The organism is Phaeodactylibacter sp. (genome assembly GCF_040219495.1).
Classification (GTDB): Bacteria; Bacteroidota; Bacteroidia; order Chitinophagales; family Saprospiraceae; genus Phaeodactylibacter.
Genome location: NZ_JAVJSK010000090.1, coordinates 1 through 57,671, shown reverse-complemented (window position 1 = coordinate 57,671; position 57,671 = coordinate 1). Strand labels below are relative to the sequence as shown.

Genomic DNA, 57,671 nt, shown 5'->3' with positions numbered 1-57,671 from the left:
AAATAGGGTAAATACCCAACCGCTTTTCGCCGGGCGCATCATCTTCGTGCCGGGCACTTGCCTGCCAGGCAGTATGAGCGGCCTCAAGGGTCGCGTACTTCTCCAAAACCCAATCGTAGAATTGACTTTCGATGGTGCTGCGAAGTGAAGGCTGAATAGCAGAGGAGATGGTCCAGAAAAACACCCCATCTTCATTGAGCATCTGTATAAGCCCTACTGCCGGATCGTCCTTTAAAGGTATACCGGTGTAGGGGTTGGGAAGGGTATACAGGTCGGTCAGCCAGGATTTGTAAGCCTCCTGAAACCGGTCATTGAAATACAACAGCCCCCAGGGCTTGATCTTGCTGCCGGAGTAGTCCCCAAGGCCCCAGCTGGGAGGAATGGTGTCAATAAAGTAAGGCCAGAAGGGGCTGATGGTCGAATATATACCTTCCTGTTTAAAAATAGCGACCATTTTCCAGATGGCATCGAGCTCGTCTTTGTTCGTCTCGAAAATATCATCCGTGAGCGAGTGTATCTCGCCGTGAAAGCGGATCATATTGACCCCTTTTTTAGCTAGAAAGCGGGCATGGTGGGCAAGCTCCAGCGCATTCATGCGGCGGGCTTTATTGCCCCCCCCTGTGGCCCAGAAGCGAATAGGTCCTCCGCGTTCGGTGACAAAGCTTTCTCCGTCTGCTGATAATTGTACAAAACCATTTTCTCCGGCTACTTCCTCATTTAGGTACCGCAGGTCAAGCAATGCCGTAGTATCAAAAGGATCTGGTTTGATTTGGAAAGCCCAGCCTTCCTGTGGTGACTGTGCTATCAGGCTGGAACCGTAAAGCAGTGCGATGAATAGCAGTAGGGACTTCATAGGCAGTATTTTTCAAAAATTAGGCATTCCTCAAAGCAGACAGTGCGGGTAAGTGCAGGCATTTGCCTATCTTAATTTCATCAATAATAAGTAAACCAGATTTACCTTATGCACCATCTCCTGAAATACCCCTTGCTCTTCATACTACTGGCCCTGTTAGCTTGTCAGCCAGCAGATAAATCACCTAAGTCGTTTACCCTGGCAGACGTCCCTCAGCCGGCTCCCTTTGAAGCACTGGATTCCTTAGCCACTAATGACTGGTGGAACCGGCCGACAACCGATATCATCAATATGAAGGTAAACCGGGACTCAGTGATCGCCTTCGGGATTTATACGGTTTCAAACGAGACACTCAAGCTTAGTGCCCAGCTTTATCCACTGTATCCAGATGAAGACCGAAAAGTGCGGCTTGAATTGAAACGAAACGGCCAATGGGAAGAGTCTTTGGCTCAGCCCGTTAACGACCTGGGCTGGATGACCACTTTTCGGGTGGAAAACTGGGACGATGCACAGGCGGTCTCTTACCGATTGCGGCACGGTGAGAAAGCCGCGTTTGAAGGGCTTATCCGTGCCAATCCAAAAGACAAATCAGAAATTGTTCTTGCCGGGCTATCCTGCAACTCCAATAAAGACCGGGGGCTCAGAGAAAACTACGTGCGCAACATAGGCCATCAGGATCCTGATCTGCTTTTTTTCGCCGGTGACCAATCTTACGACCACCTGCAGCACACCGCAGCCTGGCTGAAGTTTGGGCTTCAGTTCAGGGAGTTGTTCCGGGACCGACCCTGTATCACCATCCCGGACGATCATGACATCGGGCAGGGTAACCTCTGGGGTGAAGAGGGTAAAAAAGCTACCGTTCGTGCCGGGCACGATGGCGGTTATTTTTACCACCCGGAGTATGTAAAGATGGTGGAACGGGCTCAGACTAGTCACCTGCCCGACCCTTACGATCCCACTCCTGTCCAACAGGGTATTGGCGTGTACTATACCCATCTAAATTGGGGTGGTGTGGATTTCGCCATTATGGAAGACCGGAAATTCAAATCCGGTCCCGATGGGAAAATTCCCCAACAGGGACCACGGCCTGATCATATCCGGAACCCTGACTACAATCCCCAAAGCGTGGATGTTGAGGGTTTAAATTTATTGGGGGAACGCCAACTGAAATTCCTTGAAGACTGGGGGCAGTCGGGCAATCCTGCCTTTCGGGCAGTGCTTTCGCAAACCGGCTTTTGCGGAGGCGCTCACCTGCACGGCAAGCAAGACAACCGCCTCCACGCCGATATGGACTCTAATGGCTGGCCACAAACCGGCAGGCGGAAAGCTCTGGAACGTATCCTGGCGGCCAACGCCCTACATATAGCTGGCGATCAACACCTGGCTACCCTTATTCAACATGGGATCGAGGAGCATGGAGATGGCCCCTGGGCATTTGTGGTACCCGCCATCGTGAATGATTACTACAGCCGTTGGTGGTGGCCGCTGGACAAGGAATTGGAACAAACGGAACCCTACCATCCCGAGCTACCGTGGACCGGAGACTTCCTGGATGGCTTCCACAATAAGATTTCAGTCCATGCCTATGCCAATCCGGATGCTGATTCAGAAGGGGCTGGGTATGGACTTATTCGCTTTGATAAAGATGAGGGTACGGTCACTTTTGAATGCTGGCCCCGCTACGCAAATGTACAAGAGGCTTCTGCCCGGCAATTTTCGGGCTGGCCCAAAACGATAACGTTAAATCCAACAAAGTAATGCTAATCAAATTTTACTGTAGCCTGCTTGGCTTATTCATAGCCCTGGGGCTTTATGCTCAGCAACCCCCCAATATCGTAGTTTTCATAGCAGATGATGCGGGCATGGAGTATGGTTGCTACGGAGATACAGCAGCGCATACCCCAAATATTGATGTACTGGCCAGCCAGGGAGTCCGGTTTACCAAGGCCTTTCTGACCTCTCCGCAGTGCAGTCCGTCCCGGACCAGTATGCTGTCCGGGCAGTTTGCCCATACCATTGGAACGGAGGACCTTCATACCGGTATTGATAGCACTACGGTTCTCGTTCCGGGTTACCTTAAGGAGGCAGATTATTACTCCGGGCTCATGCTGAAGGGGCATATCGGGAAACATGGAATGGCACAGTTCGATTGGTATGATGATGGGTTTTGGCCAGACTGGGTACGGGACAATACCTGGCATGACAAGGCGCTGGGCAACTTCAATACCTTTTTGGATCAGGCTAGCAACCGACCGTTTTTCCTTTGGGTGGGATTTGTGGATCCGCACCGGCCCTACCGTATAGAAGATCGACAGGGTGGGCGCGCACCAGCTGTGAATGAGCCTGTACAGGTTTCGGTACCTCCCTATTTGGTGGGCAGTCCAAAGACCCGGGAAGACCTCGCCGATTACTATAACGAGATTTCCCGAATGGACGGGCAAATCGGAGACATGATGAAGGCGCTGGAATCAAGGGGATTGCGCGAAAATACCATCGTCCTCTACCTCAGCGATAACGGCATGCCATTCCCCCGCGCTAAGGGGACGCTCTACGATTCAGGCTTGCAAACGCCAATGGTCTGGTCCTGGCCGGGGCACTTTCCTGAAGGGGCCACTTACGAAGGGCTTAGCAGTACCATTGACCTTGCCCCAACGCTTCTGGACTATGCCGGGTTGGAAAGGCCAGAACAAATGTACGGGCAATCGCTTCGCCCCGTATTGGAAAAGCCAAATGCCGGGGGGCGAAAGCACGTTTTCGGCGAACGCAACTGGCATGGTGCCGACGAACACATGCGGTCTATCCGGACCGATAGTTTCCTGCTGATTCTGAACAGTTATATCGCCCTGCCCCACGGTACGCCCACAGACTTATCGGCATCTCCATCCTGGTTTGCCCTGAAAGAGGCGGCACAGCTCACGCCTGCCCAGGAATGGCTTTTCAAGGCACCCCGGGTTAAAATAGAGCTTTATGATGTAATTACTGACCCTTTTCAAATCAACAATTTATCAGGACAGGAAGCCTACCTGGAACGGGCCAAAGCACTCTCCAACGAACTCGTAGAATGGATGAAGGCTACGGGTGATCATCCCCCTCACGAACGACGCCGGAATGATGTAGTGGACCGGGTGAGTGGTTTTCCTGTACAGGGGGACCGCAAGTTCTTTGAGGGCTATTGGTATGAAAAAGATTGATTCAAGGCCTTCATTGTATTCCCTGCGCCTATAAACGCCATAACCGGAATGAAAAAAATCATCTATTTGGGATTACTGCTACTTGCAGGGGCTTGTGCGCCTGAACAGCCTTCAGATCAGCCAGGAGCTACAGATAAGCCAAATATAATCATCATTCTTGCTGATGACATGGGCTATTCAGACGTTGGCTGTTTTGGTTCGGAAATCAACACCCCATACTTAGACAAGCTTGCCCGGGAAGGTTTGACGATGACTCATTTTTATAACGCAGGCCGGTGTTGCCCATCACGGGCTTCGTTGCTCTCAGGCCTGTATCCACACAAAGCTGGGATTGGTGGTATGACTGATCAGAACGTTGAACTAGCTTCCTATCAAGGGTACTTTAAAAATAGTGTAGTCACCATAGCGGATGTGCTAAAGGCCCAGGGGTGCCAAACTTATACGAGTGGGAAATGGCACGTCGGGTACCGAGAACAGCACTGGCCGCTTAACCATGGCTTTGATCATTGCTACAGTTTTATTCACGGAGCTTCCAGCTACTTTGATTTTTTGCCCTACCGGAATGCAGACTGGCCCCACAGCGACGGGAACCTGACTTGGGTAAGGGACAATCAGGAACTGGATTCACCGGACACTTTGATTTACACCACCGATTTGTATACGGATGAAGCCATCCGGCTGATCAATCGTTCCGAAAATGAGGATACTCCCTTCTTTCTATATCTTGCCTACAATGCACCGCACTGGCCGCTGCATGCCCTCCCTGAGGATATAGCTAAATACAAAGGCGTTTATGACATAGGCTATGACAGCATAAGACTAAAGAGATACCGGAAAATGGTACAGCTGGGCATCCTACCTACGGTTGACACCCTATCCAACGGATATGGTGAGACCCGATGGGACGATTTGGATGAATCAACGAAACAGGACTATGCCAGCAAAATGGAAGTTTATGCCGCAATGGTGGATAGAATGGATCAGAATATTGGGCGTCTTGTCAAAAACCTGGAACAAACCGGGAAGAAAGATAACACTTTGATCATTTTTCTATCGGACAATGGTGGAGCCAGAACAGGCAAAATCCCTTATCTCGCCGACCGGTTTTTAGATTCTGCAAAAGTAGGCACACCATCAAGTTTCGAAGGATATGGAGTGAATTGGGCTAATGTGAGCAACGTTCCTTTCCGGCGGTTCAAGGCAGAAATGTACGAGGGAGGCATAGCCACCCCATTCATTGCCTGGTACCCCGAGCTTATAAAGCGCCCGGTGATAAGCCACGAGCCTGCACACCTTGTGGATTTATTACCTACACTTTTGGAACTCGCCGGTGGCGAATATCCGGCTCAGCACAATGGAGAAGCGACTCAGGCGCTGGATGGGCAAAGCGTTCTGCCACTATTCTCCGGTCAGGAAATCGTTAGGGAAAGCCCCTTGTTTTTTGAGCACTATGGCGGAAAAGCGATAAGAAGGGGGGACTGGAAATTGGTAAAACTAAAATCTGGCGAATGGGAGCTGTTCAACATGGTGCATGACAGAAGTGAGCTTCATAACCTGGTGGATTCATTGCCTGAAATGGCAATCGATTTGAAAACCGAATATAAGGCGATTGCAGAACGAGTAGGCGCGTTCGATAGTGAGTACGTAAAATCTAAAACCATTCCCTACAAAAAGGCAGCACAGTAGAGGGTTGGTTTCTGGGTGAATTTAGCGTTCCAAAGAGGGGTAAATGTACCAGAAATGAGGGGCAATCAAAATAGCCTACTATTTTTTGAATATACTGGGCGAAGCACTTTCCGATACCCTCTATCTTTAGTACATGAAGAATGAGAAGAGGACCTATCGGAAGCTGCTTGTTTGGCAAGTATTGGAAGTTTTCTTCCTGTTCTTCCTTGTTTTCCTGGTTTACCTTTTACTTAATATCCTTCTGTAAACCCGTCTCCCCCAATAACCTTTGATCGCCCACATACGCTCAGGCAGACAAGTGCCCTTTCGCTGCATAATTTCACCGTATGCCCTTTTCCAGTTTCCTGCAAAACCAATGTGGGCCTCTGCCAATAAAAAAGCCGCCTGGTTCCCCAGACGGCTACAATTTTGACTATCTATAAAACTTAAATTTTATCGTTGCACGACGATAGACCACTCTTGTACTGCACCTCCGACTGCCTCCACATTGAACGTCTGGCTTCCGGAAGAGAAGTCAACAGGGGAGTTGTTTTGGAATACTTCTCCATTGTACCGTAGCGTAGACAATTGAGACGATAGTACGATATTGGTGGTCAGTGCTGCCAACTGACTATCTGTAGCGTCGGCTTCCGGAATATTCACGGTTACCGTATGGTCTTCCGTAGAAACAACCCCCTCGAACACTTTACCAAACAGGCCAGGTGTTTTCAAAGTGGCGCTGCTTATATTGATGTTGTTGTCAGAAATATCAATAGTGAATTCGAAGATTTGCTCTTCTGTGTCTGTCCCCCAGTTACCGTGTGAGGTGGCCACAAAAACCGCATTGACCGTACCGTTGAAATTACGGTAGATAAAGGACAAAGAAGGCTCATCAGCCAGCATATTGACCTCCCGGGTATTTGCATTAGGGTAGTCTTCAAATCTACTGCCCTCCAGACCGCTGTAAAAGACCAGGAAGTCTGCATCGCCCTGTATGTCGAATTCAATGGGTTGCCCTGCATCCACACTCGTTGCAGAAGGCGTAATGGTAAGGCCAAGTACCGGGTCTTCTTTTACGCAGCTCGACAGGATGAACCCGAAAGCGATTAAGATGAAAAAAGAATATTTCATGGTGTCAGTTTTTTTCGGTTAAAGCCATTTTGGATTCTGCTGCATCACACCGTAATGCCGGTTGATTTCGCCAAGTGGAAGTGGAAAACAGACATGCCGCGGCTGGAAGTTAGGTTTCAACTGCTGAACATCCTCCAGGGTCATCCAACCGTCCTTATACCAACGGGTAAGGTCCCAGAACCGAACATGCTCACCAGCCAGTTCAATATCCCGTTCGTGGATGATAGCTTCCCGGCTCAGTACGTTCAGGGGCTCGAGGCCGGCCCGTTCCCGGACCTGATTGAGTGCGGTTAGCGCACTGGCGTCCCCAAAGTTATTGGTCGCTCTGACCTGCGCTTCTGCGTACATCAGCAGAACATCGGCGTAACGCATCAACCGCCAGTTATTGGGATCCACAAATGGAGCATTGGGGTCGGTGAAAGTGGTATGGAAAGGGTACAAGTGCTTTCTGACCCCTTTCTGCGAACCCATAGAAGAGTTCAGGTCACCGACTTCAAATACTTCGTCGAACAGCGGATTATCCGGACGGAAATCCAGCGGATCGCCTGGTTCGATATAAAAGGCATAGTAGCGGGGGTCAAGTTCCAAACCAGCAGGGTGATTGGAAGGCTGCTCAAACTCATTGGGGAAGATCTTATCTTCTGCGGCGATATTGCCAAAGCCCCCAGTGATGGCCGAGTAGCCATGAAACCAGGTCATGTGGCTTCCGGTACTCCGGCGAAGCGGCAGGAACTCACTCGAACGCGCGCCCTCGTTATGGGCGGATGAGTAGTTGATTTCATAAATGGATTCCGAGTTGAACTCTGAAGGGTAAACCTTGCCATTGTTTGGCATGTCTATCGGGGTGAAATTAGACAGGTATGCGTAAATGTAGTCCAGGGAGTCCGTACCCTGAGGCATATTCAGACTATACACATTCAGGTCAATGACCTCCTTGAGTGCAGCCGCCGCTTCGGTAAATTGCGCCTGATACAAATAATTGCGCCCCAGGAACGAGAGTGCAGCTCCTTTGGTGGCCCTGCCTAATTCTGAACCTGCCCATACCTTAGGCAGAAGGCCTGAGGCGAGCTCGAACTCCTGACGGGCAAAGTCAAAGATTTCCTCCTGTGTCGCGTTGGGGTAGCCAACCCGGGGGTCTTCCGGTGGTTCGGTGAGCAGAGGGGGCACTTCATACCAAACAGCGAGGAAGTGGTAATACATACCTCTCAGAAAGTGCGCCTCTCCGAGCATGCTCTGTCTGCGCTCATCACTGACATCAATATCTTCCGTAAACTTCTGCAAAAACAGATTGGTACGGAATACCCCGCGCATCAGCGCAGCATAAATGTTCGAAATATCGCCATTAGTGGGGTCGTATTGCAATGCGCTAATGCCGACCTGCTCGTGCAAAACCCGGTCGTCCATAGCAAACATGAGTTTGTGCATACGGCCCGATGTTTGGGCATGCCCCATTGGCATATAACAGGTGATTAGGAGGTCTTCAAAGTCTGCTTCAGTCTGATAGAAGCTGGACTCCGAAAGGCTATTAAGGTTAGTGACCTCAAGAAAGTCCTCAGAACAGCCCAGTAAGAAAAAGGCTGTGAATAAGGTTATGATTATATTACGCATGATTGTTAGCTTTTTGGTGATTAGAAAGAGACAGATAGCCCACCCTGATAAAACCGGGGCACCGGATAAGTGCCATCGTCAATCGCACCAAATGCACTGGTGGATGAAATTTCAGGATCGTACCCGGAGTAGTCTGTAAAGGTGAGGAGGTTCTCTCCACCAATGAAAATCCGTAGCGCATTGATCCCAATTCTATCCAAAATATTACCAGGCAGACTGTAACCAATCTGCAGGTTACGGACCCGCAAAAACGAAGCGTCCTCAATCCACCAGGTGGAAATCCGGTCGTTGTCGTTGAAGTCACCAAGCCCAATCCGCGTTTGATTGGTTACCGGATTTTCCGGTGTCCAGTAGTCTTGTACTACACGCAGCTTGTTTTCATCCTTTGAGGTTTCGTTACCGCTGGCCAATCCGGCACGCGACCGGTAGCGGTTGTATATATCTATATTTTGTACGCCCTGTAGTAGCAGGTTCAGGTCAAAGCTTTTGTAACGGACATCAAAGGTGAAGCCGTAGGTGAAGTCAGGAATGACCTTGCCGATAATCGTTTGGTCGGTGGCGTTGACCTTACCGTCATTATTCAGATCCTTAAACTTGATATCTCCAGGTGACATGAAGTCTGTCTGATAGGGTACCAGTGGATTAAAGCTGCCATCTTCGTTTTGAATAGGGTTGCCGTTTCCATCGAGTTCGAAATCCGACTCTTGCAGAATGCGTTCTGCTACGTAGCCAAAGTAAGACCCAATAGAGTGCCCTTCTACAGCAAGGTTGGTGCCGTCGCTGTTAAAAATCCGGTTGGAAGGTAGAAACTCAACGGTATTTCTGACCGTAGTCAGGTTGGCAGCAACCATGAACTTCACAGGGTTCTCATAGTTTCGGTAGCTGAGGCTAAACTCGAATCCAGAGTTTTGGATGTCTCCAAGATTAACTAATGGTGGCTGTGCATCACCGGAAAGCCCGTAGACGAGCTGCAACGGCAGGTTGGTGATCAGGTCGTTTTGGTTTTTGACATAGTATTCAGCATAGAATTCCACCTTCCCATTGAAGCCGGTAAAGTCAATGCCGTAGTTAATCATCTCTGAACTTTCCCAACGTAGTTCCGGAGAGCCAAAAGTATAAAATGGCGCGGCCCCGAAGACGGCCCGGTCTGTTTGGCCGAGTGTGTAAACGTGCTCCGGATAAGTGCTAATGAAGGTCTCATAAAGGAAGTTCCGGTCGGGCTCGTTCCCGTTGAAACCATAGCCAAAGCGGAGCTTCAGCATATCCATCCAGCCATAACGTGGGCCGTTGAAAAGGTCTTCGCTAATCTTCCACCCCACCGAAAACGAAGGAAAAGTACCGTACCGGTTGTTTGGTCCAAACCGGGAAGAGCCATCACGCCGGATCGTACCGACGAAAAGGTATTTATTGGCGTACTCGTAGTTGACGCGGCCAAAGTAAGACTCGCCCGTCCGCTCTCCAATGCCCTGAGCGGAGGTAATCAGCTCCGGGTTGCCGCCACCAATGGTTTGCAGGCTTTCCCAACGAAAATCCGAAGCGGTTGCAGTTATCGAATTGCCAATGTCTTTTTCCGCAGTATGCCCCGCCATTAGCCCAAAGCTATGACTGCCAAACTCGCGGTTATAGCGAAGGATTTTATCAAACTGCCAGCGGCGGGCGTAGTTGTCAGACTCCGAGAGGGTAGCCGTTGGGTTACTGCGCTGCACCAGCTCATACCGGGGCGACCAGTTGGTTGTCCGCCGGTTGAAATAGTTTACCCCCAGTACGGTCCGGAAGGTCAACCCCGGAAGGAGGTCGATTTCTCCGTAAAGGTTACCAAAGATGTTATTTTCGTTAAAGAAGCGCTCATTTAGCTCCAGCTCTGCAACCGGATTCGTCCGGTCGTTGATGCCTGTAAATACAGGGTCCGGACCCTGGTAACCTCCTTTGGCGTCTTCATTAAATACAGGAAGAAGTGGGGAGGTAACTGCCGCAGTCAGGTATGGAGTATTGGCTTCTCTACGGCCATTTTTGACGGTGAAGGCAAGGTTTTCTCCTATCCGGATCCTTTTGCCAATCTTATGTTCACTGTTGATCCTTACGTTATACAGGTCTTGGTAGGAAGTTTTCAGGATTCCATCTTCCGTCACGTAGTTGAGCGAGATCATATAAGTAGACTTCTCATTGCCACCGTTCAGACTGAGGTAATGGTTTTGTTTGAGCGCTAAATCATTGGTGATGAGGTTTTGCCAGTCGGTATCGGTCTGCCCGTTTTCTGTCCAAACAGCATCAGTGTAGGCGGCTGGGAATACCCGCTGATCATTTGGGTAAGTCGCATTATGCTCCTCGTATACCTTTTCGTAAAAATCGCGGTATTCATCTGCATTCATAATATCCTGACGGCGGGGCAGGGTGGAAACCCCAAAAAGGTTGTTATATTGTACGCTCAGGCGCCCCTCTTCGCCCGTTTTGGTTTTGACCAGGATGACCCCGTTTGAAGAACGCGCACCGTAAATGGCGGCAGAGGCGGCATCTTTGAGGACGGAGACAGACTCTATGTCCTGAGGGTTAAGGTTGTTTAGGGCGCCAATTGAGGAAATGATCCCGTCGATTACCACAATAGGCTGGGCGCTGTTGTTGATAGAGCCTACACCACGTACCCTTATTGAAGGGCTTGAGCCCGGACTGCCGGAGGTAGAACTGATGTTTACCCCAGGGGTCCGTCCCTGCAAAGCAAGGGCAGTCGACGTGGCATTAGCTTCTTTAAGGTCTTCAGCTGAGACAAGGGAAACCGCACCAGTCACATTCTGTTTCTTCTGAGTGCCGTACCCTATAACCACCACTTCTTCAATCGTTTCTGCCTGAGTGGCTAATGTAATATCTATGGTCTTTTGGGAGCCCACAACCATTTCGGTAGGCTCGTAGCCAATGTATGTAAAAGTAAGGATGCTTTCTTTTGACGGCACATTAAGCTCGTAGACGCCATCGTAATCAGTAATGGTGCCGGTGGAAGAGCCTTTGACCAATACATTTACACCAATAAGTGGTTCGCCGGTGGTGGCATCGGTTACTTTTCCCGACACATCAATTTGAGTGTAGCCGAATAGAGGCGGGAAAAGCAGTAGTGCGACCAGCCGGATGAAAGAAGGTTTCATAGAGGCCAGGTTTTAGTTGGTGACACCTCCGGAGCATTAAGCCCTGTCATGAGCTCTTATGCACGAGGCGGAAAATAAATAGCCTGGCTCCTTGCAATTTGCCTGTTCAACAGGCAGTATTGGCAAACAGCCAGGCATTCGTTCATTACAAAACTACGGTCATTCAATAACCAAAACGAACCGTACTATTTTAGTTGATGGACTTGACAAACTTGACAAGACTGCGATTGCCTTCGTTGTCATGAATGTCAGCTACATAAAATCCAGCATTCAGAAAGGACAGGTCCATAGTGGCTTGCCCCTTGAACGTACGTACCAATACGCCATTCACATTGTAAATATCAACTGTTTGCTTACCCTCTCCGTTGACAACCGTCAGGCTGCTGCTGGAATAGAATGCTTCGAATGCATTATTCACGGCTTCATAGGTGCTGGTAGATTCCACCAACTCAGCTATGGCACCGTAGTAAGCAATAGCCCAGTAGGCATTGTTGTTATCCGTTGATCCCCAAACATCGTAACGGTGGATTACCGGATTGCCGTCAGAATCTTCAACCGTGAAATTATCGCTGTCCCAGTCATTTACTTTCGGTGCGATACTCATCTGATCCCCAATATTTTCCAGCTTAGCGCTCATAGAGCTCCATGGAATAACCACCAGGAAATAATAGCCGTCAGCTTTTGGCTCATACAGGGTCTGCAATGCGGAAGCCGTCAGACCACCGGCAACATCACCCAGGGTATCGAGGTTCGGTCCCTTCATGGTGTAAGTGGGGGCTGCAGCAAACACTTCTGCACTTGTAGTCAGAGGGATATCACACTTGTAGGCTCCGGCTTCTGTCCAAGTACCATAAAGAGACATATCGACATAAACATCACCAGGAATAACCGTACCCCATGGCTGAGGCTCACCAGCTGCACCATTCCAACCCCATACGTGGGAAGACTCTTCCGCCCACCAATGACCAGAACCGGTACGGGACATATCCGGGTGAATTTCACGGCCCGGATCGTACTGCCCGGCATAGGGAGCAAAACCCAACTCAATAAAGTCGCCGGCACCAACCATAGGAGAAACCTCGTCATCAACAACGTTGTAAAGCACATAGAGCGCCTGATCACCCGACATCAGGGTGTAGCGAGCTGTAAAATCTTCAGGAGACTGCGGGGGTACGTCCACAGTCACTTCTTCGCCAGAAGACCAGTCGTCTGCCGTTTGGTTGATCCAACCTTCCATCGGGAAAGTCAGCTCTTCCGGAACCGTATTCCAGAGGTCATCAAGTGAATTCTGACTCGTTGCAAACTCGTCTGTCACTTTCTGTACCTGAACGGTTTGGCGTGGATAGGGATTATCGGCGTAATCTAATGGCAGAAACATCCACCAGGAGTAGCCAATCTGTGCGAAGCTCATCGTGCTGATGAATATCAGCATTGCAAGCGTGTAAAGTTTTTTCATTGGATAAAAATTTGTTTTTCAAATTTGGAACATCACAAATCTATTCCCAACCCCTTGTTTTAGAGTATAGTATTTTCCAAAAGGGGTTTGCTATTTTCGCAATGCGAGAATCGTTTATTTAAAGTATTGATTATCATAACCTTGGAGTTTAAGGTGTCCTTTTATTACCCGCCGTTGTCTACACCGTGTTAAAATAGTATCCCTTGTTTTGGCTTCAAATTCCTTTACCGTCAGGGCTGCTGATTGGTAGCGCAACCTACAAAACCTCCAAAGGCAGGAAGCGTGATCCGGACAGCCCTTTGATCTATTGCTATTGTCTTTTGGGACAAGGCAGGACTGCTACCAGGCCGTTGGTCCTGAATAATCTCCAGCCGGCTGCCCGTTGGCAGCAGGGCATTCAAGTCCAGTACAACCGATTGTTGCTGAGCCTGGCCATTGATACCGCCCAAATACCAGATCTGCCCCTTGCGGCGGGCTACGATGGCGTATTGTCCGGGATAGCCTGCCAGCAACCTCGTTTCTTCCCAGGTAGCTGGTAAGTCACGTAGCCAGTTCACGGCATAGTCCGGAAGGCCAATGATTTTTTCGGGCGTATCAGTATAATGAATGATCCCAGACTCTAAAACCAGGGGCAGAGCCAGCTCAAAGCCGTAAGTGGTTTTGTGCGGGTGGGTATTATCACTAAAGCCTCCGGGCGTATAATCAGTCGGGCCCACGACGCCCCGGGTAAAAGGCAACATTGCCAGGTGGGCTGGCGCGCGTTCCGGATAGCTGGCATCAAATTTATAGCATTCACCTCCGCGCACGGCTTCCATAGTGAGCAGATTGGGGTAGGTACGGCGCCAGCCTTTTGGCAGGGTACAACCGTGGAAATTCACGATTAGCTCAAAGTCGGCTGCATCTTCCAGAATACCAATGTATTGCTTGATAAGCTCCTGTTTGTCGGATTGGAAAAAGTCGACTTTTATACCTTTGATACCGAGTTTTTGAAGCTTGGCAAACTCCGCCCGCCTGCTGTCTCTGAGATGCATGCGGTCACGGGGCGCTTCTTCCACCGAATTGTGGGGCCCACCGGAATTGTACCACACTAACAGGTCAACCCCCTTAGTTTTGGCATAATCCGCCAGTTGGGCCAGGTCGCCATTTTGCATCCGGTCCCAGTTGGCATCCACCAGGCTGTAGCGCCACCCCATTTCTGCCGCAAAATCCACATAGGGCACCAGCTGATCGTAATCCTGAGGGCTGTCGCTATACGCCCACCAGCTCCAGGTCGAACGGCCGGGCTTGATCCAGTCGGTATCCTCCAGTTTATTGGGTTCAGCCAATTCCGTGACCAGCTGTGAGGTGGATAGCCGCTCCAGAGAGGAATCAACCAGAATAAACCGCCAGGGCGTAGACCAAGGTAGGGTAGAGGATTGCTGTGCGCTGTGCAGCCCGTAGGCTTCCTCTTCTTCCGCAAATACGATCTTGTATTCTTCTTTGTCTGAAATACTGAGATGGCTGCCACCGTAAGAACCATCGAATCCAGCTTCCGAAATCAGGAGCCAGTGCCCATTCGTTTCGAATAGCATGGGAAAAGCCCATCCATTCTTATTCCAGGGGGCAGGTGTACCGGAATCCATCGGACCGGAAAAATAAGTTTCATAAGCCGGATTCCATTTAGTGATGGTATCATAAGGATGGCCCCATGCTTTACCTTCTGCCACTGCAAAAGTGGTGTGCTCTGCTGAAACGGTTCTTACCTCAGTATCCGTATCAGGAAAGACATATCGAAAGGCTACGCCCTCGTCATAGGCCCGAAAAACCAGGTTTAGGGGTTGACCGGAAGCGTTTTCCAGCTCAATGATTTGTTCCTTGTACCGGTGTTCGGGGGTCAGGTTGGGGCCTGATACCAGCGTGTAGGTAGAAGTCTTTACGCTTGATGTTTGGACGGAACGCTGTTGCAGCCCTTTCGAAAAATCACCATCATCGCGGACCAGCCCTAATGCGGAAGGCTTTAGCAGTGTACGAACCTGATCGCCACTACCGGATAATAAGGTATAGGAAAGCTGCCCGGCATCATCGAGCGCCACTTGTACCTGATAGGCTTCATTGGGAGGGTAAAGCGTCCATGGCCCGTCATTGGATTGGCATTGCCAAAGGGCGAAAGCCAGGAAAAGGGCCAGCAGGAATGGGTGTTTAAAGGTTTGCTTCATGAGTTGTTTGCGATTTACGGCGGGCCTCAAGACCCTGAGCGATTTCTTTAAGCTTCGTTTCGTTAAGGTTGTAGAAAAAGAGCAAGAGTAACCCGGCAAATGCGATCAGCGCCGGCACGACTGTCATAGTCAGCTTGATGCCTTCGAGAGATTCCGGCGTTTGCTCCACATTGGCAACATAGCCAAACTGCCCGATAATGCCAAGCATGAGGGCCGCACCGATAGCCACACCGGTTTTTTGAGCCATCGTCGCTGCAGAATAGACCAACCCGGTCGCCCTTCGCCCGTTTTTCCACTCTGAGTAATCGGCGGTGTCGGCCAGCATCGCCCACAGCAGTGGCATTGTAGGCCCTGAGGCCAGGGAAAAAACGATCTGTGTTGCAAAAATCAATACCAGGTCTTCCGGCCGGGCAAAGTAGTTGACCGTCAGGGACCCGACGATCAATGCGAGCACGATGATAAAGAGATTGCGTTTCCCTATCTTTTTGGACAGGTACTTGGTGGGCAATACGCCCAATAGCACGGCCACCGTACCTGATACCATAAAGATGCTGGCCAAGTCCTTGCGCCCCACGTAGTATTCGAAGTAATACATGACAGAGGCGCTGCGAGTACCAATATAGATCAGGAAGATTATGGAACTGGCAAAGAGGATTAGCCAGGGCCGGTTGGTAAAGATATCGTTCAGGTCTGCCTTCAGCGAGGAAGTGATGGTGGGGTCTGGTTTTATGCGCTCCCGGGTGCTGCGGAATGCAACAAACAAAGCGACTACAGATATCGCCGCCAGCCCGGTCATCGCCAGCTGATAGCCTCTGGCTTCGTTCCCTGCACCGAGCTTTTCCACTGCTGGGATGAGCAGCCCCTGTACGACAAGCCCGGCCCCGTAGGCGAATACGAACTTATAGGAGGCGATACTTGTGCGTTCTTCCGGATTTGTGCTAATGACCCCAACCAGTGCATTGAAGGGCACCATGACCAGGGTATAAAAAACCAGTAACAGGAAGTAAGTTACATAGGCGTAGGTCAGCTTTCCGGCATCGCTCATATCTGGTGTAGTGAACATAAGCACGGTGGTAATGCCCAGCGGGAATGCCCCCCATAGTAAATAAGGCCGGAACTTGCCCCAGCGCGAATGGGTACGGTCCGCGATAGCCCCAATGATGGGGTCGTTCAGGGCATCAAAAATCCGCACAACCACAAAAAGCGTTGCCGTCGCCGTGGCCGGCAACAGAAATACATCCGTATAAAAAGCGGGGAGGAAGAACATCATCGTCTGCCATAGGCTGCTACCGGCGAACTCGCCGAAACTGTAGCCTAGTTTTTCCTTTATCGATAGCTTCATGGTATTAAGTTGGTTAATCTGTCGAAAATTAGGCAGGAACGATAAGACGTGAGGGGGCTATATTCCAGAAAGAGTAAGCTATTTTCAAAAAGAGGGCTGTAAAATAATAAACCAATTTTCAAAAATACAAGACCCCCGCAGCGAGAAGGGATGCTACCTTACCGATTTGATGAAAAGGCTGAGGAAATGGAAAGAAGACAAATATGGGTCCGGGAAATCAATCAGGTGGATTGTGTTCACGTACACTGGGCACCGGGTGGTCTCCTGCCACATGAAATACTGGTCAGAAACCAGTGCTCACACATCAGTGCAGGGACGGAACTGGCCTGTATCGCCGGAGAGGAGTCTTTTTTCAGTATCCCGGATACACCGGGGTATACTTCGGTTGGTATAGTGGAAGAAATTGGTGCAGCGATAAATACTTTCCAAAAGGGCGACCGGGTTTACACCTACGGGCCACACGCCGCCTACTTCAAGATTGACACTACTGACCGGTGGCATGGGGTTTGCGTGCCCGTCCCCGAAGGTGTGACCAATGAAACGGCCGCTTTTACGCACATGGCGACCATCGCTCTTACGGCCATCCGCCAATCGAATATTGAGCTTGGTGACCGCGTTTTGGTGACGGGCCTTGGGGCTATCGGCAATCTGGCAGCGCAGTTGGCTCAGTTGCAGGGCGCGGAAGTACTTGCATTGGACCGAATCCCCAGTCGGGTAGAAGCAGCAAAGGCATCCGGAATAGCTGGCGCGGAAGTGGTCGGCCCCGGACCGGTTCCGGAAAGCCTGAGGCAAAAGCTAACAGACCAACCCCTTCAAGCCTTCATCGACGCAACCGGCGCAGCAGCGGTACTTGAAACCTATGTGCCTCTGCTTGGCCCTTCTGCACAAGTCATTGTCCTGGGCAGCCCACGCAGGCCTTATCAGGCCAACCTCACAGGTTTTCTTCAGCATTTTCATCTGCTGCCTGTGAATGCTGAACTCAGGGGCGCTTTAGAATTCATTTATCCGACGCATCCATCACCTTTTCATAAGCACTCCATTACCCGCAATGCCGAAATCATCCTCAACCTTATGCTGCAAAAACGCCTGCACACTGAACCCCTGCTGACTCAGGTGCTCAAACCGGAAAACGCAGCCGAAGGATATAAAGGGCTCCGGGAACGCCCGCAGGATTATCTGGGTGTACTTATAGACTGGACTCAAAACACAGACCAATGACAACAGAAAAACCCTTTCACATTGGTGTGATTGGTGCCGGGATGATTGCTGAAAACCATATCCAAAACCTGCAAAAGAGTAGCCGGGCAACAGTAAAGTGGATTGCTGCGACGACCAAAGAAAAAGCAGCATCAGTGGGGGGAGCTTATGATATCCCAAAACCTACTAACCGGTATCAGTATATGCTGGAAGACCCGGACCTTGATGCAGTCATCATCTGCACGCCTCCTTTCCTCCACGCTGAAATGGCAGCAGCTGCGCTCAGGGCCGGAAAGCACGTTTTGGTGGAAAAACCACTAACGCTGACCTATGAGGAAGCCACCGGTCTTTTGGAGCTCAAGCGCCAGTACCCGGACCTGATCGCCATAGACTGCTCCGCCCGTCACGCCCGACTGCACCCAAAATACCAAACCGTCAAGCGCTATATTGAGAGCGGTGCCCTGGGCGATATCTACTATGTCCATCACAATGCCGTAAGCCAGCAATCCCGCCCCGGTATCGAATACCACCCTTCCGCTAAATGGTTTTTGGATAAAGACAAAGCGGGGGGTGGCCCCCTCTTTGACTGGGGTGTCTACGACTTGTCTTTTCACCTGGGCGTACTCGGAGACCGGCACGAACTGCAGCGGGTGGATGCCATCCAAATAACAGCAGGGTTGGACAACCGCGATCCCGGAACGGATATTTACAACGTCGAAGAACACTTTTCCGCCAATCTGACTTTCTCGAATGGGCTACGTTACTACTGGGAACGTGCAGCCCATGCCAACATGCAGGTGTCAAATGAAACCCGGATTTACGGTACCCGGGGCGGGCTCAAGCTCGCTTTTTGTTCCTGGGATGCCCCGGAGCTGACCCTTTACGGGCTTAACGAATCCGGTGATGCTTTCCAGCAAAAGGAATCACTGGATTATCAGGATCAGGATGATGGCTATGCCATGGCCTTGCATTTTTTAGATTGTATGGAGGGCAAAACCAAGCCCATTCAACCCCTGGAGGTTGCTGCAAGGCATCTTCAGATTATTCACCAATGTTATCAAACCTATCAAAATCAATACGCATGAATTACACCGAAAAGGATATTGCTAAAATGATCGATCACTCCCTCCTGCATCCCACGATGAATGATGAGGTGCTGGAAGCCGGCTGTGCCCTGGCAAAGCAGTATGACGTGGCTTCGGTCTGCATAAAGCCCTATGCCGTAAAGCAGGCTGCGGAGTGGCTGAAGGGCTCTGATGTACTGGTAGGGACCGTCATCGGGTTCCCACACGGAAGCAACCTTACAGCTATCAAGGTGGCAGAAACAAATCAAGCCATAGCGGATGGAGCGGTGGAGATTGATATGGTGGTCAATATCGGCAAGGTGCTGAGCGAGGATTATGATTTTGTCAAAGCCGATATTAAAGCGGTATTTGATGCCTGTCAGGCCGGAGGGGCTATTTTGAAAGTCATTTTTGAGAACGACCATCTACCGGAAGACAAGTATAAAATCAAGCTTTGCAAAATCTGCAACGAGATTGGCGTTGACTTTGTCAAAACCTCTACGGGCTATGGCTTCTTCAAGCAGGAAGATGGCAGCTACACCTATAATGGCGCGACCGAACACGACCTTAAGCTGATGCGTGAACACTGCAATCCGGAGATTCAAGTTAAGGCTGCAGGAGGCGTACGTACCCTGGAAGATACCCTTAAGGTACGGGAACTGGGCGTGACTCGTATCGGAGCCACCGCAACAGAAGCCATCATCAATAAAATTCGTGGCAAAGCCACCGGAAGCGAAAGCCCGGCGGGCTACTAAAACTAAAAATATGCAATTCGGCTATTTTGACGATCAGCATAAAACCTATGTCATTACCCGCCCGGACACGCCCAAACCCTGGAGCAATTACCTGGGCGATACGCGTTACGGCGCCATCATTACCAATAATGCAGGAGGGTATTCCTTTTACCGGTCTGGTGGCAAGGGCCGCTTTGTGCGCATGCGTTTCAATTCGGTGCCTTTGGATCAGCCCGGGCGCTATCTCTACCTGCACGACCTGGATAGCAAGGATTACTGGAGTACTTCCTGGCAGCCGGTAGGGAAGCCGTTGGAGGCGTTCAAGTCGGTTTGCACGCATGGAATGGGCTTCACCCGCATAGACGCTGCCTATTCGGGGGTGAGCAGTAGCGTTACCTATTACGTTCCTTTGAATGCAGCCTATGAAGTCTGGCAGGTCCGGGTAAAAAATGACCGGCAGCAGCCCTGTCGGCTAAGGGCTTTTTCCTATCTGGAATACGCGGCCAACTGGAATGCCATCGACGACCTCTTAAACTTGCAGTACGTGCAGTATATCGCCCGGATGGAGGTGAAAGACGGCATTATTGATCACGGCACCAACGTCCATATCCCGGAAATGCCTGATGATTTTGATGAAAAAGATCAGGGAAGGCACACTTTTCAGGCTATGGCGGGACTGGACGTCAGTGGTTTCGATACCGACCGGGAAGCCTTTATTGGCCCTTACCGGACCTACGCTAACCCCATTGTGGTAGAACGCGGGCAATGTTCGGGTTCGCTGGGCTACGGAGACAACCCCTGTGGCGTGCTGTCTGGTGACCTAAATCTGGAGCCCGGAGAAGAGCGCACCTTTTGTATTCTGGTCGGTATTGGAAAAGCAGAAAAAGAAGGTCAGGCTTGTCGGGCACGCTACACAGAACCGGGACGGGTAGCACAAGAGCTCACTGAGCTGCAGGCACACTGGACGAATCAAATCTCCGGCTTCGAAGCCCAAACCCCCGATGCAGATCTCAACGCAACAATCAATACCTGGGGCATCTATAATGCTGTAGTGACGTTCAACTGGAGCCGGGCAGCCAGCCTCATTTACACCGGCATTGACCGGGACGGGCTGGGGTACCGGGACTCCGTTCAGGACCTCATGGGCATCATGCACGCCCTGCCCGATGCCGCCCGGGAAAGACTGGAATTGATGATCAGCGGGCAGGAATCCACCGGTGGGGCCAAGCCGGTCATCTATCCCATTACCCATAAGCCGGGTCAGGAGGTCCCAACACCGGAGTCGGAATACCGTTCCGATGACTGCCTGTGGCTGTTCAATGCCGTACCTGCCTATCTGAAGGAAACCGGCGATTTAGATTTTCTAAACAAGGTCATTCCCTACTCTGACGAAGGGGAAGGAACGGTTTTGGAGCACCTGCGCCGCGCCATACAGTTCAACCTGGACAGAACGGGCCAACACGGGCTCCCCTGTGGCTTAAAGGCAGACTGGAATGACTGTCTCCAATTTGGAGCTACCGGAGAGTCTGTTTTTGTGGCCATGCAACTGCGTTTGGCTTTGCAGGTCTATGCAGAATTGTCTGGATTGCAGCAGGCCTCAGAAGAAGTCGCCTGGGCAGAAAAGCAATTATCAATTTTAGATCAAAACCTACAGGCCCATACCTGGGACGGCAATTGGTTCCGTCGAGGCTTCCGTGCCGACGGCATGATATTCGGTTCAGCCGGGTCTGAAGAAGGGCAGTTGTTCCTCAATGCGCAGAGCTGGGCGGTGTTGAGCGGGGCAGCGACCCCCGAGCAAGCCCAAAAAGCAATGGATGCTGTGCATGAACGCCTGTTTACCCCATTTGGACATAAGGTCTGCACACCACCTTATACAAAATCCGACTACACGATCGTCCGGGCGCAGCTGATGAACCCCGGGCTGAAGGAAAACGGAGGAATCTTTATGCACCCACAGGGTTGGGCTGTAATGGCGGCGGCGATGTTGAGGCAAAATGACCGCGCCTATGCTTACCTGCGGGCTTTTTTGCCAGCCGCACAGAATGAAAAAGCGGAGATCCGGGAAATCGAGCCCTATGTATTATGCCAGAGTACACATGCAGCACCCAGCCCTAAAGCCGGGGTGTCCAGAATTCCGTGGCTGAGTGGCTCCGCTACCTGGATGTACTACGCGGCTACGCAATACATTTTGGGCATTCAGCCGGATTACCAGGGGCTGTACATTAAGCCTTGTTTGCCAAAGGACTGGAAAGAAGCCCGTGTGCAACGCCGTTTCCGGGGTAAAAACCTGGCTATCCGGTTTATCCGCTCCGAAGACAGAAAAGGTACAGTCAATTTGAATGGACAGGGCATGAAAGCCGGGTTTCTGCCTGAGGCTTTACTGAAAGAACAGAATACCGTTGAAGTCTACTTTTAATGCCCTCTTATGAAGCTACGTCTATATCACACTTGGTTGATCATCACTTCCGGCCTGCTGCTAACCTTTTCTTTTGTAGGATGCACAGCAGAGCCGGAAGTGCAATCGCCACCCAATATCGTGCTCATCATGGCTGACGATGTGGATTTCACCAATTTCTCCTGCTACGGGGGCAGTATCCCCACACCGGGTATCGATCAGCTGGCAGCAGAGGGCATGCGGTTTCAAAATGTACATACAACGGCTTCGGCATGTACACCAAGCCGCTTCAGTGTCATTACCGGGCTATACCCCGGGCGTTGTCAGGACCCTGATTTTCTGGAGGGCCAGCCACTGGATCAACCGTATACGATCACCTGGAATACACCAATTACACCCGCCAATACCACTCTGCACGAAGTGCTACAACCGGACTACTTCACGGGCTATGTAGGTAAATTTCATATTGGAGGCCTTCATGAGGATACCCCGGAGGCGAATCCAGATATCCCCCTTATCCCCGAAACGCTGGATTTAAACACTGAAGAAGCCGACCGCCTGCTGATGCAATATCAAAAGGTTTTACAAGAACAAGTCCGGGCACTGACCGGCGCTGACTATGCAGCTTCCATCCTTTGGGAGAACTCCGAAGAACTGCCGCACCCTGGCATCCGTCACCACCATCTGGAATGGATGCTGAACGGAGGCCTGGAATTCCTGGAAGCCACTTCTCGGCAGGAGCAACCGTTCTTTCTGCATTTCAATACTACCGCCCTGCACGGCCCCAACCACTACGAAGATCTGAAAAGGGATGCCCGGTTTTCGCCGGAAGGCCGGCTAGACCTTTCCAACCACCCCATGCCTGAACGGTCCTCTTACTTTCAGCAACTGGAAACGCTCGGACTACCGCATGGAGCGGGCGTACCAGACCACATCAATCATTACAATATCGGTACCCTCTACCTGGATGCACAAATTAAAGCGTTGCTTCAGGTATTGGAGGGAAAGGGGTTGAAAGACAATACGTTAATCATACTTACGGCCGACCATAACCTGGAACCCGGCAAGTCTACCGTTTACGAAAAGGGGCTCAGGGTGCCTTTTCTGGTACGCTGGCCAGGCAAGGTGGAGGCAGGCACGACCAATGATGACCTGATTAGCTTTGTTGACCTGTTGCCCACCCTCGCGGGCATCGCAAAGACCGATAATAACTTACCTCGAACCGATGGCGTGGACTGGTCGGGAGCGCTATTTGAAGGCAAAGCTTCGCCGAAACGCACCCACCTTTACTTTGAGGAAGGCTATACCCGTGCGGTTACGGACGGCCGGTGGAAGTACATCGCCATGCGCTTTCCCGACACCCTCATCGCTCAGCTGGAAAGCGGGGTACAAACCGGTATCACTCATCTGGGACAGCCCATTCATGCGTTCGGGTATATCGCTCAGGAATACCATCCGGGGTATTTTCACGCTGATCAGCTTTATGATTTAGAAGCGGATCCCTATGAGCAGCGAAATCTGGCCTCGCTGCCGACCTATGCGGATACGCTCGCGTCCCTCAGGGCAGTTCTGGCAGAACATGCTGCCACTTTTGACCACGCTTTCCCCATCCAGGATACCTCCTATGCCAAACGACCGGCTTACCAGGCGGCTGCCGCTGCGGTAAAGGCAAGGGGCTCCGGTTTTATCCCCTGGTGGAAGCGTGAATTGGAATATCCACCTGTAAAGCACTAAATATGGAAAGAAGATTGACATGGATTAAGCTATTTATGGGTTTGCTGATCATGATGCTGGGCTTCAGCTGTCAGGAAGAGCAACCGTCCCCGCCTAATATCGTCTTCATCTTTTCGGATGAATTGCAGTTGGAAGACCTGGGTTGCTACGGTGGGAGCATACCCACTCCAAATATTGACCGGCTTGCGGCGGAAGGGCTGCGTTTTACCAAGGCCTATACAGTTGCTTCCATGTGTACGCCCAGCCGGTATGCCTTACTGACCGGTCGGTATCCGGGCCGGTGCGCCCATCCTGCATTTTTGGAAGATACGCCAGCCGAAGCACCGTACAATGTGGGGTGGAACTCCTTTTTGGATGAAAACACCTATACCATTCCAAGAATGCTTTCCGGACAGGGCTATTTAACCGGAATGGCGGGGAAATGGCACCTCGGCCCTCATTACGATTCCGTGGAAGCTGAGGTGGCTGCCCTTAAAAATCTGGATACTCCTGGGGCTGATGCCGCACTGCGAAGGTTCCAGCGTTGGTGCCAGGAAGCTGTAAGGAAAGGCGGTGGTTTTGATGTCGCGAACAGTGTGATGTACAGCAACTTCGATAGCTTCCCGGCGGAGCAGCTCCACTATCATCATTTCCCCTGGATTACCGCCGGCGCAATATCCTTTTTGGAAAAGGCGGCTGTATCCGAAAAACCTTTCTTTCTAATGGTAACGCCAACGTCCCTGCATGGCCCCCACCATGCAGCAGGACTGAACCGCGATTATCAATACACTCCCGAAGGACGTAGGCCTGAGGTTCGTGCCTACAACTTAGATACTAAAGCACTCCGGCAAGTTATCGACACCATGGCTTCTCCAATGGCTCACAGGACTGCCGGGCTGGCCTTCCTTGACCATCAGGTGGGGCAAATTCTGGAATGGCTGGAGCAAAAAGGACTGGAAGAAGAGACCCTTATTGTCTTTGTACCTGACCATAATACAGAGCCTGCCAAAGCCACCTGCTACGAAAAAGGCATCCACATCCCGATGATTGTCCGCTGGCCGGGGCAGGTGCCTGCAGGCGCCACTACGGATGCACAGGTACAGCTTACTGACTGGATGAGCACACTGGCAGAAATTGTGGGTGCGCCTCCAGCTTCACCGGACAGTAAGAGCTTTCTGACGGTCCTTAAGGAGCCCGAAACAGAGGGCCGTACCTACACTTTCGCAGAATCTGGTTACACCCGTTCTGTAAGTGACGGGCGCTACAAATACATTGCCTTTCGCTACCCGGACAGCCTGCTGCAGCAAATGAAAAACGGGACGCTGGAGTACGCACCTAATGTCTTCGGGCAATACTGGCAGGGGCAATCCATCATTGCCGCCCGGTTTTATCCGCACTACTTTGATGCCAATCAATTGTATGACCTGGAAAACGCCCCCTACGAGCAATATAACCTTGCTAATGATCCGGCTTATGCGGACGCATTGGTCAGGATGAAGACGACATTACAACGGCACCTTTCGGATTTTCAGCGCCCTTTCCCAATGGCTTATGACGCGTTCAGAGATGGCGAAGCTTTCGACCGCCTGAAGAAAGCGACGCTACGGCTGGATCCTAATTCCATCCCCTGGTACAAACGGGACTGGGGAGAAATCGAATGGCCTCCGCCAACGCAACATTAATCCGAAAGGCAAAAACCAATCAACTTATGAAACGCAGACATTTTCTTAAAACAGGAGGGCTCGGGCTCACTGGAATAAGCCTGGCACATCAGCAGCTTAGTGGATTTTCACTCGATCAGGAAAGACTATCAGCGGATTGGGATGCCCTGACGGAACAGTATGACCGGCCACCGCAGGTCGAAACCCATAAACGGTCAAACCGGGTCAGGAGCGGAATGGCACTGGGCGGTATTGGTACCGGGGGTATTGAGCTCAGGAAAGACGGTAACTTTTACAACTGGTCCATCTTCAACAACCAGCCAAAAGGTACCGGATCTGTATTCGAGCTGCCGGACCTGCCGCATTCTAACCTGGAAGACAGCCTTCTGTTTTTCCTGGTCCGGTATCAGGTAGCGGGCGAGCAACCCAAGCTGAAAATACTACATCTCAACGATGGGCTGCGGGAAGGGGGGCTGGAAGGCATCGCTTATTATTACCCCTGGATGTCGGGTGTAGAGCAGATCGATTACGCTGCCCGTTTCCCCATCATCAACATGCGTTTCCAGGATCCGGAGATGCCCTTTGATATTGAGCTGGAGGCTTTTTCTCCCTTCATCCCGCATGATATCAAGCACTCTGCCCTGCCGGTCATCTACTTCGATTTCAAGGTGAAGTCCAGAATTGATAAACCCGTGGAGGTTACTCTGGTAGGCACGCTGCGGAACCTGGTGGGCTACGATGAGGTGATGAAGCACTTTAAATCAGAGCATGAAACTACTTCAGGCTATAAGTATTTTATGCACGATGCCGGCGGCATGGACCAAAGCCGAAGCAGCTATGGGCAAATGGGCCTTGGTGCTTTGGGCGGCGATGAAGTTTCCTATTATCTGGGCTGGGAGCATAAACACCCGTATTACGAAGAGCTGTTGGTCAGCCCGCGTTTCCCAAATATAGACGATACGCCAAACCGGAACATCAAAACAAAGGACGGAGCGTTAATCGGCAGGGTAGGAGGGCGCACCAACGATCAGCGGTGTTTTAGCTCTATTGCAGTATCCCGGACGCTTCAGGCAGAGGCGGAAATGGAAGGCCAGTTTTTTATGAACTGGTATTTCCCCAATGCTTATGGTGCCATTCACGACCGGGACAAGCTCGGTCCGGACCGGCCTTTGAAGCAGCGGTATACCAACGGGCTAAAGCCTACAAAGCGTATCGGTCACTACTACGAGAACTTCTTTGCCGGTTACCGTGCTCTTGCCGATTACTGTATCGAACAGAAAACGGACCTGAGGCAACGTACCCGCCATTTTATGGAGGGCATGTATGCCACAACTACTGACCTCTATATCCTGGATCAGGTTAATTCTCATTTCAACACTTTCATCACTTCAGCAACCCTGACTAAAAACGGTAGCTTTGGGATACGGGAAGGCCTGACGCCCAGCAAGTCATGGGGGCCAAATATTACTGCTGATGTGAGCCTCTACGGCTCCGTGATGATTACCGGGCTTTTCCCGGAGCTGGCTAAAACCATGATGCGCCTGCACCGAAACCTGCAAACAAAAGAGGGCAGTATCCATCATGGCCTGGGGTATGACCTGGACTATACCCAAAACGGAACCTTCGGGGTGAACCACCGGGTAGACCTCACGCCCAATTACATTCAGATGGTGCTTCGTGATTACCTCTGGACTAACGACAAAGCCTACCTCGAAGAGATGTGGCCTTCTGTCAAAAAAGGCATTGACTATGTCCTTCGTGAGCTTGACCAGGACGGTGACCAAATGCCAGATATGCACGGTATCATGTGCAGTTATGATAACTTTCCAATGTACGGGCTGGCCGCCTACCTGCAATCGCAGTGGGTCGCAGCGATGTCCCTGGCGGGCATAGCAGCAGCGGATATGGGAGAGGCGCAACTCGCAAAAAAGTACCGGGAAATTGCGGACCGCGGAAAACAGCTAATGGAAGACTACCTATGGAACGGATCATACTTCCGGCTCGCCAACGATTACCACGGTGAAAAGGGCAAGGACGAAGGATGCCTGACCGATCAGTTGATCGGGCAATGGGTAGCCCATACAGCCGGACTGGGACGATTTTGGGACAAGGGCAAGATCCGGAAAGCACTCCAGTCTGTTTTGGATTATTCCTTCATCGACGGGCAGTTTTTACGCAATTGTACCTGGCCGGAGCACCGGGATTTGTTTCCCATTCAGGATACCAATCTTTGGGTCGATCAGGCCAATACCCCCTGGACCGGAGTGGAACTGGGCTTTGCGTCTTTCCTGATCTATGAAGGTATGATTGAAGAAGGTAAAGCAGTAATAAAAGCCATTGATGACCGTTACCGAAAAGCCGGCTTATACTGGGACCATCAGGAGTTCGGGGGGCATTATTACCGCCCAATGTCGGCATGGGCGACCATGAATGCCTTGGCAGGATTAAGCATTGTGAGAAACGAATACCGGTTTAACCCGCCTCGACTGACCAAAGGTACAGACCGCTTCTTCTTTGCCGCAAGTACTGGCACCGGCCTGTTTATTGCTGATGAAAAGGGAAGATGCGGGATCAAAGCCCACAGTGGTTTCCTGGAACTCCAAAGTTTAGGGCTAAGCTCTGAATGCTGGGCGCAGGGAAAAGATGCCGGGCTGTTGCTCAACGGGCAGAAGGTGGAAATAGCAAAATGGACGGAAGAGCCGGAATGTCTTGTCGCCCACTTTGTCGCCCCCCTGAAGATACAGGAAGGGAAAATGCTCAAAGTGGTTTAACTTCACCTGTATGAAGCACTTATTGACGGTTTTGCTGGTTCTTGCCCTGGGCTCCGGTTGTGATCAGGACTCCACCGTGACACTTCGAAGTGGTAATTTGGAAATGTCCCTTGATGCTGCCACAGGTGGCCGGATTGCTGCTGTGCAATACCAGGGCATCTCTTTCCTGAAAACAGAGCGGGACAGCCAGAATCTGCAATGGGGGAGTACTGTCTGGCCGGCACCACAATCTGCCTGGCAGTGGCCGCCGCCCGACCGTATGGACAAAGGCGCTTACCAACTAATGGAGAAAAGCAAGTCCAAAGTAGTGCTGCGCAGCCCCGTCAATGCCTACCGGGAGCTCCAGCTGGAAAAAGCCTTTGAAGCGTTAGGGAAAGATACCATCTTGGTAACCTACACTTTTGTCAACCAGGGGTCAGACACCATACGCGCCGGAATTTGGGAGAATGCGCGTGTGCCACTTCGGGGAGCCGTCAACTGGCAAGCATCTGCTTCTCCCGCTGATACCATCCCGGGCTGGAAGCGCATGGGCCAAGAGGTTACCTTAGAGCTGGGAGCGCACCAGAAAAAGCACAAGCTCTATATTGATGCCAGTGCAGCCCGCCTTAGGTATACCCTCCGGGAAATGGTATTGGAACGCGCCTGGGCCCCATTCCTGCCAGCAGAAGTAGCTCCTGGCCAGACTTCTGTTGAAATTTACTATGACCCCTTTGCCAAATTTGCAGAGCTGGAATTGCATGGCCCGTACCAGGCATTAGCGCCTGGAGGCCGTAGCGAACTTAAAGTCTACTGGACTGTACGCCCGCAAAAACCCTAATTTTTGGAAAATTTTAATAATGAGGCATATATTCTGGTTAATCGGCTTTTGGATGATGATGGGTTACCAATTGGGTGCTCAGACCGCAGAGCCCACCATCGTTTGGATTAGTCCGGAAGGAGGAGAACGCAACGAGTATGTCTTCTTCCGGCGCAGCCTGGATTTGGCTGAGGCACCAGAAAAAGCAATACTGAACCTCTACGCCGATTCCCGGTATGCCTTGTATGTGAATGAAGAATACGTTGGCTTTGGCCCCATCCGCTCGTATCACGCCAACCCTTTTTACGATACGTATGACCTTACTGCACTTTTAAAGAAAGGAAAGAATATCATTGCAGTCAAGGTACTCAGCAATGGCATGGAAACCTATCAGCTGTTTGATTACAAAGGCGGTTTTGCGGCCTGGGGGCAAATCCGGTCTGAAGGGGCAGTCATTGATTTGGATACTCAAGAAAAGTGGGTAGCACGCAAGTCAAACGGTTACGATCAAACGGCTCCCAAGTTTTCCTTTGCAACGGGCGCTATCGAAAACTGGGACAGCCGTGGAGAAGCCGACTGGTATCATCTGGAAACTACAACTAAAGATTGGCAGTTCCCCGTGCCACTCACTGATCAGAGCCAATGGGGCCCGTTCCGGCAGCGCCCCTTCCCACCGCTTACTCAAGATAGGGTAGAGGCACTACAGCTCCGCGGTGCGTATCCGATAAAAGACGATGAACTGATTTACTCCTTTCGTATCCCAACCAAAGATGAAATCCACAGCGATTACAATGCGTCTCAGACTGCTCTGGGTTATACTTACCTGGTTTCACCCAAGGCCCAAACGATAGATGTCGGGTTATGGTGGGGCGATTACTATCTCAATGGAAAAAAACTAAAACCGCAGCCTACAGATCCCGCCCGCAGCCAATACAGGCAGACTTACCAGATGGAACTCAGGAAAGGGCTCAACGAGCTGACCTTCCGCTACGGTATCATTTGGGGATCATGGGATTTCTACATGGCTGTGCCTAAATCAGCTGATGTAAAGGTCGTTGGTGAGCGTACCGGCAGATCAAACCCGCGTTTTTACACCTGCGGCCCCTTCGGCACTGATGCAAATGAAGCGCTATCTGGAATTGATATGACCAAGCCGATTGCCAAAATCCGGGAAGCAACGGGGCAGCCGTGGGTGCCGCACCTGAAATCAGAGGATGCCAATCAGCCCGCCCGGGACCTGGCTTGGTACGAATTTGATACGGAAAACCCGTTTTCAATGGAGTCCGGGCTGGACGGGGCTTATACGATTCCTGCAGGCTCACAAGGTATTACCCTTTTATTTGACCTGAATGAAATCCAACTTGGTCAGGTCTTCGTGGAAGGCGACTTCCCGAAAGGAACCCAAATTGACATCGGCTTTAGCGAAGAGCTGGGGCCCGGAGAGACTCCCTGGTTGTACAAGCGATATCAGATCGGGGCAGGTATCCGCTTTATTGCGGATGGAAAGGAGGATCAGTATGCTTCCTTCAAGCCCTATGGGATGAAGTATTTGCAAGTCAATTTCTCTGGCCATGAGCGGGCTTTCCAACTCAGGGAGGTGGGGGTAATCCGACAGGTTTACCCGTTTGAACAGGTCGGGCAGTTCTCGTGTAGCAATCCGCTGCTAACACGTATTTGGGAAGCCGGCTGGCGCACTCTGCAACTGTGCGCTGAAGACACCTATACTGACACGCCCTTTCGGGAGCGGGGCCTATATGCGGGTGATATGTTACCGGAGGTGGCTATTACCATGGCGATGGCGGGCGATATGCGGCTGGCGGAATACTCCCTCCGGGTGTTTCAGGATATGTACCGGGAGGAAATGGAAAAAGGGCTGGAAAACCGCCATAATGATTTCCCGCTCTGGACGCTTATTACCATGGACTACGTGGCTAAGTATACCGGAGACTGGGCACTTGCCGGTGAAGCTTACGGCAATTACGCTTCCCTGTTGAAGCATCATTTGCAAAAGAAGAACGAAAAGGGCTTGATCCCTGCGGATAAAGTCTTTTTGGAATGGAGCAAGATCAACAAATCTAATGCCGCCATGACAGCCTATCAGGCGCAGCTAGTCCGATCCATGGAGGTATTAGCACACTGGGCAGAGCGGTTCGGGCACCCGGAAGATGTTTCTCTATTCCGGAGAGAAGGTCAGAACCTGAAGCAGGCTGTCAATGAACATCTTTGGGATGCAAAGCGACAGGCTTTTTATGATGGCTGGAAAAACGGAGCGCCCATCCCCAATTATTACCCTACCTCAAGTATCTGGCCTGCACTGCTGGGGATAACAGACCCTGATAGAACACAAAATATTATCCACTTCCTGAAAACGGAGCTGATGGATATCGGAGAGGAGCACCGCAACCGGAAAATCACGCCTTACTCATCTTTTTACCTGTTTGCGCTGCTTTACCGGGAAGGGGAGGCTGAGCTTGCAGAATACTTTATGAAAAAGCACTGGGGCCCGATGGCCTTGCACAGCTGTACGCCCACGGTCTGGGAAAACTTTAGCATTGCCGGCAATCAGGGTACTTCCAGCCATGCCTGGAGCGGGCATCCCACCTACTTTCTGGCTACTGAAGCGCTGGGTGTCAACCTCGGATTCAATAAGGCATTGGACCGGGATGAAATTCTTATTGCGCCTCAATCTGATCAGCTTAGCTGGGCGGAGGGAGTAGTTGCTCATCCGGCAGGCCCGGTGAAGGTCCGTTGGGTCATTAAAGGCGATCAGCTGTGGCTCAGCTACCAGGCACCTGAGGGGGCCTCTGTGAAAGTCGCACCCAAAGGACGGCTGGCGGGTTTTGATTTGAAGGTCAATAAACTCTGATATGATGAAGAGGTTGCTTGTTTTCCTACTCTTTTGCAGCATGAATCTATCCTCGGCAGGTCAGATTTTAACCCGGAGCGAACCCGGAGCAGCCGAACCCTTGCAGATCCTGACGGTCTACACTGATCAGCCCGGACAGCTAAGTGTAATCGATGGAAACGGGCAGACTTATCTTGAAATGCCCATCAGGGACTCTCTTCAGTTTACTGTTGGTGGCGCATTGGGCAATCAGCTTTTACTGTTGCTGGATTCCAAGGGGCGCATTTTAGCTCAGCTTGCTTTTGAAATGGAAGCCCGTACGCAAATAAATGACAGTTCTGAAAGGTATCATGATTTACTGAATACCCTCTATCACTCGATGATGGGGTGGAAAGGGCAGGAAGCCGAAATGGTGCGCTTCCAGGACCGGCATTACCACTTTTTTGTTCGCTGGCTCCGCGATCATGTGCATACACTAAAGGGAATGAAATACTTCTATCCGGAATTAAAGTCCGGAATAGATTTGTACGCTGATTCCCAGCGGGAGGATGGCATGATTTGGGACAACGTCAACGAACGTTTTCAGGAAAAGACCTGGTGGGACCGCCGGTTCCGGTACGGAGGCTTTATCCGTGATGCGGAAAACGGGCGGCTGGAATTCCGCAGGATTCCGGTCGAAAACGATGTGGAATACCTTTTCATCGAGGGCCTGTACTATACCTGGAAAGCCACCGGCGATGACCAGTGGATGGCCTCCAACCTCGATAATGCCCTTCTGGCCCTGCAATACGCGACTACCGACCCATACCGCTGGTCAGAAAAGTACCAGCTGCTCAAACGAGGGTTCACCATCGATACCTGGGATTTCCAAACCACTGAAGATGCCGCAAGGGTAGGGGGCGATGTGATGGTGGTGAAGCTGGACACCACCCGCTTTGGCATTATGTACGGAGACAATACCGGAATGGCTGCCTCCTGCACCTACCTGTCTGAAATGCTCGCCCATGCTGGCCAAACGGAAGAAGCCGAACGTGTGGATCAGCTGGGGCATAACTTGCAGGCCCGAATTGACAGCCTGGCCTGGAACGGGCAATTCTACACCCACCACATTCCGGAATACTCTGACGTGCACCGCGACCTCGGCGTAGACCAAAGCCAACAGGTTTCCCTATCTAATGCTTACACTCTGAACCGGCAAATATCCAGAGATAAAAAGCGGGCCATCATTGAAACCTATCAGCGTATACGTGAAGAGATGCCGGCTTCTTCTCCCGGCGAGTGGTACACCATTTATCCGCCCTTTGAGCGAGGCTTCGGAGTTGGCGACCATTCTGAAAAATGGGAATACATGAATGGTGGCGTTACCAGCATCGTGGCCGGCGAACTGGCCCATGGCGCTCTACAGAACGGGCAGGAAGCTTACGGTGTTGATATCTTAAATCGCATTCAGGCACTCGCACAAAAAACAGACGATTATCTTCACTGTGCCTACCGCGGGGCTATGCCGGAACCACCGGTACGAAATTTTCAGCCCTTATCGCTGGGAGCACTCGTTAATATTTCTCACCCTGGTGGTGCCCTGTACAATGACCAACCTATTACAGCTAACCGGGAGAATGGGCAGCGAGCGTTCAACGGCATCCCCTTCCTGATTTCAGAGGGAGCTGAGAATGCCCTGCGCATTACTGAAGCGAACCGCGTACAAACCCTTGAGGTCAATCAGAAAGCACAGTCCATTTATTTACTGCACACCGGTTCTTCAGGCCGGTACACCGGTGAAATCAAACTACTATACTCGGATGGCACAACCTTTACCGATTACCTTGACCGGGAGAAAATCGGCAATTGGTGGTTTGAAGCCATTCCGCGCAAGAAGGGGCCGATATGCAGGAAAGCCTGGCGCAGCAACGATGAGCATCATTTTGTAGCTTACTACAACTACGGGCTGAACAATCCACATCCGGAAAAGACGATAGATGCGATTCAGTTTACCGGAACAGAAGATGAGCGGGAGTGGATCATTAAGGCTGTAACGCTCAGCGATCATTCAGTATACTTTGCACCCGGTATCGTCTCCCGTGGCATACCAGACAACTGGGGTGCCGCTGCGGTCGTGTACGCTTTGCTGGAAGGACTGGCAGGTGTTAAAGATCAGGGCGTTGGGATGGACTCCGTAGAGATTGCTCCGCGCTGGGCGGCTACAGATGAACAAAAAGTGGAAACAGTGGTGCACCTGCCTTCATCTGATGGTTATGTGGCGTATCAGTATGAGATGGATCAGCCGGGAAGGCTTATAACTTTAAAAGCTACAGGGAATGCGGTGCATAGAAGTTACCGGATTCTTCTGCCGGAAACCTATAGTAGTGCTGAAGTAACCAGAAATGGGCAGCCTTTGCAGGTTAATATGCAGCGTTACGGGCAGTCCCGCTACGTCACATTCCGAACAGCGAAGGGCGGGGTAGAACAATTCCGAATCGAATTATCCGCTAATTAGTAAGCCTCTTCGCCCTCAATTTTATCGTACCAGTTAAGCTTGAGAAAGACAGAAGTCAGCACGATCACGCCCAGGCACCACCACAGCTGTTGATAGTCCTGTATGACCAGGAAAATGCCACCGGCAGCCAGAGCGGTCTGCCAGATGATGCCCACCGCAACGTTCAGCATATCCCGACCAAAATGCGGATTGGGCTGAAACCCGGGGTCTTCCTTCTGTAGGGCTTGGATCACCGGTTTCCAGAAGCCCCAGGGACGGGTTTTACGGTAGAAGTTTTTTAATACCTCGAGGTCATCCGCCGGCGTGTAAATGCTGCCAAAGTAGGATCCTGCCCCGGAAACCAGGAGGATTACCGGGAAGGCATTCAGTGGAGCGATCTCCGGAAACAAAGCCGGTATGGCAATCGCGCCAACCATGCCCGCCATCATACCCCAGAAGTAACCGTGCCCGTTGAATCGCCACCAGAACCACTTGAGCACATTCGCAGCAGTGTAGCCACCCCAAAGGGCTGCGGTGATCCATTGTACAATAGCATTAAGGGATGTGACAAACAATCCTATAAAAGTACCAACAACGACTACCCCTATCGCCACACCGTAACTCATACGCACGTAAAAGTCTTCGCTGCGCTCTGCGTTGATGTAGCGCTTGTAGATATCGTTGACAAAATAAGCAGGTGCGGCATTCGTAGTGGCGGCAAAAGTAGACATGAAAGCCGCCAGCAACCCGGCAATAAGTAAGCCCAAGAGCCCGGTGGGAATGAAGTTCGCCATAGCAAAGGGAAGCACAAGCTCAAAGTCCACACTTTCCATGCTATTGAGGTTTTCGGAGAAAAAGACAAGGGCCAGAACGGTCAGGCCCGCAATAAACATGTAGCGTGGGAAGTAAAGCACCAGGCTGACCAGACCACTCATCATTAGCGCTTCCTTAGGCGTCCGGGCGGAAAGAATCCGCTGCATGTCGTAGTTGGGAGCCGGGCCCGCCAGGCTTTGCAATACGCCTTTGAACAGCAGCAACATGAAAAAGATGGAAAATAACTCCCAACCGTCTTCGCTGATTTTCTGATTTGCGGATTCCATAATACCGGTCCAGTCCAACCCGAGCTCCCAGCCAAATGCAAGCGAGCGCCAGCCTTCGGGTATGTACTGATCAAGCATCTCAGGGCTGACCTGCTGCATGGCAATGACACCTACAGCCACACTGGCAATCGTCATGATGATGAACTGCAGCACCTCCGTAAAAACGACGCTAAACATGCCACCTTTGACAACATAAACCGTGGTCAGTGCGGTGATAATCAGCCCGTAAAAGACTTCGTTCCAATATGGTTCAGGTGAAAGTTCCCAGGGCAGAAAGATAGCAGCAAACTTACCGATGCCAATAAAGCCATAGGCCAAAAATCCAAGCACATTAATGAGTGCAAATACGATGACAATGATGTGAGAAAGATTCGCCCCGGTGCCACTGCCAAACCGGAATTTGATCCACTCTGCACCCGTCGTCACTCCTGACCGGCGCAGCCAGGCAGACAGAAAAATCATCAGAAAAATCTGATTAAATGCCGGCCAGAGCCAGGGGATGTAGACAGACTTTAGCCCGTAGATAAACAACAGCCCTACCATCCACATCGTACCGCTGATGTCAAACATACCGGAAGCATTCGATAGCCCCAGCATGTACCAGGGAATTTGATTGCCGCCCAGAAAATAGTGTTGTGTGCTTTTGGATGCCCGCCGGGAAATCCAGAACCCAATCAACAGGGTAAGGATGATGTAACCAACGATTATTGCGATATCAACTGCTTGCAGTTTCATGTTTAGTCAGGTATTTCGGGTTGAAAGGGTTCGGCTTCAAAAATTCGGGCCGGACGTTCCTGATAGTCTCCACCCAGGTCTCTGGGCTCGCAGTACCAGACTAACTGGCCAAGCGTGTTGAGGGAAGATGGGCAATCCCTGGCATCCGGATGAGTCTGCCGAAAGTAATTTAGCATAATGCCCTGCAATTGTTCCACCCGTTGTGATTGCCCGGCATCATAAGCAAGATTGGTTGTTTCTCTTGGGTCACTTTTAAGGTCATACAGCCGGTGGTACATCCCGGAAGGCCCGTACCCGGTACCGTAGCTCATCGTCTGATCCCGGGCCCCGGCTGTGAAAATATACTTCCAGCGGTCATTGACCACCATGGCTTTATTATCCAGCAGGTATTCTGAAAACAGGTAAGTGGTGTCTGTTTCGGCTACTAAGCCGAATAAGAGGTCCACCAGCCCTGCTCCCTGAAAATCAGCAACCTGGCTACTGCCGCTTAAAGCAGCGATGGTGGGTGCGATGTCCACGAACGAGACCGGAGTGGAAAGAACGCTGCCACCGGGCAGGCCTGCTCCATGAAAAATCAAAGGCGCGCGGATGCTCTCTTCCCAAAAGCTATGCTTTTCGAACCGGCGGTGGTCATTCAGCAGATAACCCTGATCTCCAAAATAAACGATAAGGGTGCGGTCGAGCATTTTTTGGGCTTCCAAACTGTCCAGCAACCGGTCAATCTGAGCATCCATATGGGTCACCGATCGGTAGTAGGAGGTGATAATTCCCCTTCGCTCTGGCTCGGTCAAATCCTGAAAAATCTCCGGTACCCAGCGATCATCTTCCGGGCTGCCCTGAGGGAAGGGTATACTGTCCGGGTGGTAGGTATTCCAGTACTCAACCGGAAAAGCAAAAGGCGCATGTGGTTCATGAAAAGCCAGCCAGGTGAGGGATTTGCCGGACTGCTGCTCCTGCATAAACGCCAGGGCCTGGTCAACGAAGAAAGCAGCTTCAGTATCTGCTTGTCGCCGGGGTACGGGAAGCATTGCCGCATTTTTCTGCCAGGCTACGCCCTCGCCCGATTGATTTGCACGGGTGGGTATGCTGTCCGGTATTGGAAGAGGCTGACGGCTCTTTAGCCATTGCCGGTACTCTTGTTTGCCTACATTAAGGGTGAAGCCATGATCGGGCGGCCCATCTTTATAAAGGGGTGCCCAAACCCAGTTGTTGAAGTGGTTCTTGCCAATAATTGCGGTCGCAAAGCCCTGATCCCTCAAGTGTTCAGCAATGGTGATGTTCCCTTCGTCCGGAAAAGGCGTGAAGAGCATGTTGACTCCCGTGGCGTGAGGATATTTCCCGCAGAGTACGGATTGCCGGGAGGCGCTGCAAATAGGGGAGGTGGCGTATGCTTTTTCAAATCGGACCCCACCTGCTGCGAGACGGTCAAGCCCCGGCGTTTGGATGTAGTCATTGCCATAAGCGCCAACGGCCGCAAAACCATGGTCGTCGCCTACAATCACCAGGATGTGGTCGAACTCCGGAGCGGGTCCGGCCGGTTTGTGATCGGTGGGCTGACAGCTGATAACCAACGTGATGAGGCCCGCCAGGAGTATCGTGATCACGCTCATTATTCCACGGCTTCTGTTTTGAATAACGGCCAGTTGGGGTCGGTATGGTGAGCGCGGGCAGCCAGTTGAGCCAGCTCCAACACGACTTCCGGGTGCTGCCCGGCGAGGTTTTGAGTCTCGCCGGGGTCTTCGTTAAGGTCATACAATTCCCAGGGTATATCAGGCTGCTCAAAGACACCGTTACGCAGGGCTTTCCATTTGCCTTTGCGTACCGCCTGTTTTTTACCTTGTTCGTAGAAAGCAAAGTAAAGGTACTCCGGAGGCATTTGCTCCTGCCCCAAGAGGGTGGGCAGGTAAGATTGCCCGGTAATCTGTTCAGGAGGTTCAACCCCTGCAATGGCACAAGCCGTTGGTAGAAAGTCATGAAAAGCGGAAGGGAAGGCCGTGGTGGTGCCAGGCGCAATCGTGCCCGTCCATCGGGCTACAAAAGGCATGCGTATACCGCCTTCGTATACATCGCGTTTACCACCTCGATAAGGGCCATTACTGTCAAAAAATGCGGTAAAGCTTCTTGTTTCCTGCATCGGGCCATTGTCGCTTGTGAAGACAATCAGGGTATTTTTACCCAGCCCCAGGCTATCTACCAAGTGGGTGATTTGCCCCACATATCCATCAAGACGCTCAATCATAGCCGCATAGCCTTTGCGCTCTGCGGGCCAGTCCATCTCCTGAAAACGGCCGAGCTGCGGGACCTCCTGCCGCTCGCCTACGGGGGCTTCCCCGTTGTCGTGGGGAATGGTATAGGGCAGATAAAGAAGGAAGGAGGAATCCTGATGTTCCTGTATGAAAGCCAACGCTCTTTCCGTGAAAAGGTCGTTCGAATACTCTTTCTTTCCGATCGAATAGCTGCCGTAGCCGCCGTGCCAGGCGGTGCTGTCCAGGTACTTGACGGCATTATTCAGGTGCACTTTTTCTCCGTTGCGGACCAGGTATTCCGGCCAGTAGTTATGCGCCAGCACCTGATCAGTATAGCCATAGAACTCATCCCAGCCCTGCTGGTTGGGATCGCCTTCCGTGCCGGTGATGCCGAGCCCCCATTTGCCAAACATGCCGGTGACGTAGCCTGCGCCCTTCAGGGCTTCGGCGACTGTGATGCTGCTGTCGGGCAGCGGCATTTGCCCATGGGGCTCCCATTGCATATTGCCGCGTATAGCTGCCCTGCCCATGTCTATACCCGTCATGAGCACACAGCGCGAGGGGGCACAAACGGAGGTACCTGCGTAGTGATCGGTAAACATCATGCCCTCTTCTGATAGCCGGTTGATGTTTGGGGTTTGGATGACAGACTGCCCGAATGCGCCGATATCCCCGTAGCCAAGGTCATCCGCCATGATGTAGATGATATTTGGAGGGCGGACAGCCGAATCGCCCGCTTTTTTAGGATTTTCATTGCCGCAGCTCCAAAGGCTGAGGGCGATTAAAAACAGGGTACAGGGGAGTTGAATTCGCTTCATCGAAATGATTGTTTAGGTTTATTCGTTCAGCAGGGCAGGGTGCAGGAAGCCACAATAGACTCGATGCGTTGGGTTCTAATGCCCCCTGATTCTAAATGTAGGTTCTCCGGGATATTTAACTGTACTGTGCTGACCTGAGAAAAGCCTGCAGCGGGTTTGCTATTTTGCTCCTTAAAAATAGTGAAATGCGCACCGATGCTTTTGTTTTTGTTGTTGTTATCCTGATGGGCTCCATCTTTAGCTGTAGTAAGCGAGCCCCGGAGCAGGGCGTTGCATTACCGCCGCCCAATATCGTCTGGTTTGTCAGTGAAGACAACAGCCCGCTACTGGGGGTGTACGGAGACACCCTGGCGCACACGCCAACCCTTGACAGTTTTGGCAGAGCCGGGATTGTTTTTGATAATGCTTTTTCCAATGCACCGGTTTGTGCGCCTTCCCGCTCTACTTTGATCACTGGTATGCTGCCCGTTACCTTAGGCTCTGAGCATATGCGTAGCAACGTGGAAATCCCCGCCCATATCCGGTTCTTTCCCAACTACCTGCGCGAAGCCGGCTATTACAACTCCCTGCGGTTAAAGCGAGACTACAACATCCCAGGTCAGGACAGTACCTGGGCTACCGATGATTGGTGGCTTATGGAAGATGCTCTTTCAGATCGAAACGCCGGACAGCCCTTTTTCCTTTTTTACAATACCTGGATGACCCATGAGGGTAAAATCCACAACCACGATAAAAAGTGGGCGTACTTCCGGAATACCTTCGAGGACCTGACCGAGGCGCAGCAGGATAGCCTGATCGCCCTGATACCGGAAACCGACCCCGCTAAAGTACAGGTGCCTCCCTATCTGCCAGACGTACCCGAAGTCCGGGACGATATAGCCCTGTACTACGATGATGTGGCGATGATGGACCAGGAGTTCAAACGCTTTTTGGACAAGCTGCGGGCCACGGGCGAAATGGACCGCACCATTATTATTTACAGCAGCGACCATGGTGGCGTCATCGGGCGCAGTAAGCGGTTCCCCTTTGAGTCGGGGCTTAAAGTGCCGATGATGATGTGGTTTCCGGAACAATACCAGCATTTAGCGCCAGCGGAAATGGGCAGCCGGGTGGAAACTCCTGTCAGCTTTCTCGACCTCATACCCACCTTTCTGGAGTGGGGCGGAGCTGAAGTGCCCGGGCATTTGCAGGGCGAGTCTTTTGCCGGAAAAGACCAATTGGCGGCTATGGACGACTACGCCTTTGGGTTTAGGGGGCGGATGGACGAGTCTTATGATCTGGTGCGGACCATACGGGATAAACGGTATCGCTATATCCGGAATTATTACCCCTTCCGGCCAAGCGGGCAACATATCCGATTCCTTTGGGAGGCTGCCAATGTACAAGCCTGGGAAGCCGCTCACCATGCTGGCAACCTGAATGATCTACAGGAGCAGTTCTGGCAGCCCCGCCCGCCGGAAGAACTTTACGACACAGCAGCAGACCCCCATAATGTCCATAATCTGGCGGAAGACCCGGCATTTGCAGAGGTGCTGCAGCGTATGCGCAACGCTCTGAAAGCTTACAATTTGGAACAACAGGATGTTGGGTTCCTGCCAGAGGGGCTGCTATTTGCCCGGTACCGGGAAGACAGCACACTCTATATGGAACAAGGGCAAGCCGCTCCTCTGAATGCCATCATTCAGGCAGCAGATCACGCAACGCTCAATCCCTCAATAGATGAGATTGGGAGGATGATGCAAAACGAACATCCGGCTATCCGGTTCTGGGGCGTAGCCGGGGCCCTCTGCCTCGGTGCAGATGCTGATTGCCTAAAAGATGCACTCCTGCCTCTCCTGCAAGACGAAAGCGGGGAGGTGCAAAGCTTTACGGCTGAGGTGCTCTACAAATTGGGTGAAAAAGAGGCTGCTATCTATACCTTAAGCAAGCTACTGGAATCAGATAATCCTTATGTGGTGTTGCGGGCACTGAATACACTTGAGGCCTTGGGCCCGTCATTACCTCCTGACTTGCACGAAAAAGTGGCAGCACTGACGGTATCACCAATTGCAGAAGAACTTAGTTATATTGAGTGGAAAGCCAAATCCCTGGTGGGTGACCTTGGGGGTAATTGAACGTAAAAACTCAGCAACCTTTGAAAAGTATATTGAAAAACAAGGAGTTATAACTTATGTGCCGATTGCTGATTTCATCCTTATACCTCGTCGTGCTAACCGGCTGTGAATACCCCAAAGAACAGATCATTGAAGCACCGGCCCGCCCCAACTTCTTGATCATTCAGGTCGACGATCTGGGGTACGACGATTTGGCCCTGCACGGCAACCCTTATCTTTCCACGCCTAATCTTGACAGGCTGGGGGAGGGGAGTGCCCGTTTTGAGCGGTTTTATGTCAACGCTGTTTGTGCGCCCACCCGGGCTTCGTTGCTCACCGGGCAGCACTTCCTCCGCACCGGAGTCTCCCACGTACACGGTGGGAAGGACTATCTGTCCAAAGCCATTTCTACGCTGGCCGATCATTTTACGGCAGGTGGATATGTTTGCGGGATGTGGGGCAAATGGCATAGCGGCAATGCTGAAGGGTACTATCCGTGGCAGCGCGGTTTTCAGGAGGCGTTCATGAGCAAGCTTTACCAGCATCGCAACGGTTACGGGTATTTCAACGGGCGATTGCAAACCACGGAACAATGGTCGGATGAAGCCCTTGTGGATTTTGCTCTTGACTTCATGGAACAGCACCGGGACACCAACTTCGTCGCTTACCTGTCGAGTATGACCTGCCATGAGCCGCTCGACGCACCGGATGCTGCGGTGCAATACTACTTAGATCTGGGGTTGCCAAAAGGCTTATCCACGCTTTACGGTATGATCCACCACTTCGACCGGCAGGTAGGGCGCTTACTGGAAGGCATGGAGCGGTTAGGCGTGCTGGAAGAGACCGTCATCCTCTTTATGAGCGATAACGGCCCGGCGGTCAACAACCGGGCACTCACAGATGCAGAGCGTGCGATCCGGAAAGTAAATGGCTTCAAAGGCTGGAAGGGTAATCTTTGGGAAAATGGTTTGCGCTCTCCTTTGTTTGTAAAGTGGGGGAGCCGATTCCCTTCAGGTGCGCGGGCCCAAGTGGTGGCGGTCACCGATGTGCTGCCAACTTTGATGGATGTGGCGGGCCTCACACCTCCGGAGACGCCTGCCTTCGATGGACAGTCTTTCCGTTCTTTGTTGGAAAACAGGGAACCGGTAGATTGGGAGAAGACCCACATTGATTTTGTTCAGCCCGGCTGGCAGCCGACGGATGCGCCCTGGACTCCGGAAGGCGTACTGAATGAATACGCGCCAGCCGAAACCCGAAAAATGGGCTTTGACTGGTCTGCTCAACCCATTACGGTGATCACAAGCGACTATAAATGGATTCGTCACCCCGGTCCGGCAGAGGGCTATCTGCCGCCCGTTCCGGAGCGGGTGCTTTTCTACCTGCCTACCGACCCCACAGAGGACCGTAATTTGCTGGATTCCCTTCAGGAAAAGGCTCAGGCAATGGATAGGGTCGCCCAACAATGGTTTCAGGGGATATAGAATAGCCCCCATGCTTTTCAGGCACCGATTTTCCAGATTAGCAAAGATACAGCATCCAATGTCCCACTCTATGCACCTGTGGACATTGATGGAGACCTGAAAGTCGCCTTTAACTTCCTGCACCAACTCAAAGCGGGTAGTTCAGCGATCTATAAAATTGACGTAGAGGCAAATAGGACATACACCCTGGCATTTGACAAAGCGCCTCTGAAGGGCAGCTACCGTATTAAGACCGCACTGAATTCATCCACAATGCTAAGTGCAGATAGCAGGGCAACGCTGAATCTGCAGGCAGGTCCGCAACAACTCTTCATTGAAGTGATTGAGGGTGGCGATCAGTCGTTGAAATACTTACAGTTCAAACCCAACAATTTCTAATACAAATGTTTGATCCTCATCTTCGGGCCGGGGCAGAGGGCGGTATGGCAGCCCATACAGCTGTCGACCATGTCTTTGAAAAGCACCTGTGCTTCGGCAACATCCGCTTTTTCCAGCGCTTTGAGTGTTTGGAGGTAAGATTGCGCGTGCACTTTGTAGGTGTCAGAGGCTGCTTTCTCAGGCTCGGTGGCCGAAGCGGTCAGCATTTTCTCGTGATCGAGTTGGGAAACTGGCTGCTCACCATTTTCAATCGCTTTTTTCATTTGTGCAGCATCTTCGTACATGGCGCGCATCAGGAGGGCGAGCTCACTGTCACCATTGGGGTTGATAGAAGATGCCGTCAGTTTTGGTTCGGTCGTTTCAGCGGCGGGTTCGCTACTGCAAGACAGAGCATAGAGCGCAAGCCCTAAAAGCAAAGCGGATACGGAAAATCGGTAAACAGATCGTTGCATTTCTTATCGTTTTTCTGATAATTGCTAAAAATAACACCTTCTGCGAAAGAAACCAGCTCTTTCCAAATGTTTCGGAGAGGTGTGGTGGTTGATTTTAGTCAAGGCTTCATGGTATTCTAAGCGTACCGCCGGGGTAGGGGCGGCTAAAATCCCCAGACTCCAAAATTACTTCCAGTATTCCAACAGGTACCGATTCCATGTGCGCATAGCGTTCCTGCACCACGGTAAAGCAGGTCAAACCTTTTCTGAGCATAGCATAACAAGATCAGAAAGATCCGTTGAAAGCAGAGGAGATGGGTTTTCCAACTTCTTATTTAACATAATATAAATTATAGGGTAAAATATAACTGGGAAATAGGGGCTTAAAGCCGTCTGTAGTGCTTTGTAAGTAAGCTGCGCAAGCATGGATACCCTTGAACATCAAAGCGTACTGTCTTCTGAATTGGATGAGTTGCCCATAGCGCTTTGCTTAAATTTACTGTACAGACATTTCTGTATGTCTACAGCTTGTCCAGCGCCTGAAATGTCAATTTGCGCCAAAAAATCCAAACCAAGCATTTCGCGTGAATTCCAAGCTCATAGTCTGACAACTTAAAATTTATGAAAATCATGTCAGGATTCACAAAACTTGGGTTGTCAGACTATAATTATAGCATGACTTGCTTGGATTAAAAAACGCGCTTAAAATGCAACCGGTTTTCACTCATCCGGCATAAACAATTTGTTTACTCCTACCCTAATTTGCTTTATTTTAATTACAATAAAACATTGTGGACTATCACTATAGGTTACATAACACATCCGTCAGCCTTATCTAAGTAGGGTAAATTTATTTTATAAAGGTCGCTTGCAGACCAAAATCATCAAATTCCCCTCTCAAATTTAACCAACATTGACTGATTATGAGACCCAATACTACCCTCCTGCCACTTCTCCTTTTTACCTGTTTTATCGTGGGATACGCATTTGAAAGTATGGCACAATCCACTGAAATACAGCACCTTTCGGGTGTGGATAAAGACCATACGATAGAATGGGACTTCCATATTGACCGCGGCATGAACAGCGGGAAATGGACTACAATCCCTGTGCCCTCTAACTGGGAAACCGAAGGGTTCGGGGTATACAACTATGGCCGCGGCAAGCAGCCGGAGTCTAACGAAACCGGAACTTACCGGCATAAATTTACCATACCTGCCTCCTGGAAAGATAAATCTGTACATATTGTTTTTGAAGGCTCCATGACGGATACTAAAGTGTTCATCAATGGCAAATCTGCTGGTCCAACGCATCAGGGCAGCTTCTACCGGTTCAAATATGATATCTCCAGCTTGTTGAAGTATGGCGCTGAAAACGAACTGGAAGCTGTCGTGAAAAACTGGTCGGATAACCCTTCTGTCAATACCGCCGAACGGGAGGCGGATTACTGGGTTTTTGGCGGCATCTATCGGCCGGTCTACCTGGAGGCTAAACCTAAGGCGCACATCAATTGGACAGCCATTGATGCAAAAGCAGACGGCTCATTCAGGGCTAATGTTTACCTGAGCAATGCCCGCAAAGCGGAGACCGTGGAAGCACAGGTGACAGATATGGACGGTAACCCTTTAGGAAACGCCTTCTCCTCTCCTATTGAGAAAGGCATGGATATGGTCGTGGTTTCTCAAAAGCTTAGTGGCGTAAAAACCTGGTCGCCGGAATTCCCCAATCGCTATCAGGTGAAGTTCAGCCTGATGGCTAAAGGGAAGCCTCTGCACACGGTTACGGAGACCTTCGGCTTTAGAACGGTAGAACTCCGCCCCCACGATGGATTCTATGTAAACGGGCAAAAAGTTAAATTTAAAGGTGTCAACCGCCATAGTTTCTGGCCATCGTCCGGCAGGACAACCAGTTACCAGATTAGCGTGGACGATGTCAACCTCATCAAGGACATGAATATGAACGCCGTAAGAATGGCGCACTACCCACCGGACAAGCACTTCCTCGAAGTATGCGATTCACTCGGCTTATTTGTGCTGAATGAGCTGGCCGGCTGGCAAACGGCCTATGACACTATAGTGGGCCGTCAGCTCGTAAAGGAATTGGTCACACGGGATGTCAACCATCCGTCCGTCGTAATTTGGGACAATGGCAACGAAGGAGGCAATAACTTCGCGCTCGATGATGACTTCTATCTCTACGACCCGCAAAAAAGGCCAGTGATCCACCCCTGGGCGAAATTCCGGGACACCGATACGCAGCATTACAAAAGTTTTGGCTGCTGTGCCGATGGATTATTCAATGGAGACGACGTTTTCTTTCCCACAGAATTCCTCCACGGATTGTACGATGGCGGGCACGGGGCCGGCCTTGATGATTTTTGGAAAGCGATGGTAGATCATCCCCTTTCAGCAGGTGGCTTTCTCTGGGCGCTGGTAGACGAATGTGTGCAACGCTCCGACCGGAATGGCGAACTCGACTGTCAGCGCAGTAACGCACCGGACGGCATCGTAGGCCCTTACCGGGAAAAGGAAGCGAGTTTCTTCACGATTAAGGAGATTTGGTCGCCGGTATACCTGGATCTTCAGCACATACCGGCATCGTTCGATGGCGTAATCCCTGTTCACAACCGGTTCCATTACACCAACCTTAAACAATGTCAATTCAAGTGGCAGTTGGTGGATTTTCCCATAGCAGGTGCCAAGGAGACGGCTCCGATCATCCGGCAAGAGAAGGAAGTCACAGCAGGAAACATTAAACCTTGGGAATGGGGTAAATTGGAATTAGGGCTTTCAGAAAACTGGCGGCAATATCAGGGATTGCTGCTCACCGCAACCGACCCGCACGGCAGGGAAATCTTCACCTGGTCCTGGGCATTGCAAACGGAAGCGCAAATCGTCGAAACCCTCCTCCCCCCTACTGCCACAAACAAGGCAACCGCAAAAGAAAAAAATGGCACCCTGCTCACCTCAGCTAATGGAGTAGAAATTGGTATAGGACTGGCAAGCGGACTTATAGAGGCTGTAACCAACGAAAAAAGCGGTTTTCCCTTCTCGGGAGGCCCGTTACCGGATACCCTCATCGGGGAATCTTCTTTCAAATCCATCAAGCACTATTCCGATGGCAACGACTATGTCATTGAGGCTGAATTTGAAGGCGTTTTAAGAAAGGTGGTTTACAGGATGCTGGGCAGCGGTATCCTCCAGATCGACTACGCCTATCTTCCCGGAAACGGCACCTACGACTTCCTTGGCGTAAGCTTTGATTACCCCGAAGATCAGGTGACCGGGGTGAAGTATCTGGGCAGGGGCCCTTACCGCGTTTGGAAAAACCGGCGGAAAGGCCTGCAGTTCGGCCTCTGGGAGAAAGCCTACAACAATACGGTAACCGGAGAAAACTGGGACTATCCTGAGTTCAAAGGCTACCACGATGAAGTCTACTGGGCGGAAATACAAACCAAAGCGCAACCTTTTACTTTGATGATCGCCTCAAACAATTTATTCCTCCACCTCTTCTCTCCCGACGAACCGGAGGGCGCCTACAATACCAATACAGATGGGATATTCCCCGGGAAGAATATTTCCGTCCTTCACGCGATAAGCCCCATCGGCACCAAATTCAAGCAACCGGAAAATCTTGGCCCGCAGAGCTACACCAATGAGTTTTCGGCCAACCGGGACCGGCCTCATTTCTATTTGAATGGCCGTATTTATTTGGACTTCAGGGAAAAAGATTGATGCCAGGAAAATGGCTATTGCTTCATCACCCTCGCTGCAAAAACAGCATCCGCCGTAATCAGGTGAAGATGATACACGCCGACGGGCAAAGCACTCAGGTCCAGTTCCTGCCCGGGGCTGTCATAGCGAGCGATGCGCTGCCCCTGCGAAGTGTATACGACCACTTCTTTGGCTGTAATGTTCCGCAGCTGTAGCAACCCATTGGTGGGGTTTGGGAACAACTTGATATTGGCTTGGGATACACCCTTGGCAGAGACCATACACGCCGTTTCCACTTCCTCCCGAGTGGCACAGCCCGTGGCGTTGCCACTTATATCGGCCGTATTCGTCTCTACGCCCAGGTAATTACAAATGCTCTCGATAGCGCAAATAGATAGCTCCAGGTTGTTTTCAACTCTGAGATCGGCAATCGTATTTGCATCAAGGTTCTCCAACCCCGTCAAACTGTTTAGGGCATCGTTGCCGCCAATGGAAAGGAAACTACCGATGTAGCTGAGCTGCTCCAACCCTGTTAAACTGGTCAGGGCATCGTTGTTGCGAATGGAAAGGAGACTGCCGATGGAGGTAAGCTGCTCCAATCCCGTCAAACTCGTTAAGCCCTCGTTGCTGCCTATAGATAGGGATCCGCCGATGTAGCTGAGCTGCTCCAACCCTGTCAAACTCGTTAAGCCCTCGTTGCTGCCTATAGATAGGAATCCGCCGATGGAGGCGAGTTGCTCCAATCCTGTCAAACTCGTTAAAACAGCGTTGACTCGAATTTCAAGGAATCCACCGATGGAGGCGAGCTGCTCCAATCCTATCAAACTCGTTATGCCAGCGTTTCTCAAAATACGAAGGTCTCCGCCAATGGAGTTGAGCTGCTCCAATCCCGTCAAACTGGTTAGGGCATCGTTGTTGCTAATATAAAGGAATCCGCCGATGGAATTGAGCTGCTCCAATCCTGTCAAACTCGTTAAACCCTCGTTGTTGCCAATAGAAAGGCTTCCGCCGATGGAGATAAGACTGCTTAGGCCAGATAGATAGGTAATATTAGTGGGATCTATGCTGGAAAGAGAGCCAATTAGCATATTTCCCACTATTTCCGTACAGTCAGGATAGTCAGCCACAAAAGCATCCACCTCCGCCTGTGAGCTGAGGGTGACATCGCCCGGAGGGCATTGTGCATTCAAACCAAAGCCAGCAAAAGCTAAAAGCAAAAGGGTTATGTATTTCTTTAACATGGGGCGGATTTTAAAAAGGACTTGTTCTGCCAGGATCGTCCCGGGGTTAGATCGCGCATTATTACATGACCTTCGGTGATCGTCACAAGTTCTTTAGAGGTTATGAATACAGGTTTTGTATAGAGGTAATTTAGACAAAAAATTCAACTGATTTCGTAACACTTGCTTTAGAGCGGTGATAAAGGACTAAATATATACCAAAAACACTAAAAAACCATGAGAAAACTAATCATCCTGGCTATCCTGTTCGCAGCAGGAAGCACCACTACCCTTTTGAATGCACAGATTGTAGGCGATGACCCTACGCTTTTTGCCGCCAAAAACAATGGCTTTCAGCTTGGCGTTGGCAAACTCCCCGTTGTAGACGACGACAGCCTGGGCGCAGTTCAGCTGCAAGGCTGGGTGACGGGCGGCGATTATTACACCGGTGCTGAAATGCGCGCTTACGTTTCCGGCCCCGTGCAGCCCGATGGCTTTGCGGCTGACCTCCGCTTTCAGACGGGCTACCCGCAACTGATGCCGCGTATGTCGGTCACTGCCAATGGAAAGGTGGGCATTGGCACCACTACCCCATCGTTCGACCTGCATACGGTCGGCCATACTCATACCACAGGCGACTTCTTCGGGCGGCTGCATGTGGATGACAATGGCTCAATGGACAGTGCACCAGACACTTACGTAGACGAACTTTACCTGGAGCGCCATGCCAGCACCGCATTTAGTGTACTCCCGGCCACGACAGCAGCCGATGGCGGCCTGCTGACCCTGGCCCCCGGTGGTAACAGCCTGGACCATCAGCTCTTTTTCGCCGAAGAGGGCATTTTCCACCGCAGCTGGCAGGGCGATGCGCCGGACTGGGGCACCGCAAGCTGGCTCAAAATGCTGACCAGCGAAGACATCAGCGGCACGCCTAACCGTCTGGCGAAGTTCACCGGGTCTAGCAGCCTTGGCGACAGTCAGCTCTGGGATGATGGTACACAGGTCGGGTTGGGTACAGATGCCCCTGCTGCCGGTTTCTTTTTGGAAATCGCCGGCCGCACCCTGGTCAATGAAGCCCTTGATGTCGCTAAGAATGCCGTCATACAGCAGGGCCTGCAAGTGGGCACCGATGCTTTCGTTGGCGAAGACCTGAGCGTAGCCAGTAATGGAGTCATTGGCGATCAGCTCAAGGTAGGCGGCATCACTCAAATTGGCGGAGCGCTTACCGTAACCGATGATGCAACCGTCACGGGGCACCTGGGCAGCAACACCGCTACGGTCGACCAAACCCTGACCGTGGGCACCACCGCAACCCCGGGCAGCCATCGCCTGTACGTTGGTGGATCCATACTGGCAGAAGAAGTGACCGTCAAGCTGGAAGCCAACTGGCCCGATTATGTATTTAGCGACAGCTATAGCCTGCCTGAGCTAAAGGAGGTCGCCGACTTCATCGACCGCCATCGCCACCTTCCCGGATTTCAGCCCGCTCAAACGATAGAAGCCAAAGGCGGCTTTGAAATCGGCAGCACACAGCGGCTGCTGGTGGAAAAAGTCGAGGAACTGACCCTCTACGCTATCGCCGCAGATCAGGAAAACAAAGCACTAAAAGCGCAGCTCGAAGCCCTCGAGGCCCGCCTTGCACAATTAGAACAACAATAAGCCCAAAAGACCAACATCATGAAATATTTTATCATCACTACTACGCTCATGCTGCTGGGCTTAGCACTGTTTGGGCAGGATCCTGACTGCCTGACACCCGCTTCGCCCGACTACCTGGAACGGTATCCGGCAGCCCAGCGAGCGCCCGCCAACTTATCCTATACGGTAAAAATTGCCGTGCGGGTCATCAACGAGGATAATGGCACCGGAGGGTCCACCCGGCAGGAAGTCCTGGATGAAATCGACCGCCTGGAAGCCTACTATGCGCCCCACGACATCTGCTTTGCGCTAATGGGCATCTACAGCATCAATGATTCCAACTTCGCCAGCCCTACTGATGGATTTGATGGCGATACTGCCGATGACCTCATTGCCGCTTATCCGCCATTAAATGATGTCATTACCATTAATGTCTTGCCGGATTACACCTTCTTCCGGGGCACCGCCTACGCCATCCCCAATACCTACACCACCATTTACGCCGGCCGGTTCAACACCCCGCACCTGGCGCACGAGATGGGGCATTGCCTGGGGCTGTACCACACCCACGAAACTGCGTTCGGAGCTGAACTGGTGGACGGCAGCAATTGCGGAGGCGCAGGCGACAAGCTTTGCGATACCCCCGCCGATCCCAGCCTGGGAAGTAACGTAGACGATACGACTTGTAGCTTTATCGGTACGGAAACCGATGGGAACGGGGACAATTACAGCCCTGATATGACCAATACCATGAGTTACGCCCCATTCCAGTGCCGGGGTGCTTTCACGCCCATGCAGGAAAAACGCATGCACAGTATTCTGTCCAGCCCCTTTGCCTCGGCCAATAATATTCTAGTCACAAATGCCAACCTCAACCTATGCTGTGCAACGGTGCTTACCGGGTTTGTCCATGAGGCCGCTCTTTCAACCATCACTGCCGCCGATTATGAGGCAACTGGTTTCGCTCAGGTGCAGTTCGTAGCCGAAGATGCCGTTATGTTACAGCCGGGTTTCTCTGCTACTCCGGGTAATTTTGGGCAGTTTAGCGCGCGCATCAACCGCTTTTGCGATGGTGACTTCCCGGCTGGAGTACCGGTCAGCAGCCTGGCATCAGGAGGGGCAAACTGGGCACATCATCACCTTAGCAGTAGCTGGAACGAAGAAGTCAGCCCCCCTACTCTATTCCCCAATCCTACGGCTGCGGCCCTGACCCTAAGGTGGGCTGATCAGGATTTTACGGTGCAGGTCTTTGCAGCTACCGGACAGTTGGTTTGGGAAAATCAGGCAAAAGCGCACCACCAAACCGAGATTGATGTGAGCGCTTTGCCACCGGGTACTTATTTCTGCCATATGCAGTCTGAGACAGGCCCGGAAATCGTGAAGTTTAACAAATTATAACCCCAAAAAGTGGTACCTGGCAGACGGCTTAAAGTCGTTTGCCGGTACTTTTTTTGTATCGGATTCCATATATTTGCAAATTATAGCGAAATTTCGCCAAACTAAATTGACATGGAATCCTACGCCGCCGTACTGAATTACGCCATCCCTTTTTTTATGGCTCTCCTTCTTTTGGAAGCAGGCATTGCCTGGTGGAAAGGCGAAAAGGTGATCCGCAGTATGGACACCTTATCCAGCCTGAGTTCCGGCCTGACCAATGTGATTAAAGATGTGCTTGGGCTCACCGTTGTGGTGGTGTCCTACGACTGGCTCGCAGGGGAAATCGGGCTGTTTGAAATCAAATCCACCTGGCTGGTTTATACCCTGGCTTTTATCGGGCTCGACTTTGCGGGCTACTGGGTGCACCGCCTTTCGCATAGTGTCAACTATTTTTGGAACCGCCATATCATCCACCACAGCAGCGAGGAGTTCAATCTGGGCTGTGCTTTGCGGCAGTCGATCTCCGGGTTTGTGGCCATCACGGTCTTTTTCCTGCTGCCGATCGCCATTTTGGGCGTACCGGGAGAGGTGGTCGCGGTGGTCGCCCCACTCCATTTGTTTGCACAGTATTGGTACCATACCCGCCTGATTGGCAAAATGGGGGTTTTGGAGCACATTATTGTCACGCCCTCTCATCACCGCGTCCACCACGCCATCAACAAGGAATATCTGGATAAGAACCTCTCTCAGATTTTCATCGTCTGGGACAAAATGTTTGGCACTTTCCAGGAAGAGCTGGACGAAGTGCCACCGGTGTACGGCGTGACCCGCCCGGTGCGCACCTGGAACCCCATCATAATCAACTTTGTACACCTTTGGCAGCTCATCAAGGACGCCTGGTGCACGAAAGACTGGAACGCGAAGTTCACGATCTGGTTCAAACCAACCGGGTGGCGCCCGGCTGATGTAAAGGAAAAGTACCCGCTTTCCGGAATTGAAGACCCTTACGCTTACGAAAAGTACGACCCAAAGCTTTCCAGGGCGATGCAGTGGTGGTCCTGGGTGCAATTCACCGCCGTATTCCTACTGATGATGTACCTCTTTAACAACCTGGCGGAAATCGGTGCGCAACAGGCTATTCTGTATGGCTTGTTTCTGGTCCTTTGCATTTTTAGCTACAGCATGCTGATGGACCAAAGCCGCTATGCCTGGGCGGTAGAGCTGGTGAAGTCGGGCATTGGACTCGTCCTAATTTGGGCAACCGGAGACTGGTTTGGGCTCAACAGTTTTTCCCCAATAGCGACTTATGCCCTTGCCGCCTATTTTCTGCTAAGTGTTGGAGTGGTGTATTATTTCAATACATCCGAAGGCGGTCAGAAAGCCAAAACCGGACGGCTACGGACAGACTCCGTTACGACACTTTGAGCAGAAGGAAAGATAAGTCAGGCTATTTTAGCAGGAAAGTAAAGACGAAGACCAGGAAGCTCAGCACCAGCCCCCCCACAAAAGTACGATAGGCGTAAGTGAGCAGGCGGTATTTTTTCTTTAGTACCAGGCCCAGGTTATATAAATCCCGGGAAAGGTCATCGTACAGGACCTCCTGATCCGCTTTCAAGTCGCGCAGGTAGCCTACAAATTGCTCCTTGGGCAGGCTCAGAAAATTACCGAAGTACAGCAGGCTCACCTTATGTTTTTTGACGTCCTCAACGGTGAAATCCTGCCCGGACACCTTTGGTATAGCTGAGAATACGGCGAAGGTGATAGCCAGCAGTGAAGTGATCATAAGCAGGAGCACCGGAAGAATATACTCCAGGTTTTCCTCAAAATTGGCAGGGCGGATGGAGAAACCCGCTGATCCTGCGGTGATAAGGATAGACAGTACCAAGGTGTTAATACTGATGATCATATTGGCTTTCCCGTCAGCAATAGAGCTCAGGTTGATGTGGTTGCGGAGGGTGACCCGGTAGACGGTGTCAACGCCCCGGCCAAAGTCTTTTCCAGTCTTTTTCCGGACCGTCGTTTTTCGGGCTTTCCGGATTTTATCCCTTTGCCCGGCTATATTCTTGTTCTTTCGGCTGGCGAATGCTTCGTGGGCTTCCGGGGTCAGGAATTTGGTATCCAACTGAAGTTCCAGCAGGCGCCTTTCCCACTCGTGGGTGGTGTAGTTCTTATCGGAGATGGCTTCTTCTTCGAGGCGGAGCAACTGCCCGCGCCGTTCAAAGCGTTTCCGACCCAGGAAGGAATAGTGTGCATCGTGCAGCCATTGCTCCAGTTTGGTGCCGGGCTTTTGGCCGGGCATGGTGCTCAGGATCAACTGCTCTGCCAGCGCGTGGTCAATGACCGTCTCCGGAAATGGCTCAAGGAATTGTTTTGCCTGTTCGGCGCTGCGTTGTTCATGCCCTTCTTCGCCTTCTGTGTAACCTACATCGTGAAACCAGGCCGCAATGATCAGGGCGTTGCGCGTTGCTTCCGGTAAATCTGCCTCAGCGGCAAGCTCGGCAGCGACATCTGCTGTAGCTTTAGCATGGTTGAAATCGTGAAAGACATAACGGGGCGGCAGGTGTTCCGCCAAATATTGGTAAACGGCCGTTTCAGCAGCAGCAAGCAGTGAGGTTTCGGGCATAGTGGTTTTGTGTTTGCGATAAAGCCAATGAGCAGCTAATCTCTGAAACGCTTGCCACCTATGCAAGTTCAGAACAGGGACATTTGGGGGTTGCGGCCCTGCTCAAACAAATCCAGGTTGTAGTCCGGCTTGACCCTATCGGCGAAGTACCGCTGACGCGCCAATTGAAACTGCTGTTTTACAACTTCCGCAAACTGCCCCTCTCCCCTCATCCGGGTGCCGAAGCGGCTGTCGTTCAGTTCGCCCCCGTGCACATCGCGGATGCGATTGAGCACCCGGTCCGCCCGGTCAGGCATCGTCTTGCGGATCCAGTCCTCAAAAATGGCAGCGACATCTCCGTTGAGGCGCACCATTGTGTAGGCCATAGAAACCGCGCCCAGGCTGCTGACTTTTTGGCCCACCTCCAGAATTTCGTGGTCATTCAACCCGGGAATGATGGGCGCCATCATGACATTCACCGGTATGCCTTTCTCGGTCAGCACTTCGATGGTTTTCAGGCGGGCCTTCACGGAGGCGGTCCGGGGCTCGAGCAGGCGGCGCAGCTTTTCATCCAGCGTGGTCAGGGAAATGGACACCCGCAGCAAGCGGTTTTCTGCCATGGGCTGCAGCAGATCAAGGTCGCGCAGCACCATACTGTTTTTGGTGATAATGCCTACCGGATGGCGGTACTTCCACAGTACTTTAAGGATTTCCCGGGTAATGCCCAGCGTTTGCTCTGCCGGTTGATAGCAATCCGTATTGCCCGCCAGCATGATGGGTTCGGGCTTCCAGTTTTTCTTTTTGAGCTGCTGTTCGAGCAGTTGTGGCGCATCTTTTTTGTACAGCACCTTTTGTTCAAAGTCCAGTCCCGCACTGTAGCCCCAGTAGTTGTGGGTATTGCGGGCGTAGCAGTAGATGCAGCCATGCTCACAGCCCTGATAGGGGTTCATCGACCAGGCCATGCCGATATCCGGGCTTTCCACCCGATTGAGGATGGTTTTGGGATAAACCGGGATGTACTGCGTCCTGGCATCCGGCTGCAAAGGCTCCAGCCCGTAGTCATGCTCATGAAAGCGGTTGGCCGGGTTGATTTGGGCTCCCCTACCCTGATTGTATTTTGCGGGTTGATCTGACATTGATTTGTTTTGTGTTTCGTAAATTTAAAACAAAATATACAAAATCAGGTTTCCTCTATTCTGAAATTTCCACTATCTTGTTTAAAATTTTAGTCATGAGCCTGGCAAGACGATTGCAACCCGTCAGTTTCGAGGAGTACCTGGCTTCACAGCGAGGTGAAGGGCAGCGTTTTGACTTTTGGGATGGGACGCTCATTGAATTAGAAGCTACTACCAAGAACCATAACCGTATCAAGCGGAACCTTATCGCCCAAATCCCTCAGCAAATAATGGAAAGCAAAGGCTGTGAATTGTTTGACGAAAACGTCATGACCCAAATCCAGTCTAAAAAGCGGTATGTCTATCCGGATATCGTACTCACCTGCAATCCGGAAGATCAGGACCCTCTGATTATTGAATTCCCTTGCGTGATCATTGAAATTCTTTCTCAGGGTACCGCACAGTACGACCGGACCGAAAAGTTTTTCCAATATCAGCGCATTCCAAGTGTGGAGCAGTGTGTCTTCATTGCCCAACATCAGCTGGCCGTAGAATCTTTCGAACGAGCCCCCAACGGACAGTGGTTGATGACGCCTCTTGCAACAGCATCTGACGAACTGATTATCCCCAGGCTTGACCACCGCATTCCGCTCGGTCAGATTTATCACCGAATCACATTTTAACCCTGGCACGCTATGAAGCTCAACCGTAAAACCTTTTTCAAAGGCTTAGCCCTTGGCACCATTTCTCTCCCTTTTGTGATTAAAGGGCTGGGCGGCGTCAGCCATGCGCAGGAAGAAAGCGATGGCAGCCCCAACATCATCACCGCCAAAAAATACCGCTGGAAGATGGTGACCACCTGGCCGCCTAAGTTCCCGATCCTGGGCGAAGCCTGTGAGCTTTTTGCTGACCGCGTACGGCAGTTATCCGGTGGGCGTATGGACATCCGGGTCTACGGTGGCAATGAACTGGTGCCGGCACTGGAAGCTTTCGATACAGTTCGGGAAGGAGGGGCAGAATTGGGTTGCGGAGCCGCCTATTACTGGGCGGGCAAAACAGAAGCCGCGCAGTTTTTTGCCTCCGTCCCCTTTGGTATGAATGCACAGCAGCTCAATGCATGGATGGTCAGCGGAGGGCTGGAGCTATGGGAGGAGCTGTACGCGGATTTCAACCTCATCCCTATGCCGGGCGGCAATACCGGCGTGCAGATGGGCGGTTGGTTTAATAAAGAGATCAACAGCGTGGAAGACCTGAAAGGGCTCAAAATGCGCATCCCCGGCCTGGGCGGCAAGGTGCTGCAACGAGCGGGCGGCGCACCGGTGCTCATGGCAGGCGGAGAAATCTATACCGGACTGGAGCGAGGCGTTATTGATGCCACGGAATGGCTTGGCCCCTTCCATGACACCCTGATGGGCTTCCACGAAATCGCCAAATACTACTACAGCCCGGGCTGGCACGAACCTGGTACTATGTTGGAGTTTTTTGTGAACAAAGAGCAGATGGAACGTTTACCCTCCGATTTGCAAGGCATCATCAAAACCGTAGCGGGCGAGCTCTCCGGCTGGATTCTCAGCCAAATGGAAGCCAATAATGCCGCTGCCCTCGCCAAATTCCTGGAAAAAGGTATCAACATTCGTCGCTTCCCGGATGAAGTCATCCAGCAGATGCGCACCTACACTGCGGAAGCGATTAACGAAATCACCGCCCGGGACCCCAAAAGCAGAAAAGTGTATGAATCCTACCGCAGTTTCCAGCAAAAGGCGGCGGACTATGCAGCGATTACGGAGAAGGCTTATTATAACCGGATTCAGGTGGATGCGGGGATTCGGTTGAGGTAGGTTTTCAATCAAAAATTCTTTTTCAATAGAAAAGAATTTAGCATAATTTCATCTTTTTACTCCGAAGAGGATATAAGTTTGAAGAGATATCCAAGTAAGAAATTCATATTCATCTCTAAACTAAGAAAGCTATCAAGAGGGCAAAAAAAGTTAAATATGGCAGATAAAAAAGATGTCAGGGCTACGGTGCCCCAACTTAAAGGTGCTTTTCGAGCTCATGGAAAGGTGGCAGAACAAGGAGAAGGAATTTCTGAGAAACTGCTGCGATTTTATGCCAACGAGTGTGGGTTAAAGGCTTTATATTTAAAGGAAAATAAATTAAATGATACAGGAGATTTGGAAAATCAGATTGGCAAGAAATATGGGCATGGCCATGATCTAATCCGTTGGATGGATGATTTAAAATTACCTAATTTTTCATTTAAGTATAAGGATATTCCTTATGATCCAGTCAAGCAGGTACACGAAAAGCTACGTTATGGAGTAGACACGTCCCGACATAACGAGTTATTAAAATCAATATATTAGAGTTTATTAAAATTAAAAGTTTAGACGCGCGCGCATCCGCTGCGCGCCACGTGCATACGCGGAGCTCCGAAAGCGGACCCGCAGGTTGTGCAGGCCACAACCAATGATGAAAATTTGGTGCCGTATATCTTGCT

At 51.4% G+C, this 57,671-nt stretch carries 37 protein-coding genes (1 of these 37 running past the window's edge); 23 read left to right on the top strand and 14 right to left on the bottom strand.

Annotated elements, in window-relative coordinates:
• Window positions 1–853 carry the 5' end (the start) of a hypothetical protein gene (locus tag RIC19_RS13750; protein ID WP_350178907.1) on the bottom strand. The gene continues 1,385 nt to the left of window position 1, outside the view, so only the first 853 of its 2,238 coding nucleotides appear in the window; the start codon lies at window positions 851–853; its stop codon lies off the left edge, out of view.
• 108 nt (window positions 854–961) lie between these two features.
• On the opposite strand from RIC19_RS13750, the gene RIC19_RS13745 reads away from it, so the two are divergent.
• Genes RIC19_RS13745 through RIC19_RS13735 form a run of 3 tightly spaced genes read left to right on the top strand, consistent with a single transcriptional unit; the run spans window position 962 to window position 5,730 of the window.
• Window positions 962–2,611: an alkaline phosphatase D family protein gene (locus tag RIC19_RS13745; RefSeq protein ID WP_350178906.1), complete on the top strand. Its 1,650-nt coding sequence runs from the start codon at window positions 962–964 to the stop codon at window positions 2,609–2,611.
• The gene (locus RIC19_RS13740; RefSeq protein ID WP_350178905.1) at window positions 2,611–4,044 is read left to right on the top strand and encodes a sulfatase family protein; all 1,434 of its coding nucleotides are present in this window, start codon (window positions 2,611–2,613) and stop codon (window positions 4,042–4,044) included. The genes RIC19_RS13745 and RIC19_RS13740 overlap by 1 nt, the downstream gene beginning before the upstream one ends.
• 48 nt (window positions 4,045–4,092) lie before the next feature.
• The gene (locus RIC19_RS13735) at window positions 4,093–5,730 is read left to right on the top strand and encodes an arylsulfatase (RefSeq protein ID WP_350178904.1); all 1,638 of its coding nucleotides are present in this window, start codon (window positions 4,093–4,095) and stop codon (window positions 5,728–5,730) included.
• Between the two features lie 432 nt (window positions 5,731–6,162).
• Here RIC19_RS13735 and RIC19_RS13730 read toward each other — a convergent pair whose 3' ends face one another.
• The 6 genes from RIC19_RS13730 to RIC19_RS13705 form a co-directional block, all read right to left on the bottom strand.
• On the bottom strand, window positions 6,163–6,840 hold the full coding sequence (locus RIC19_RS13730) for a DUF5017 domain-containing protein (protein ID WP_350178903.1): 678 nt from the start codon (window positions 6,838–6,840) through the stop codon (window positions 6,163–6,165).
• An 18-nt stretch (window positions 6,841–6,858) separates the two neighbouring features.
• A complete protein-coding gene (locus RIC19_RS13725) occupies window positions 6,859–8,448 on the bottom strand; it encodes a RagB/SusD family nutrient uptake outer membrane protein (RefSeq protein ID WP_350178902.1) in 1,590 nt (529 codons plus the stop codon).
• A 20-nt stretch (window positions 8,449–8,468) separates the two neighbouring features.
• Window positions 8,469–11,582, bottom strand: a complete 3,114-nt coding sequence (locus RIC19_RS13720; protein WP_350178901.1) for a SusC/RagA family TonB-linked outer membrane protein — start codon at window positions 11,580–11,582, stop codon at window positions 8,469–8,471.
• Between the two features lie 190 nt (window positions 11,583–11,772).
• Complete coding sequence (locus RIC19_RS13715) at window positions 11,773–13,038, bottom strand: T9SS type A sorting domain-containing protein (RefSeq protein WP_350178900.1); 1,266 nt, start codon at window positions 13,036–13,038, stop codon at window positions 11,773–11,775.
• Between the two features lie 230 nt (window positions 13,039–13,268).
• Window positions 13,269–15,233, bottom strand: a complete 1,965-nt coding sequence (locus RIC19_RS13710) for a glycoside hydrolase family 97 protein (protein WP_350178898.1) — start codon at window positions 15,231–15,233, stop codon at window positions 13,269–13,271.
• Complete coding sequence (locus tag RIC19_RS13705) at window positions 15,217–16,575, bottom strand: MFS transporter (protein WP_350178897.1); 1,359 nt, start codon at window positions 16,573–16,575, stop codon at window positions 15,217–15,219. The genes RIC19_RS13710 and RIC19_RS13705 overlap by 17 nt, the downstream gene beginning before the upstream one ends.
• Window positions 16,576–16,761: 186 nt before the next feature.
• On the opposite strand from RIC19_RS13705, the gene RIC19_RS13700 reads away from it, so the two are divergent.
• The 10 genes from RIC19_RS13700 to RIC19_RS13655 are packed head-to-tail and all read left to right on the top strand — an operon-like array spanning window position 16,762 to window position 34,245.
• Window positions 16,762–17,793, top strand: a complete 1,032-nt coding sequence (locus RIC19_RS13700) for a zinc-binding dehydrogenase (protein WP_350178896.1) — start codon at window positions 16,762–16,764, stop codon at window positions 17,791–17,793.
• Complete coding sequence (locus RIC19_RS13695; protein ID WP_350178895.1) at window positions 17,790–18,857, top strand: Gfo/Idh/MocA family protein; 1,068 nt, start codon at window positions 17,790–17,792, stop codon at window positions 18,855–18,857. Before RIC19_RS13700 ends, RIC19_RS13695 begins: the two co-directional genes overlap by 4 nt.
• Complete coding sequence (deoC, locus tag RIC19_RS13690; RefSeq protein WP_350178894.1) at window positions 18,854–19,591, top strand: deoxyribose-phosphate aldolase; 738 nt, start codon at window positions 18,854–18,856, stop codon at window positions 19,589–19,591. Before RIC19_RS13695 ends, deoC begins: the two co-directional genes overlap by 4 nt.
• Before the next feature lie 10 nt (window positions 19,592–19,601).
• Window positions 19,602–21,986 carry a glycoside hydrolase family 94 protein gene (locus RIC19_RS13685; RefSeq protein ID WP_350178893.1) on the top strand — a complete coding sequence of 795 codons (2,385 nt, stop codon included), beginning with the start codon at window positions 19,602–19,604 and terminating at the stop codon, window positions 21,984–21,986.
• 9 nt (window positions 21,987–21,995) lie between these two features.
• On the top strand, window positions 21,996–23,699 hold the full coding sequence (locus tag RIC19_RS13680) for a sulfatase family protein (RefSeq protein ID WP_350178892.1): 1,704 nt from the start codon (window positions 21,996–21,998) through the stop codon (window positions 23,697–23,699).
• A gap of 2 nt (window positions 23,700–23,701) precedes the next feature.
• A complete protein-coding gene (locus tag RIC19_RS13675) occupies window positions 23,702–25,360 on the top strand; it encodes a sulfatase family protein (protein WP_350178891.1) in 1,659 nt (552 codons plus the stop codon).
• Between the two features lie 26 nt (window positions 25,361–25,386).
• Window positions 25,387–28,110: a GH116 family glycosyl hydrolase gene (locus RIC19_RS13670; protein WP_350178890.1), complete on the top strand. Its 2,724-nt coding sequence runs from the start codon at window positions 25,387–25,389 to the stop codon at window positions 28,108–28,110.
• Between the two features lie 10 nt (window positions 28,111–28,120).
• Complete coding sequence (locus RIC19_RS13665; RefSeq protein WP_350178889.1) at window positions 28,121–28,927, top strand: hypothetical protein; 807 nt, start codon at window positions 28,121–28,123, stop codon at window positions 28,925–28,927.
• Between the two features lie 19 nt (window positions 28,928–28,946).
• Window positions 28,947–31,772 carry an alpha-L-rhamnosidase-related protein gene (locus RIC19_RS13660; protein WP_350178888.1) on the top strand — a complete coding sequence of 942 codons (2,826 nt, stop codon included), beginning with the start codon at window positions 28,947–28,949 and terminating at the stop codon, window positions 31,770–31,772.
• Between the two features lie 40 nt (window positions 31,773–31,812).
• A complete protein-coding gene (locus tag RIC19_RS13655; RefSeq protein WP_350178887.1) occupies window positions 31,813–34,245 on the top strand; it encodes a hypothetical protein in 2,433 nt (810 codons plus the stop codon).
• Here RIC19_RS13655 and RIC19_RS13650 read toward each other — a convergent pair.
• From RIC19_RS13650 to RIC19_RS13640, 3 genes are read right to left on the bottom strand one after another with little or no spacing between them, the layout of a single operon-like run.
• The gene (locus RIC19_RS13650; protein ID WP_350178886.1) at window positions 34,242–36,059 is read right to left on the bottom strand and encodes a sodium:solute symporter family protein; all 1,818 of its coding nucleotides are present in this window, start codon (window positions 36,057–36,059) and stop codon (window positions 34,242–34,244) included. The two genes, RIC19_RS13655 and RIC19_RS13650, sit on opposite strands and share 4 nt — an antisense overlap.
• 2 nt (window positions 36,060–36,061) lie before the next feature.
• Window positions 36,062–37,669 carry a sulfatase family protein gene (locus RIC19_RS13645; protein WP_350178885.1) on the bottom strand — a complete coding sequence of 536 codons (1,608 nt, stop codon included), beginning with the start codon at window positions 37,667–37,669 and terminating at the stop codon, window positions 36,062–36,064.
• Complete coding sequence (locus tag RIC19_RS13640) at window positions 37,669–39,123, bottom strand: arylsulfatase (RefSeq protein ID WP_350178884.1); 1,455 nt, start codon at window positions 39,121–39,123, stop codon at window positions 37,669–37,671. Before RIC19_RS13640 ends, RIC19_RS13645 begins: the two co-directional genes overlap by 1 nt.
• 185 nt (window positions 39,124–39,308) lie before the next feature.
• Here RIC19_RS13640 and RIC19_RS13635 point away from each other — a divergent pair, with 185 nt between their 5' ends.
• The 3 genes from RIC19_RS13635 (at window position 39,309) to RIC19_RS13625 (ending at window position 43,075) form a co-directional block, all read left to right on the top strand.
• A complete protein-coding gene (locus tag RIC19_RS13635; RefSeq protein ID WP_350178883.1) occupies window positions 39,309–41,237 on the top strand; it encodes a sulfatase-like hydrolase/transferase in 1,929 nt (642 codons plus the stop codon).
• A gap of 56 nt (window positions 41,238–41,293) precedes the next feature.
• On the top strand, window positions 41,294–42,697 hold the full coding sequence (locus RIC19_RS13630; protein ID WP_350178882.1) for a sulfatase-like hydrolase/transferase: 1,404 nt from the start codon (window positions 41,294–41,296) through the stop codon (window positions 42,695–42,697).
• A 78-nt stretch (window positions 42,698–42,775) separates the two neighbouring features.
• Window positions 42,776–43,075 carry a hypothetical protein gene (locus RIC19_RS13625; protein WP_350178881.1) on the top strand — a complete coding sequence of 100 codons (300 nt, stop codon included), beginning with the start codon at window positions 42,776–42,778 and terminating at the stop codon, window positions 43,073–43,075.
• Here RIC19_RS13625 and RIC19_RS13620 read toward each other — a convergent pair.
• Window positions 43,072–43,527, bottom strand: coding sequence for a hypothetical protein (locus RIC19_RS13620; RefSeq protein ID WP_350178880.1), 456 nt, complete (start codon window positions 43,525–43,527; stop codon window positions 43,072–43,074). The genes RIC19_RS13625 and RIC19_RS13620 overlap by 4 nt on opposite strands.
• Before the next feature lie 974 nt (window positions 43,528–44,501).
• On the opposite strand from RIC19_RS13620, the gene RIC19_RS13615 reads away from it, so the two are divergent.
• Window positions 44,502–47,240, top strand: coding sequence for a glycoside hydrolase family 2 TIM barrel-domain containing protein (locus RIC19_RS13615; protein WP_350178879.1), 2,739 nt, complete (start codon window positions 44,502–44,504; stop codon window positions 47,238–47,240).
• A gap of 14 nt (window positions 47,241–47,254) precedes the next feature.
• Here the strand turns inward: RIC19_RS13615 and RIC19_RS13610 are convergent, their stop codons facing one another.
• Window positions 47,255–48,460, bottom strand: coding sequence for a T9SS type A sorting domain-containing protein (locus RIC19_RS13610; RefSeq protein WP_350178878.1), 1,206 nt, complete (start codon window positions 48,458–48,460; stop codon window positions 47,255–47,257).
• Window positions 48,461–48,676: 216 nt separating this feature from the next.
• Between RIC19_RS13610 and RIC19_RS13605 the strand changes: the two genes are divergently transcribed.
• The 3 genes from RIC19_RS13605 to RIC19_RS13595 all read left to right on the top strand — a co-directional run bounded on the left by RIC19_RS13605 (window position 48,677) and on the right by RIC19_RS13595 (window position 52,879).
• The gene (locus RIC19_RS13605; RefSeq protein ID WP_350178877.1) at window positions 48,677–50,098 is read left to right on the top strand and encodes a hypothetical protein; all 1,422 of its coding nucleotides are present in this window, start codon (window positions 48,677–48,679) and stop codon (window positions 50,096–50,098) included.
• Window positions 50,099–50,116: 18 nt separating this feature from the next.
• Complete coding sequence (locus RIC19_RS13600) at window positions 50,117–51,475, top strand: zinc-dependent metalloprotease (protein ID WP_350178876.1); 1,359 nt, start codon at window positions 50,117–50,119, stop codon at window positions 51,473–51,475.
• Window positions 51,476–51,586: 111 nt separating this feature from the next.
• Window positions 51,587–52,879 (top strand): sterol desaturase family protein, encoded by a 1,293-nt coding sequence (locus RIC19_RS13595; RefSeq protein ID WP_350178875.1) that lies wholly within the window; start codon window positions 51,587–51,589, stop codon window positions 52,877–52,879.
• Window positions 52,880–52,901: 22 nt separating this feature from the next.
• Here RIC19_RS13595 and RIC19_RS13590 read toward each other — a convergent pair whose 3' ends face one another.
• Together RIC19_RS13590 and RIC19_RS13585 are read right to left on the bottom strand one after the other, a co-directional pair.
• Window positions 52,902–54,077, bottom strand: a complete 1,176-nt coding sequence (locus RIC19_RS13590; protein WP_350178874.1) for a Pycsar system effector family protein — start codon at window positions 54,075–54,077, stop codon at window positions 52,902–52,904.
• Between the two features lie 68 nt (window positions 54,078–54,145).
• The gene (locus RIC19_RS13585) at window positions 54,146–55,192 is read right to left on the bottom strand and encodes a PA0069 family radical SAM protein (RefSeq protein ID WP_350178873.1); all 1,047 of its coding nucleotides are present in this window, start codon (window positions 55,190–55,192) and stop codon (window positions 54,146–54,148) included.
• 95 nt (window positions 55,193–55,287) lie between these two features.
• Between RIC19_RS13585 and RIC19_RS13580 the strand changes: the two genes are divergently transcribed.
• The 3 genes from RIC19_RS13580 to RIC19_RS13570 all read left to right on the top strand — a co-directional run bounded on the left by RIC19_RS13580 (window position 55,288) and on the right by RIC19_RS13570 (window position 57,537).
• Complete coding sequence (locus tag RIC19_RS13580) at window positions 55,288–55,854, top strand: Uma2 family endonuclease (protein WP_350178872.1); 567 nt, start codon at window positions 55,288–55,290, stop codon at window positions 55,852–55,854.
• Window positions 55,855–55,866: 12 nt separating this feature from the next.
• Window positions 55,867–57,009 carry a TRAP transporter substrate-binding protein gene (locus tag RIC19_RS13575; RefSeq protein ID WP_350178871.1) on the top strand — a complete coding sequence of 381 codons (1,143 nt, stop codon included), beginning with the start codon at window positions 55,867–55,869 and terminating at the stop codon, window positions 57,007–57,009.
• Between the two features lie 156 nt (window positions 57,010–57,165).
• Window positions 57,166–57,537 (top strand): hypothetical protein, encoded by a 372-nt coding sequence (locus tag RIC19_RS13570; protein ID WP_350178870.1) that lies wholly within the window; start codon window positions 57,166–57,168, stop codon window positions 57,535–57,537.
• The last annotated feature ends 134 nt before the right edge of the window (window positions 57,538–57,671 follow it).

What these genes read in the sequence shown, in the direction of transcription:
- RIC19_RS13745 (WP_350178906.1), top strand. Translation starts at nt 962, where the DNA reads ATGCACCATCTCCTGAAATACCCCTTGCTCTTCATACTACTGGCCCTG.
- RIC19_RS13740 (WP_350178905.1), top strand. Translation starts at nt 2,611, where the DNA reads ATGCTAATCAAATTTTACTGTAGCCTGCTTGGCTTATTCATAGCCCTG.
- RIC19_RS13735 (WP_350178904.1), top strand. Translation starts at nt 4,093, where the DNA reads ATGAAAAAAATCATCTATTTGGGATTACTGCTACTTGCAGGGGCTTGT.
- RIC19_RS13730 (WP_350178903.1), bottom strand. Translation starts at nt 6,840, where the DNA reads ATGAAATATTCTTTTTTCATCTTAATCGCTTTCGGGTTCATCCTGTCG.
- RIC19_RS13725 (WP_350178902.1), bottom strand. Translation starts at nt 8,448, where the DNA reads ATGCGTAATATAATCATAACCTTATTCACAGCCTTTTTCTTACTGGGC.
- RIC19_RS13720 (WP_350178901.1), bottom strand. Translation starts at nt 11,582, where the DNA reads ATGAAACCTTCTTTCATCCGGCTGGTCGCACTACTGCTTTTCCCGCCT.
- RIC19_RS13715 (WP_350178900.1), bottom strand. Translation starts at nt 13,038, where the DNA reads ATGAAAAAACTTTACACGCTTGCAATGCTGATATTCATCAGCACGATG.
- RIC19_RS13710 (WP_350178898.1), bottom strand. Translation starts at nt 15,233, where the DNA reads ATGAAGCAAACCTTTAAACACCCATTCCTGCTGGCCCTTTTCCTGGCT.
- RIC19_RS13705 (WP_350178897.1), bottom strand. Translation starts at nt 16,575, where the DNA reads ATGAAGCTATCGATAAAGGAAAAACTAGGCTACAGTTTCGGCGAGTTC.
- RIC19_RS13700 (WP_350178896.1), top strand. Translation starts at nt 16,762, where the DNA reads ATGGAAAGAAGACAAATATGGGTCCGGGAAATCAATCAGGTGGATTGT.
- RIC19_RS13695 (WP_350178895.1), top strand. Translation starts at nt 17,790, where the DNA reads ATGACAACAGAAAAACCCTTTCACATTGGTGTGATTGGTGCCGGGATG.
- deoC (WP_350178894.1), top strand. Translation starts at nt 18,854, where the DNA reads ATGAATTACACCGAAAAGGATATTGCTAAAATGATCGATCACTCCCTC.
- RIC19_RS13685 (WP_350178893.1), top strand. Translation starts at nt 19,602, where the DNA reads ATGCAATTCGGCTATTTTGACGATCAGCATAAAACCTATGTCATTACC.
- RIC19_RS13680 (WP_350178892.1), top strand. Translation starts at nt 21,996, where the DNA reads ATGAAGCTACGTCTATATCACACTTGGTTGATCATCACTTCCGGCCTG.
- RIC19_RS13675 (WP_350178891.1), top strand. Translation starts at nt 23,702, where the DNA reads ATGGAAAGAAGATTGACATGGATTAAGCTATTTATGGGTTTGCTGATC.
- RIC19_RS13670 (WP_350178890.1), top strand. Translation starts at nt 25,387, where the DNA reads ATGAAACGCAGACATTTTCTTAAAACAGGAGGGCTCGGGCTCACTGGA.
- RIC19_RS13665 (WP_350178889.1), top strand. Translation starts at nt 28,121, where the DNA reads ATGAAGCACTTATTGACGGTTTTGCTGGTTCTTGCCCTGGGCTCCGGT.
- RIC19_RS13660 (WP_350178888.1), top strand. Translation starts at nt 28,947, where the DNA reads ATGAGGCATATATTCTGGTTAATCGGCTTTTGGATGATGATGGGTTAC.
- RIC19_RS13655 (WP_350178887.1), top strand. Translation starts at nt 31,813, where the DNA reads ATGAATCTATCCTCGGCAGGTCAGATTTTAACCCGGAGCGAACCCGGA.
- RIC19_RS13650 (WP_350178886.1), bottom strand. Translation starts at nt 36,059, where the DNA reads ATGAAACTGCAAGCAGTTGATATCGCAATAATCGTTGGTTACATCATC.
- RIC19_RS13645 (WP_350178885.1), bottom strand. Translation starts at nt 37,669, where the DNA reads ATGAGCGTGATCACGATACTCCTGGCGGGCCTCATCACGTTGGTTATC.
- RIC19_RS13640 (WP_350178884.1), bottom strand. Translation starts at nt 39,123, where the DNA reads ATGAAGCGAATTCAACTCCCCTGTACCCTGTTTTTAATCGCCCTCAGC.
- RIC19_RS13635 (WP_350178883.1), top strand. Translation starts at nt 39,309, where the DNA reads ATGCGCACCGATGCTTTTGTTTTTGTTGTTGTTATCCTGATGGGCTCC.
- RIC19_RS13630 (WP_350178882.1), top strand. Translation starts at nt 41,294, where the DNA reads ATGTGCCGATTGCTGATTTCATCCTTATACCTCGTCGTGCTAACCGGC.
- RIC19_RS13620 (WP_350178880.1), bottom strand. Translation starts at nt 43,527, where the DNA reads ATGCAACGATCTGTTTACCGATTTTCCGTATCCGCTTTGCTTTTAGGG.
- RIC19_RS13615 (WP_350178879.1), top strand. Translation starts at nt 44,502, where the DNA reads ATGGCACAATCCACTGAAATACAGCACCTTTCGGGTGTGGATAAAGAC.
- RIC19_RS13610 (WP_350178878.1), bottom strand. Translation starts at nt 48,460, where the DNA reads ATGTTAAAGAAATACATAACCCTTTTGCTTTTAGCTTTTGCTGGCTTT.
- RIC19_RS13605 (WP_350178877.1), top strand. Translation starts at nt 48,677, where the DNA reads ATGAGAAAACTAATCATCCTGGCTATCCTGTTCGCAGCAGGAAGCACC.
- RIC19_RS13600 (WP_350178876.1), top strand. Translation starts at nt 50,117, where the DNA reads ATGAAATATTTTATCATCACTACTACGCTCATGCTGCTGGGCTTAGCA.
- RIC19_RS13595 (WP_350178875.1), top strand. Translation starts at nt 51,587, where the DNA reads ATGGAATCCTACGCCGCCGTACTGAATTACGCCATCCCTTTTTTTATG.
- RIC19_RS13590 (WP_350178874.1), bottom strand. Translation starts at nt 54,077, where the DNA reads ATGCCCGAAACCTCACTGCTTGCTGCTGCTGAAACGGCCGTTTACCAA.
- RIC19_RS13585 (WP_350178873.1), bottom strand. Translation starts at nt 55,192, where the DNA reads ATGTCAGATCAACCCGCAAAATACAATCAGGGTAGGGGAGCCCAAATC.
- RIC19_RS13580 (WP_350178872.1), top strand. Translation starts at nt 55,288, where the DNA reads ATGAGCCTGGCAAGACGATTGCAACCCGTCAGTTTCGAGGAGTACCTG.
- RIC19_RS13575 (WP_350178871.1), top strand. Translation starts at nt 55,867, where the DNA reads ATGAAGCTCAACCGTAAAACCTTTTTCAAAGGCTTAGCCCTTGGCACC.
- RIC19_RS13570 (WP_350178870.1), top strand. Translation starts at nt 57,166, where the DNA reads ATGGCAGATAAAAAAGATGTCAGGGCTACGGTGCCCCAACTTAAAGGT.